This window comes from Halobacillus campisalis (assembly GCF_030345335.1).
Lineage (GTDB): Bacteria > Bacillota > Bacilli > Bacillales > Halobacillaceae > Halobacillus_A > Halobacillus_A campisalis.
The window spans coordinates 1-46515 of sequence record NZ_JAPVRC010000016.1 but is presented as its reverse complement, the minus strand read 5'-3'; the positions used below and the strand labels follow the sequence as shown (position 1 = coordinate 46515).

42 protein-coding genes, 10 tRNA genes and 2 rRNA genes are annotated in these 46515 nt (G+C 42.4%); 11 read left to right on the top strand and 43 right to left on the bottom strand.

Annotated features, from left to right (window positions below):
* Positions 1-372 precede the first annotated feature (372 nt).
* Positions 373-1218 (top strand): GAF domain-containing protein, encoded by an 846-nt coding sequence (locus O2Q26_RS18885; protein WP_289217298.1) that lies wholly within the window; start codon positions 373-375, stop codon positions 1216-1218.
* Between the two features lie 26 nt (positions 1219-1244).
* On the opposite strand, the gene O2Q26_RS18880 is transcribed toward O2Q26_RS18885, so the two are convergent.
* The 8 genes from O2Q26_RS18880 to O2Q26_RS18845 all read right to left on the bottom strand — a co-directional run bounded on the left by O2Q26_RS18880 (position 1245) and on the right by O2Q26_RS18845 (position 9335).
* Positions 1245-2366, bottom strand: coding sequence for an NAD(P)/FAD-dependent oxidoreductase (locus O2Q26_RS18880; RefSeq protein WP_289217297.1), 1122 nt, complete (start codon positions 2364-2366; stop codon positions 1245-1247).
* A gap of 744 nt (positions 2367-3110) precedes the next feature.
* Complete coding sequence (locus O2Q26_RS18875) at positions 3111-3710, bottom strand: class D sortase, LPxTATN-specific (protein ID WP_289217296.1); 600 nt, start codon at positions 3708-3710, stop codon at positions 3111-3113.
* 79 nt (positions 3711-3789) lie between these two features.
* Positions 3790-4278: an LPXTG cell wall anchor domain-containing protein gene (locus tag O2Q26_RS18870; protein ID WP_289217295.1), complete on the bottom strand. Its 489-nt coding sequence runs from the start codon at positions 4276-4278 to the stop codon at positions 3790-3792.
* Between the two features lie 177 nt (positions 4279-4455).
* Complete coding sequence (trxB, locus tag O2Q26_RS18865) at positions 4456-5409, bottom strand: thioredoxin-disulfide reductase (protein WP_289217294.1); 954 nt, start codon at positions 5407-5409, stop codon at positions 4456-4458.
* A complete protein-coding gene (gene arsA / locus O2Q26_RS18860; protein WP_289217293.1) occupies positions 5410-7167 on the bottom strand; it encodes an arsenical pump-driving ATPase in 1758 nt (585 codons plus the stop codon). It lies immediately after the preceding gene.
* A gap of 61 nt (positions 7168-7228) precedes the next feature.
* Complete coding sequence (arsC, locus tag O2Q26_RS18855; protein WP_253935729.1) at positions 7229-7651, bottom strand: arsenate reductase (thioredoxin); 423 nt, start codon at positions 7649-7651, stop codon at positions 7229-7231.
* A gap of 30 nt (positions 7652-7681) precedes the next feature.
* Positions 7682-8977: an arsenic transporter gene (locus O2Q26_RS18850; protein WP_289217292.1), complete on the bottom strand. Its 1296-nt coding sequence runs from the start codon at positions 8975-8977 to the stop codon at positions 7682-7684.
* A gap of 13 nt (positions 8978-8990) precedes the next feature.
* The gene (locus O2Q26_RS18845) at positions 8991-9335 is read right to left on the bottom strand and encodes an ArsR/SmtB family transcription factor (RefSeq protein ID WP_253935727.1); all 345 of its coding nucleotides are present in this window, start codon (positions 9333-9335) and stop codon (positions 8991-8993) included.
* Between the two features lie 1238 nt (positions 9336-10573).
* Between O2Q26_RS18845 and O2Q26_RS18840 the strand changes: the two genes are divergently transcribed.
* Entirely contained in the window at positions 10574-11785 is a 1212-nt protein-coding gene (locus O2Q26_RS18840) for a threonine synthase (protein ID WP_289217291.1), read from the top strand.
* Positions 11786-12640: 855 nt separating this feature from the next.
* Here the strand turns inward: O2Q26_RS18840 and O2Q26_RS18835 are convergent.
* The 7 genes from O2Q26_RS18835 to O2Q26_RS18805 all read right to left on the bottom strand — a co-directional run bounded on the left by O2Q26_RS18835 (position 12641) and on the right by O2Q26_RS18805 (position 20989).
* Positions 12641-13324, bottom strand: coding sequence for an SIMPL domain-containing protein (locus O2Q26_RS18835; protein ID WP_289217290.1), 684 nt, complete (start codon positions 13322-13324; stop codon positions 12641-12643).
* A gap of 65 nt (positions 13325-13389) precedes the next feature.
* Positions 13390-15105, bottom strand: coding sequence for a thiol reductant ABC exporter subunit CydC (gene cydC, locus O2Q26_RS18830; RefSeq protein WP_289217289.1), 1716 nt, complete (start codon positions 15103-15105; stop codon positions 13390-13392).
* The gene (gene cydD, locus O2Q26_RS18825) at positions 15102-16832 is read right to left on the bottom strand and encodes a thiol reductant ABC exporter subunit CydD (protein WP_289217288.1); all 1731 of its coding nucleotides are present in this window, start codon (positions 16830-16832) and stop codon (positions 15102-15104) included. The genes cydC and cydD overlap by 4 nt, the downstream gene beginning before the upstream one ends.
* Before the next feature lie 1151 nt (positions 16833-17983).
* Complete coding sequence (locus O2Q26_RS18820; RefSeq protein WP_289217287.1) at positions 17984-18985, bottom strand: Gfo/Idh/MocA family protein; 1002 nt, start codon at positions 18983-18985, stop codon at positions 17984-17986.
* Between the two features lie 139 nt (positions 18986-19124).
* Entirely contained in the window at positions 19125-19310 is a 186-nt protein-coding gene (locus O2Q26_RS18815) for a hypothetical protein (RefSeq protein WP_289217286.1), read from the bottom strand.
* A gap of 296 nt (positions 19311-19606) precedes the next feature.
* Positions 19607-20038: a VOC family protein gene (locus O2Q26_RS18810; RefSeq protein WP_289217285.1), complete on the bottom strand. Its 432-nt coding sequence runs from the start codon at positions 20036-20038 to the stop codon at positions 19607-19609.
* A 3-nt stretch (positions 20039-20041) separates the two neighbouring features.
* Complete coding sequence (locus O2Q26_RS18805; RefSeq protein ID WP_289217284.1) at positions 20042-20989, bottom strand: MBL fold metallo-hydrolase; 948 nt, start codon at positions 20987-20989, stop codon at positions 20042-20044.
* Positions 20990-21125: 136 nt separating this feature from the next.
* Between O2Q26_RS18805 and O2Q26_RS18800 the strand changes: the two genes are divergently transcribed.
* A complete protein-coding gene (locus O2Q26_RS18800) occupies positions 21126-21491 on the top strand; it encodes a hypothetical protein (protein WP_289217283.1) in 366 nt (121 codons plus the stop codon).
* A gap of 297 nt (positions 21492-21788) precedes the next feature.
* Here O2Q26_RS18800 and O2Q26_RS18795 read toward each other — a convergent pair whose 3' ends face one another.
* Entirely contained in the window at positions 21789-21977 is a 189-nt protein-coding gene (locus O2Q26_RS18795) for a helix-turn-helix domain-containing protein (protein ID WP_289217282.1), read from the bottom strand.
* A gap of 378 nt (positions 21978-22355) precedes the next feature.
* Here O2Q26_RS18795 and helD point away from each other — a divergent pair, with 378 nt between their 5' ends.
* The 5 genes from helD (at position 22356) to O2Q26_RS18770 (ending at position 27682) form a co-directional block, all read left to right on the top strand.
* Positions 22356-24656, top strand: a complete 2301-nt coding sequence (gene helD, locus O2Q26_RS18790) for an RNA polymerase recycling motor HelD (RefSeq protein ID WP_289217281.1) — start codon at positions 22356-22358, stop codon at positions 24654-24656.
* A 5-nt stretch (positions 24657-24661) separates the two neighbouring features.
* Positions 24662-25189 (top strand): peroxiredoxin family protein, encoded by a 528-nt coding sequence (locus O2Q26_RS18785; RefSeq protein WP_289217280.1) that lies wholly within the window; start codon positions 24662-24664, stop codon positions 25187-25189.
* 338 nt (positions 25190-25527) lie between these two features.
* Positions 25528-25710 (top strand): helix-turn-helix domain-containing protein, encoded by a 183-nt coding sequence (locus O2Q26_RS18780; protein ID WP_390216739.1) that lies wholly within the window; start codon positions 25528-25530, stop codon positions 25708-25710.
* 60 nt (positions 25711-25770) lie between these two features.
* On the top strand, positions 25771-27231 hold the full coding sequence (locus tag O2Q26_RS18775) for a SulP family inorganic anion transporter (protein ID WP_289217278.1): 1461 nt from the start codon (positions 25771-25773) through the stop codon (positions 27229-27231).
* Between the two features lie 28 nt (positions 27232-27259).
* A complete protein-coding gene (locus tag O2Q26_RS18770; RefSeq protein WP_289217277.1) occupies positions 27260-27682 on the top strand; it encodes a universal stress protein in 423 nt (140 codons plus the stop codon).
* A 233-nt stretch (positions 27683-27915) separates the two neighbouring features.
* On the opposite strand, the gene O2Q26_RS18765 is transcribed toward O2Q26_RS18770, so the two are convergent.
* Positions 27916-28101, bottom strand: a complete 186-nt coding sequence (locus O2Q26_RS18765; protein ID WP_289217276.1) for a hypothetical protein — start codon at positions 28099-28101, stop codon at positions 27916-27918.
* 564 nt (positions 28102-28665) lie between these two features.
* Between O2Q26_RS18765 and O2Q26_RS18760 the strand changes: the two genes are divergently transcribed.
* The gene (locus O2Q26_RS18760) at positions 28666-29277 is read left to right on the top strand and encodes a class I SAM-dependent methyltransferase (protein ID WP_289217275.1); all 612 of its coding nucleotides are present in this window, start codon (positions 28666-28668) and stop codon (positions 29275-29277) included.
* A gap of 184 nt (positions 29278-29461) precedes the next feature.
* Here the strand turns inward: O2Q26_RS18760 and O2Q26_RS18755 are convergent, their stop codons facing one another.
* Complete coding sequence (locus O2Q26_RS18755; protein WP_253935713.1) at positions 29462-29563, bottom strand: putative holin-like toxin; 102 nt, start codon at positions 29561-29563, stop codon at positions 29462-29464.
* Between the two features lie 500 nt (positions 29564-30063).
* Between O2Q26_RS18755 and O2Q26_RS18750 the strand changes: the two genes are divergently transcribed.
* On the top strand, positions 30064-31044 hold the full coding sequence (locus O2Q26_RS18750) for an L-lactate dehydrogenase (RefSeq protein WP_289217274.1): 981 nt from the start codon (positions 30064-30066) through the stop codon (positions 31042-31044).
* A 349-nt stretch (positions 31045-31393) separates the two neighbouring features.
* On the opposite strand, the gene O2Q26_RS18745 is transcribed toward O2Q26_RS18750, so the two are convergent.
* From O2Q26_RS18745 to sigW, 11 genes are all read right to left on the bottom strand, one after another.
* On the bottom strand, positions 31394-32428 hold the full coding sequence (locus tag O2Q26_RS18745) for a S66 family peptidase (protein ID WP_289217273.1): 1035 nt from the start codon (positions 32426-32428) through the stop codon (positions 31394-31396).
* A gap of 232 nt (positions 32429-32660) precedes the next feature.
* Complete coding sequence (locus O2Q26_RS18740) at positions 32661-33458, bottom strand: SurA N-terminal domain-containing protein (protein WP_289217272.1); 798 nt, start codon at positions 33456-33458, stop codon at positions 32661-32663.
* A gap of 353 nt (positions 33459-33811) precedes the next feature.
* Positions 33812-34684: an AraC family transcriptional regulator gene (locus O2Q26_RS18735; RefSeq protein WP_289217271.1), complete on the bottom strand. Its 873-nt coding sequence runs from the start codon at positions 34682-34684 to the stop codon at positions 33812-33814.
* 149 nt (positions 34685-34833) lie between these two features.
* Complete coding sequence (locus O2Q26_RS18730; RefSeq protein WP_253935708.1) at positions 34834-35091, bottom strand: hypothetical protein; 258 nt, start codon at positions 35089-35091, stop codon at positions 34834-34836.
* Positions 35092-35261: 170 nt separating this feature from the next.
* Positions 35262-35453 carry a hypothetical protein gene (locus tag O2Q26_RS18725; RefSeq protein ID WP_289217270.1) on the bottom strand — a complete coding sequence of 64 codons (192 nt, stop codon included), beginning with the start codon at positions 35451-35453 and terminating at the stop codon, positions 35262-35264.
* A 386-nt stretch (positions 35454-35839) separates the two neighbouring features.
* On the bottom strand, positions 35840-37639 hold the full coding sequence (gene glmS / locus O2Q26_RS18720; RefSeq protein WP_289217269.1) for a glutamine--fructose-6-phosphate transaminase (isomerizing): 1800 nt from the start codon (positions 37637-37639) through the stop codon (positions 35840-35842).
* A gap of 944 nt (positions 37640-38583) precedes the next feature.
* Complete coding sequence (gene glmM / locus O2Q26_RS18715; protein WP_289217268.1) at positions 38584-39933, bottom strand: phosphoglucosamine mutase; 1350 nt, start codon at positions 39931-39933, stop codon at positions 38584-38586.
* A 51-nt stretch (positions 39934-39984) separates the two neighbouring features.
* Positions 39985-40962 carry a CdaR family protein gene (locus tag O2Q26_RS18710; protein ID WP_289217267.1) on the bottom strand — a complete coding sequence of 326 codons (978 nt, stop codon included), beginning with the start codon at positions 40960-40962 and terminating at the stop codon, positions 39985-39987.
* The gene (gene cdaA, locus O2Q26_RS18705; protein WP_289217266.1) at positions 40955-41773 is read right to left on the bottom strand and encodes a diadenylate cyclase CdaA; all 819 of its coding nucleotides are present in this window, start codon (positions 41771-41773) and stop codon (positions 40955-40957) included. Before cdaA ends, O2Q26_RS18710 begins: the two co-directional genes overlap by 8 nt.
* A 139-nt stretch (positions 41774-41912) precedes the next feature.
* On the bottom strand, positions 41913-42560 hold the full coding sequence (locus tag O2Q26_RS18700; protein WP_289217265.1) for an anti-sigma factor family protein: 648 nt from the start codon (positions 42558-42560) through the stop codon (positions 41913-41915).
* A 15-nt stretch (positions 42561-42575) separates the two neighbouring features.
* On the bottom strand, positions 42576-43139 hold the full coding sequence (gene sigW / locus O2Q26_RS18695; RefSeq protein WP_253935701.1) for an RNA polymerase sigma factor SigW: 564 nt from the start codon (positions 43137-43139) through the stop codon (positions 42576-42578).
* 157 nt (positions 43140-43296) lie between these two features.
* On the opposite strand from sigW, the gene O2Q26_RS18690 reads away from it, so the two are divergent.
* Positions 43297-43488, top strand: coding sequence for an aspartyl-phosphate phosphatase Spo0E family protein (locus O2Q26_RS18690; protein WP_253935700.1), 192 nt, complete (start codon positions 43297-43299; stop codon positions 43486-43488).
* 14 nt (positions 43489-43502) lie between these two features.
* On the opposite strand, the gene rocF is transcribed toward O2Q26_RS18690, so the two are convergent.
* From rocF to O2Q26_RS18620, 14 genes are all read right to left on the bottom strand, one after another.
* A complete protein-coding gene (rocF, locus tag O2Q26_RS18685; protein ID WP_289217264.1) occupies positions 43503-44405 on the bottom strand; it encodes an arginase in 903 nt (300 codons plus the stop codon).
* 87 nt (positions 44406-44492) lie between these two features.
* Positions 44493-45008 carry an HAD-IIIA family hydrolase gene (locus O2Q26_RS18680; protein ID WP_289217263.1) on the bottom strand — a complete coding sequence of 172 codons (516 nt, stop codon included), beginning with the start codon at positions 45006-45008 and terminating at the stop codon, positions 44493-44495.
* A gap of 91 nt (positions 45009-45099) precedes the next feature.
* Positions 45100-45175 (bottom strand) — tRNA-Ala (locus O2Q26_RS18675).
* Between the two features lie 13 nt (positions 45176-45188).
* A tRNA-Gly gene (locus O2Q26_RS18670) sits at positions 45189-45263 on the bottom strand.
* A 77-nt stretch (positions 45264-45340) separates the two neighbouring features.
* Positions 45341-45413: transfer RNA gene (locus O2Q26_RS18665), tRNA-Lys, on the bottom strand.
* A 150-nt stretch (positions 45414-45563) separates the two neighbouring features.
* Positions 45564-45638, bottom strand: a tRNA-Gln gene (locus O2Q26_RS18660).
* 62 nt (positions 45639-45700) lie between these two features.
* Positions 45701-45786, bottom strand: a tRNA-Tyr gene (locus O2Q26_RS18655).
* A gap of 16 nt (positions 45787-45802) precedes the next feature.
* Positions 45803-45878: transfer RNA gene (locus O2Q26_RS18650), tRNA-Thr, on the bottom strand.
* 4 nt (positions 45879-45882) lie between these two features.
* A tRNA-Val gene (locus O2Q26_RS18645) sits at positions 45883-45958 on the bottom strand.
* A gap of 2 nt (positions 45959-45960) precedes the next feature.
* A tRNA-Glu gene (locus tag O2Q26_RS18640) sits at positions 45961-46035 on the bottom strand.
* Positions 46036-46055: 20 nt separating this feature from the next.
* Positions 46056-46127, bottom strand: a tRNA-Thr gene (locus O2Q26_RS18635).
* A gap of 3 nt (positions 46128-46130) precedes the next feature.
* Positions 46131-46205, bottom strand: a tRNA-Asn gene (locus tag O2Q26_RS18630).
* A gap of 29 nt (positions 46206-46234) precedes the next feature.
* Positions 46235-46348: ribosomal RNA gene (rrf, locus tag O2Q26_RS18625) — 5S ribosomal RNA — on the bottom strand.
* A gap of 79 nt (positions 46349-46427) precedes the next feature.
* Positions 46428-46515: ribosomal RNA gene (locus O2Q26_RS18620) — 23S ribosomal RNA — on the bottom strand; the annotation flags it as partial.

The following is a 46515-nucleotide window of genomic DNA, read 5'->3' as shown; positions in this document are numbered from 1 at the left end:
TGGGGAGACTCCTGTGGGAAGAGAGTGCTTGGTGAGATCCCGCAGGACGGGACGTCCGAGGAAGCTCACCGCGCTCCCACGGAAAGCGAGTCATTCCCCGCCGCCCTGATCCACTCACCAAATGTCTAGAAATGAAGTCTTCCACTATCCTGTCATATAGTTTAATAACTCTCATATTAAAACCAACTACGGTCTTTAACATAGTTTTTCATAGACATGTTCATATAATTCTTTAATTTCATTGAGCATAGTTTTGATATAGTACAAAATTTTTGAAAGTAATTTATTGTTTGTTAAAATTATATTATATTATAAAAATTTCATGTGACTCGTTATAGTGGAACTACATGATTTAATGAGGGGCAGAAGCTAATGAACACATTCGCAAACGACCTGCAGTACAGATCCCTGGAGGAAGCGGCAGATGATATTCTATATCAAATCAGCTTTTTTTTAGGAGTAAATACAGTTTACATAGCCAAAAAAGAGCCTCAATACATGCAGGTCCTGAAATCATATAATCGTTCTCAACCGATTGTCGATAATGCCCTGCAAGTCAACTACGAAGACTCTTATTGTCAATTTGTCATGGAAACAGGGGAACAGCAATTCAACACATCCAACCTGAGCGAAGAAGAAGCCACCGCCCATATGAACCTGGCGCAAGAATTAGGTGTGAAATCTTTCCTCGGAGTTAAAATATACGATAAGAGCAACCATGTATTCGGTACATTATGTGTAATGGACCCTGACAACATTGAATTTACAAAGGAGCAAATAGCTTTTCTTAAATCTATAGCTAAGGTTTTTAGTTTCATTGTCAATCTCGACCAAACCCAGCAGCAGGTAGAGCTGCTTTCAACACCTATCGTCCCGATTACAGAAGGGGTTGTCGTTTTACCGCTTGTCGGCATTGTGAATGAAGACCGAGCTGACAAATTACTTCCTTCCGTACTCCAGCAAGTTCATACAGAAGAAGTAGATTACTTCATATTTGATTTATCAGGCCTTGTCAGCTTTGACGATCTGTTCTCCAATCATTTATTTGATGTCATCCACTCTTTAGAACTTATGGGGGTTAAGCCAGTACTGACAGGTGTCCGCCCGGATATGGCCATGGCCCAAGTAAAGATTGGATCCAAATTCAAAGATATAGTAATATCGACTACTCTTGAACAAGCTCTGAATAAAATCGGGTACCATTTCGTAAAAAAATAAACAGGCCGGCTTAAACGCCGGCCTGTTTATTTATCAGATAAGGCTAAATCTATCCGGTAATTGTGCGAGTCCAGCTCTGTATTCTGTCCTAGAACTAAACGGGCTAATTCCGCACCTATATAAGGTCCTGACGTTAAGCCGGAAGCTCCCAGACCATTCGCTAAATAAAGTCCTTCATAATTCCTCAAAGGGCCGAACACTGGTAAAGAGTTGGGAGTGAATGGACGAAATCCTACTCTTGTTTCTACCATAGTCCCCTTATCTAAACCAGGTGCTACTCCCAGCACTTTATGAAAAATTTCATGAAGTCCTCCGACCGTAACACGCGAGTCGAACTTTTCCTTCGTTTCATGGGTAGCCCCGATAACCACCCGGCCCCCGTCAAAAGAGAGCAAATACTTATTAGTAGGAGGCATGACTACGGGCCATTCCTCTGTATTCGTATCTGGCAGTTCCAGGTGGACAATTTGAGCTTTTTGCGGATGCACGAGAAATTCCTCGCCTAGAGGAAGCACCATTTCTTTAGCCCAGGCTCCTGCAGTCACAATAACCTGATCGGCTTTTATCGTACCTTCTTTCGTCTTAACTCCAGTAATTTGATACCTATTCACATCTAACTGCGCATCTGCTTGAACAAACTCTACACCTTTTCGTTCACATGCCCTGATCAATGCATCACGCAGCGCACGTCCATCAACTCTCGCCGCTCCACTAATGAAAATTGAACCGTACTCTTCATCTAATGGAGGAAACATTTCTTTCGTCTCTTTTTTAGTGAGACGTTTGATTTCTCCCATTTCTGGTGCCGCTTCACGACGTTCGAGCGCCCGTTCCAGCATTTCCTCAAGCTTCTCATCTTCCTTATGAAGACGCAGCGCACCTACTCGCTTATAACCTGTATTTGTTTCCCCATCAGCTTCGAGTTCTTCAATGAGAGCGGGATAATACCGTGCTCCGCCTTTAGCAAGTTCATACCAGGCTTTATTTTTACGCTGCGATAACCATGGGCAGATAATTCCGGCTGCTGCATCGGTCGCTTGACCGATATCTTTCCGATCCACTACTGTTACCTTCGCTCCAGCTTTAGCCAGATGATAGGCGGTCGAAACACCTAATACACCGGCTCCAACGACAATATATGATTTCAATGGAATAACACCTTTTCTCTTATGATTTATAGTCCAATTCTCATTCTACAAGAAATAAGAGGCTTTTTCTAATTGTCGGAGCAGATACCTATGTTCATAAGTTATTTTACAAATTAGCAGGATTGTGGAAGACTCGATTATGATATCTCCAGGCTTCGTTGCCGTATGAAGTGTCAGGGGTGGCTGGGAAGCTACTCGCTTTCCTGTGGGGGAACTGGCGAGCTTCCTCGGGCTGAAGCCCTGTTCGATCTCGCCTAGCACCTTCTCCCACGGGAGTCTCCTAGCTTCCCACCATCCCATTTAGAATTAGAGAAACGAACCCTTTTATGTTTATTACTAAATGAGACAGCTGCCTCCAATTGAAAGGTTTGGCAAGCTACAGTGATGAGAGCGGCACCGTTTTTCAATAGACATGTACTGAATAAATAATAATTATGATTAAGCTGTTTTCATGGTTCTTAAACTTTTACATCACATAGGAGTTTCCGTTCTACTAATCATTGCAAAGAGCTCCGGGAAATTGCGAGACTCTTGTGGGAAGAGAGTGCTTAGTGAGATCCCGCAGGACGGGACGTCCGAGGAAGCTCACCGCGCTCCCACGGAAAGCGAGTGATTTCCCGGAGATCTAAACACTGTTAAACATAACGGAATCAATCCGAACATCTTGAAACTGGGAGCTTATATGAGTTTCAATACTGAAATTTAAAAGAGCAATTAAAAAAACAGCACGGGCTTCCATGCTGTTTACTCTACTTCCACCAAATCTGCTTCCACAATATAGCGGTACGGAGCATCTCCGACAAACTGAAATGGGTAGCAAGTGGATATCGTCAAAGTCGGTTTATCTTTTTCTACTACGACGCTTTTATCATCTTCCTCTACCACGTACAATTGTCGAATTTGATACGCATATTCTTTTCCCTCGTACTCTAAGTAAACGAGGTCGCCAATCACAAGATCACCCATCTCTGAAAACACCGTGTCCCGGTGGCCTGATATGAGCGTATGTCCATTCACATCCGGCGTTACGGTCCATTCACTATCATGCATCCCTACTCCCTGAGTGAGCGTATCATCATCCGTTCCCCAGAAAACGGGATACTTTTGTTCGACAGAAGGAAGCTTCAATTCAGCCATTTCTTCGCCTTTCTTGAAATCATGGCTTTCCTCTTCCTCTGATACATTCGTTGAGTCTAATACCTTATCATCATAATCTAAATAATCATTGAGCTCACTTGCGCTCATCGATTGGATGACTTGCCGCTGCTCCCACCACCCATACCCGAAGTACGCAACAATGGAAAGCCCTGCGATTATGAATAGAATTCCTATTTTTCTTCTCATATCTTTACCTACCTCCATGGAAATGAAGGCAGGCTATTGGCAGCCTGCCTTCATCAGGGATGGTGATTGCAACCGTTCTTTAGTTCAATGATTTTTTACGAATAATCAGCAGGCCGCCTGCTCCGACGAATAGAGCACCCATCATCATCATAAATGGACTATTGGTCGCCGTGTCGGGAAGCTCTCCACCTTCTTCTTCAGCTGAATCACTGTCGTCCCCATCGGATCCGGCAGATTCATCTGTATCCTCACTGCTTTCCTCTTCAGAAGAAGTGTCTTCGGAACCTTCATCTGATTCTTCGGAAGTTTCTTCTTTGTTTTCATTATAGCTATCCCAATCACCTTGTGTCGTTTCACACGGAAGGTTATCGTTATCCCTATCTAGATCAGATGGATCGTTGTTCTCATCATACCCGTGTGAGTCCCAAAATTCCATAACCTCTTGCTTATTATCAAAATCATCACAATTCTTGTCTTCATCCCCATGCTCCGCAAAAGCCACACCCGAACCTAGAAAAATACCTGCAAAGAAACCGACACTGCACAAAACCATCAAAAGCTTCTTCAAGATTTCCATCTCCCTATTAAGTATTTTCTTCCATCCCTATGTGTGGTACATTTTACATCAATTAACAAAATATGTATACAAAAAACGATGAATTTTCTGACAATTATCCATTTTTCTTTAATTACAGCGTATTAAAAAACCAAAAACCCCCAAGAAAAAGGGTTTTTGGCGATGGTTTTAAGATAAGCTTTGACTCCAGTCAATCGTCGCTTCACCTTCTAAGAAACGCTCAGCATCCATGGCTGACATGCATCCAGTACCTGCAGCAGTAATCGCCTGACGATACTTCTGATCCTGGACGTCTCCACAAGCGAAGACCCCTGGAATGTTCGTATTAGTTGTGCCTGGTTCCACGAGCAGATAACCTTTTTCATCCATATCGAGTTTCCCTTTAAGGAACTCTGTATTCGGGTTGTGCCCGATAGCAACAAAAATCCCATCCGCTTCAATCAACTCTTCTTCCCCGGAATCCGAATCTTTCACCTTGAGCCCTGAAATCTTCATTCCGTCAGATACCATTTCCACAGGTGTTTTATTAAGCGCCCATGTAATTTTGTCGTTGGCCCTTGCCCGATCCTGCATAATTTTAGATGCACGAAGTTCGTGGCGGCGATGAACGACTTGAACCTCATCTGCAAATTTAGTAAGAAAGTTCGCCTCTTCCATCGCTGAGTCTCCGCCACCGATGATAAGTACTTTCTTACCGCGGAAAAAGAAGCCGTCGCATGTGGCACATGTGCTTACCCCTTTTCCAATATTGTCCTTCTCTCCAGGGATATCTAACAGCTTAGCTGACGCACCTGTAGAGATGATGAGGGATTGTGTCTCAAGCTCGCCTAAACCATCGACAGACAGATTAAATGGGCGCTGATCGACGTTCACATCGGTCACCCAGCCTCTTTTGAAGGTAGCTCCAAAACGTTCTGCCTGCTTTTTCATATTATCCATCAGTTCAGGACCCATGATCCCATCAGGAAATCCAGGGAAATTCTCAACTTCCGTCGTCAGCGTAAGCTGCCCGCCGGGTTCTGGTCCTTCGATCACTAGCGGCTCCATATTCGCTCTTGCTAAGTAGACGGCAGCTGTCAATCCTGCTGGCCCTGTACCTAAAATAATAGCCTGGTGTGTCATTTAAATTCCTCCTTTAAAAACTACTGGTTTAGCAGCACGCTGTTCCCACGGTACTACCGCTGCTTCTTCTCTGTCTTTTAACACTCGTTCAATCCATTTAACTTCTGCCTGCGCTTTCGCCTTAAGTAAGGGGTCCTCTGTTTGAGCAGCTGATAAACACTGATTCATAATCCACCAGCTTGGCTGCAGACCGGCTCTTTCCAAGTCTGCCTGCAATCGTTCTGCTTCATATACAGGAGTCGCTTCAGGAAGAGTGACGATACACATTTTCGTGTAATTCGGATCTTGAAGAGTAGGCAGCAGATTCCTTACAGAATCAGGCACATGCCCGGTAGTGCGTTCCAACTCTCTATGATAAGACTGTGCTGCATCTAATAATAATAAAGTATGCCCAGTCGGAGCAGTATCAATTACGATAAAATCCTCCTTAGAATGCTCTACCACATCTGCAAATGCACGAAACACCGCTATTTCTTCCGTGCAAGGCGAGTCTAAATCTTCCTTTAAAAAATTTTGTTCCTCTTCACTTAGCGTACTCCCTGTCTCATGCAGAACTTGCTCTTTATACCGTTCAGTTTCTGCTTTGGGGTCGATATGACTGATAGAGAGCCGATCATTCTCATAGCCTTCAAAGGTCCGGCTTACGTGATCAGCTGGATCCGTAGTAGTCAATCTTACCCGAAATCCTTTTTCCATAAGTCCAAGTGCAATCGATGAAGCCACGGTTGTTTTTCCGACACCGCCTTTTCCCATAGTAAAAAGCAGTCCGCTCTCCATTTTCGCAAAGTCATCAATCACCTGTTCAAGGGAAGGGGCATCCAGCTCTACACTTTCATGTTCCAAACGATCGACATTCGCTCTTCCCTGCATCCACTCTCTTAATGAATCGATTCCTGTTAAAGATAACGGGGCAAAAGGGAGTTCAAAGGTTTCGATTTCTTTCAAATAATCCGACAGCTGCTGCAAAGCAAGCTGTTGGTTATTACGAAAACCGATGGAGACCTCATCTCCTTTTGTGACAGGCCGGGAAATCAGACCGTTGATAATCAGACGTTGATTCGTTATACCAATCTCCATGAGCTCTTTAGAAGAACGAGCAGCTTCAAAAAGCGCGGACTCCTCTGGGCGGCTGACAAGATACAATACCGTTTTCTCTCTATCATTTAAACTATTCATAGCCTGCTCATACACATGCTTTTTTTCTGCAAGTGAAGACATCGGTCCAAGACAGGAAGCTCCATTCGGATTATCCTCCATAAACCCTGACCAAGCTTGCGGCAGCTGCAGTAAACGAAGCGTATGACCAGTCGGGGCGGTATCAAATATAATATGATCGAATTGATTATGAAGCTTGTGGTCGCTTAAAAAAGCAGTAAAAGAATCAAACGCCGCAATTTCTGTTGTACAGGCTCCTGACATTTGCTCCTCCATGGAAGCGATAATTGAATCTGGAAGCTTCCCTTTGTAAGGGGCGATCGATTTCTCACGATGTTCCCTGGCCGCTTCTTCCGGGTCAAGGTTAGCCACTGCAAGGTTTGGTACATCATCGAGGAATTTCCATTCGTTCGTCAGTTCTTCGTCGAAAATATCTTGCAGATTCGAGGCGGGATCTGTACTAATTAGCAGAACATGTTTGCCTTGATCTGCAAGGGATACTGCTGTAGCACAAGCTGTCGACGTTTTTCCGACTCCTCCTTTCCCTGTAAAAAAGAGAAACGGAGGATCATCTAGTTTTGCTGGATCGAAAACTTCATACATAAGAATTCTCCTTCGTCTATTTTAAAGAAAAGCCGAGAGCATCTCCCGGCTTTTTTCTTTACTATTCTTTATCTTTTGCGAACTGCTGGATGCGCTCACTGATTTGATCACGCACTCTTTGGAATACAGCCCATTTTTCTTCTTCTGTGCCTTCCGCTTTTGCTGGATCGTCAAATCCCCAATGGAAACGCGTAACATGAGAAGGAGTCATCGGGCACTTATCGTTGGCATCACCACAAAGTGTAATCGCATATTCAGCATTGTTCAGAATATCAGAATCAATAATGTCAGAAGTCTGGTCACTAATATCAATCCCTACTTCATTCATAGCTTTTACAGCATTAGGATTCAGTCCGTGAGCTTCGATTCCAGCTGAAAGAACTTCGAACTCATCTCCTAGATATTTTTTCCCGAACCCTTCAGCGATTTGACTGCGGCAAGAGTTCCCTGTGCATAGAAAGTAAATTACTGGTTTGTTAGACATGATACATTTCCCCTTTTTATTGAAATATTTTTATATAATTAGCAGCCACAAATATAGACCGACTAATGTAATGAACAAGGTTGGAACTGTGAGGATGACACCGACTTTGAAGTAGTATCCCCAGGAAATTTTGACGCCTTTCGTTGAAAGGACGTGCAGCCATAATAATGTGGCAAGAGATCCGATCGGCGTAATCTTCGGTCCTAAATCGGATCCGATGACATTGGCATATATAAGGGCTTCCCGCATCGTACCGGACGTATTCGTTTCCGCGATGGCTAACGCATCAATCATGACTGTAGGCATATTATTCATGATAGAAGATAAAATCGCTGCGATGAATCCCATGGAAACCGTCGCCACGAACATCCCCTGATCCGCCGTATATTGAATGACGTCTGCCAGGACATCAGTAAAACCGACATTCCGCAATCCATAAACGACGACATACATTCCGATGGAGAAAAATACAATGGCCCATGGAGCCCCTTTTATAACGACAGCGGTCTCTACAGCCGGACTTCGGCGAGCCATGATCAAGAAGAAAATCGCTACAATGCCTGCAATGATTGACACTGGGATATCCAGTGGTTCGCTGGCAAAATATCCGACAAGAAGTACAGCCAGCACTCCCCATGACAAGCGGAACATTTTGTGATCCAGCAATGCTTCCTTCGGTTCTTTCAAATCATTTAAATTGTAGTCGGCCGGAATATCCTTTCGGAAAAAGATATAAAGCACAAGAATACTGGCGCCTAAGGAAAAGAAGTTCGGCACAATCATCCGTGAAGCGTATTCCGCAAAGCCGATACCAAAGAAGTCGGCTGAAACGATGTTTACTAGGTTACTGACTACCAGCGGCAAGGATGTCGTATCAGCAATAAATCCACTCGCCATAATAAAAGGTAAAATCATCGTTTCTTTGAAATTCAAATTTCTGACCATCGCGAGTACGATCGGCGTTAAAATCAATGCAGCCCCATCATTAGCAAACAGTGCAGCAACGACCGCTCCAAGTAAAGTCACATAAATGAACATTTTCTTTCCATTGCCTTTTGCTATTCTCGCCATATGAAGAGCGGCCCATTCAAAGAAACCGATCTCGTCAAGAATGAGTGAAATAATTATAATTGCAATAAAGGCTAATGTCGCATTCCACACGATGTCGGTCACGGCAATTACGTCTTGAAAATCAACGACCCCGACAATTAAAGCCAGAATTGCTCCTCCACAGGCTGACCAGCCAATGCCTAAATTTTTCGGCTGCCAGATGACTAAAACTAATGTAAGTATAAATATGAGCGTGGCTAAAATTGCTAAATTCAAAATAATCCCCCTACTAATCGCATTGAATGCGTAAACCTGCTCGCTCCAATGCCCTTAATTTTTCTATTTGATCTGGAATTTGCGCTAAGATCTGCTTAGTGATGGGATAGGTCTCGTGATCTTTATTCAAAGAATAAAAAATCCACTGTCCTTTTCGCTTCTCCTTCACAAGCCCCGCATCCCGAAGTTTACGCAAATGCTGACTGACCGAAGGCTGGCTCATTTGAAGCACCTCAACAAATTCACACACACAGCACTCCCCTTCACTGATTAAACCGATAATGGTCAACCGTGTTTTATCGCCCAGGAGTTTGAGTGATTGGGCAGCTGTGTCTATATCGATCATTGTTTTTTCCATGCTCTCACCTCGCTTATTATAATATAAGCATATGCTTATATATGCAAGTGGAAAGTTCCATGTCTTTTTCTGATTACGTCCATTGCATATAATAATATACTTATATGGCAATGTATAGAGAAGGAGTGTAAATTCTTTGTAAATCACCAACTTTTCATAAGCAGTTGTGAAACACCATTGGTTTTAAATGCTATGTTAAAGGTGGTTGTTGAATTGATAGCTGAGTTATTCAACAATATGGCAGGATACTTTAAGACTCAGTTTCGAGATAACCAGGGTTCGTAGCTGCAATGAGAGTCTGGTGTGACTGGGAAGCTACTCGCTTTCCTGTGGGGGAAGTGGCGAGCTTCCTCGGGCTTGCAGCCCTGTGGGATCTCGCCTACATCCTTCTCCCACTTCTTACACTTATATTAGTCTAGGGCGTGGTTCCAATCATAAACCTTATGGGGGACTATCCAGCTCCAGCGCTTAGCGGCTACTGAGACTTCCTTCACTTCTGTACGATAAGTCAACATCGAATCTCTTCGTTCTTCGTGTTTCCTTTATCTCCTCCAGCTCAGTCCAGTCCATACGCCGCTGAACGAAGTGCTGCCGCTTTCAAAGGTAGGAGCCTCGCACATTCCTAAAACCCCTAACTTATATTACGGGACGGAACTATGAAATGAGAAACTCTCTTGTACCAACGTTTGCAGAAAAATTAAACCGGTTGTTTTAGAAAAACTAACTATCCAATAGGCTTTTCATTTCCGTGAAAGTAAGCTAGAAATGAACCCTTTTTGCAAGAAGGCGCGTCTTCTTTATCCATGTTCGTTATTTGGCGAGCGTTTGTTTATAGGGATAAACCGCACAATATCAAGTTTTTATCATAACGGTAGCGCAGCATCTGACATCCTGAAATCGGTGTTTCCGTACCATCTAATCATCGCAAAGAGCTCCGGGAAATCGCGAGACTCCTGTGGGAAGAGAGTGCTTGGTGAGACCCCGGAGAGCGTTAGCTCGAGGAGGCTCACTGCGCTCCCACGGAAAGCGAGTGATTTCCCGGAGCTCTAAACGCTGTCAGTCATAACGGAAACAGCCCGATTATCTCGAATCTGAGTATTCCACTAAAGGGAGCTTATATGCATATCAACACGGAACTTTAACAAAGCCTTTTCAAATAGAACGGACGTTTGAACATACATAGGAAAAGCATCTATGATACGCTGAAATTACTTTTTACATATGAGGAGGACGATTAAATGAAGTTCAGTTATGTATCTCACCTATACTGTCCGAAATGTTCCAAAACCTACTCCACAGAAGAGGAGAACCACTTATGTGCATGCGGCTCCCCTCTGCTAGTTACTTACAACCTGGACGAACTCCGCGGAAAATTCACAGCCGACGACCTTTTAAAAAGGGCTCCTGACTTATGGCGCTACCATGAGTTGCTGCCTGTCCGACAGAACAACAATGTCATCAGCCTGGGAGAAGGGATGACTCCATTAGTAGATTTGCCTGCTCTCGGTAAAGACATGAGCATCCCCCGCCTTCTTATGAAAGATGAAGGAGTTATCCCTACTGGCGCTTTTAAAGCTAGAGGCGCAGCCGTTGGCGTGTCTAAAGCGAAAGAGCTTGGTGTCAAAGAATTGGCAATGCCAACGAACGGCAATGCAGGCGCCGCTTGGTCGCTGTACGCCGCAAGAGCCCAAATGAGCTCGACGATTATTATGCCAGTAGACGCCCCTAGCATCACTAGAAATGAATGCGCCTTATCCGGTGCCAACTTATTTTTAGTAAACGGACTGATCAGCGACGCTGGGAAAATTGTTGCTGAAGCCGTGAAAGAGAAAGGGCTATACGATGTCTCCACACTAAAAGAACCGTACCGGATTGAAGGCAAAAAAACGATGGGACTGGAAATTGCTGAACAGCTAAACTGGAAGCTTCCAGACGTCATTCTGTACCCTACAGGTGGAGGTGTAGGCTTAATCGGCATATATAAAGCACTGCAGGAACTTAAGGAATTAGGCTGGATCGAGTCTGATGAACAAATGCCCCGGCTTGTTGCCGTACAGTCCGAAGGCTGCGCCCCGATTGTCGAAGCCTGGGAACAAGGCTTACATGAATCGAGTTTTTGGGAGAACTCCGAAACCATTGCATTTGGAATCAACGTACCAAAAGCGATCGGAGATTTCCTCGTATTGGACGCCCTTTACGAAACAAATGGCTGCGCTATCGCCGTTGATGATGATTCCCTTTTACAAGAGCAGCAACGAACCGCCGAGTTGGAAGGCGCGTTTGTCTGCCCTGAAGGTGCCGCTTCTTTCCTTGCAGCACGAAAACTGAGGGAGAAGGATTGGATCAAAGAAGACGAGCAGGTCGTCGTATTGAACACAGGCGCCGGCATCAAATATCCGGACACCGTCAACTTTGAAGTTCCAACCCTTGAACCTGGAGATTCTATTTAGACGGTAGGCTTTGTTAAAGGTGATTGTTGATATTGAAAGTAAGTTATTCAACAATAAGGCAGGATAGTGGAAGACTTGATTTCGAGATTATTACTGGGTTCGTTGCCTTATTAAGAGTCAGGGGTGGTCGGGAAGCTACTCGCTTTCCTGTGGGGGAAGTGGCGAGCTTCCTCGGGCTTGCAGCCCTGTGGGATCTCGCCTACATCCTTCTCCCACGGGAGTCTCCCAGCTTCCCAACAACCCCATGCGGAATGTAATTAACGTACCCCTTTGGCATTGGAATAGAAAAGACTTTCGCGCTCTCATCTAAGCCACTTATTTCAGCTATAGCGCTTAGCGACTAACGAGTTTTATAAGATAACATCGAATCACTATAGTCTTCGTGTTCACTTTATCTCCGACAGTTCAGTCCATGAGCTGCTGAACGAAGCGCTATCGCTTATAAAATGGAGGGGCCCCATTCCCCCCATGCGAAGGAAGAGAGAAAAAGAACCATGTTCACTCAGGAGAAAGCGTCTTTCATCTCTGTCCTTTGAGAATATAGAGCTCTATAGAAAGGTTTTCTGAGAACTTGCTATGAGAATCAGTTTGCTTTTTCTGGAAGTGGTTTCGTGTTACTTATTAGGCAAAGGGGCGGAGGGAAACGGTGAGACTCCTGGGGGAGGAGCGGGACAGGTGAGACCCCGGAGAGCAAAGCTCGAGGAGGCTCAGCGCCCGCCCCCCGGAAAGCGATCCGTTTCCCGGAGCCGCTCAATTCTCATGATGTCTCGAAACCGAGCCTTCCACTAAAGGGAGCTTATATGAATATCAACACAGCCAAACGGTAAGCCACAGACTATCGCTCTGTGGCTTTTATTATGCGTAGAATTGGAACTGAACCTCGACAAACGCCTCGATCTCAAGCTGTCCTGGTTCAATCGGAGTCACCGTAGCAAACGCCTCGCCTCTCGCTAATGGAAAGGCACCGCCCGGCATACGCTCAAGGACCTTTACAGGTGCTGGATCAAGAGTCAAACCCATCGTTTGTGCCATCGAGCGAGCTTTCATGTAAGCGTCACGGAGCGCGATCGATAACGATTGTTGGTACAGCATTTCAGATTGTTTTATCGAAAACTGAACCCCTATAACTTGGTTAGCTCCGTTTTGTACCGCCGTATCTATGATTTCCCCGGCAAGACGAATATCCTCACTCGTAACCGAAATCATATGATTGACTTGATACCCCTGAAACACCTGTGATCCACTGTCATAATTATATTGGGGAAGAATCGAATAATCGGCCGTTTGAATCGATCCCCTCTGCACTCCAAGGTTCACAATCGATCCAATCACCCGCTCCATCACACGAGCATTCTCCTCCTGGACTTGCGTAAGACTCTGTCCTTCGGTAACGACACCAAGCTGAATATTCACTACATTCGGCTGAGCAGCGACCTTGCCCGAACCACTCACCGTCATCAGGCGATGCTGCATAGCTTTAGTTTGAGGATACATAGACCCCTTCCTTTCTATCACTTCATGCATGTCGTAAGCAGGCAAACAACCACTCCTAACAATCTATTCATCACAAAAAAAAGCAGAACGACCAAAGCCGTTCTGCCCTCTTACATAAACACACTCTTTTCAATCTGCTTCATCTCGTAAAAATATCCACGGCGAGCCATCAGCTCATCGAACGTACCAGCTTCAACGACTTCCCCCTGTTCCATTACAACAATCTGATCCATTTTCTCCAGTCCAGCCAGGCGGTGGCTCACTAGAACTACCGTATCTTCAAGCGCTTGAGCAAAAATGGCATCATACAACGCACGCTCCGTCAGAGCATCCACAGAAGACGTCGGCTCATCAAGCAGCCACAGATGCTCCCCTTTCAACATCGCACGAGCAATCGCTAACCGCTGCTTCTCACCACCAGAAAGATTCTCACCACGTTCAAACACTTCATCTTCCAGGGAAAAATGTTCGAGCTTCACTTTTCGAAGCGCTTCGTTGAGAACCTCGTCGGACAACCCTTCTTCAGCGACCTCTAAGTTGTGCCGTATGCTGCCGTAGAAAAAATGATTCTCCTGCAATACGACGTTAGAGCGGGTCCAGAGATCTTCGCTTTCTATCTGCTCGAAGTTCAACCCTCCAAGCCGAATCGCTCCCTTTTCGTTTGGGAGAATTTTCAACAGCATTTGGAGGAGTGTCGATTTTCCAGATCCGCTCGCCCCGACGATGGCTGTTTTTGAACCTGCCGGAAGCTCAAGGCTTACGTTACGAAGAGCCAGTCGCTCTTCTTCAGGGAACGAAAAGGTTAGACCATCCACTTCAATAGAAGGCGCCTGACCTACTGCCAGCTTTACTGGAGTCTCAGGTTCTTTTTCTGGTTCCTCCCGGACAACAGAAAACAGACGGCGGGAGGCATGACGGTTGTCTTCTAAGTGGACCGGGAATACAGCCATTGGTGTAGAGTTCTCAAAAACCGTCAACGAAATCATAACGAGCATGGCAAGGTAGAGGCCGTCGAGTTCACCTTCAGCAACGAGCCAGGCTCCTAAACCAAGCACAAACCAGGAAATCACAAGCGATACCATCGTATTCATAGAAAAGCTGAACATAGAATGCAGACCATCCCGTTCCTGCTCGCCTACATATTCATCTGACGCATCGAGAAGCTGCTTTTCTTTTTGTTCAAGCTTTTGATAAATCTTCAAATCACGGTACCCATAAAGCAGCTCAGCAGCTTCCGTAGATAAGAGACCCCGGCTTTCACGCACCTCGCTGTCGATCCGTCTTTGGTGCAGTGCAAACAGAGCGGGAACGACGAACCCTGTCAGCACAAGGCCGATAAGTAACACAATGGCGACCGAAAGCGAGTAAAACGAAGTAAAAAAGATCGTACTCAGGAAAACAATGACTAGTACAATCGGCGGGTAAAAGACCCGCAGGAAGAAGTTTTGTAAGCTCTCCACATCACCTACAATCCTGGAGAGCAAATCACCGCTTCGATACTTTTGAAAAATACGCGGAGCAAGAGGCTCGATTTTTTCATAAAAGGAAACACGTAATTCACTTAAGATTGTAAAAGTAGCTCGATGAGAAAAATAGCGCTCGGCATATCGGCTGGCAGCTCTTATGAACCCGAACATCTTCAAAACAGCGATGACGACCGTTAAGGCGTAAAGCGGCGGAATTAAGGCCGCTCGCGAAATTAAATACCCACTTGAAGCGAATAAGCCTACCGCTGTAATTCCAGCTAAAAACCCGAAGAAAATAGAGAGCAGAATATCTTTTTTCTCAATCATAACAAGCTTGAGGACAATTCCCAGATCCTTCATCGCGCCTCCCCTCCTTGCTGTACAGTAACCATGTCGCGGTATTCGGGTATCGTGCGGATCATCTCTTCATGTTTCCCTTGGCCGATAAGCCTGCCATTGTCTAACAGCAGAATCTGATCGGCTGTCTGAATCGTATGCAGACGGTGAGCCACGGTGATGACGGTCGAGGATTGGGCCAGCTCCTGCAGAGACTTTTGCAGAATTTTTTCCGTTTGGAGATCAAGCCCTGTAGTAGGCTCGTCGAACAGAATGATCGACGGCCGTTTCAAGAAAGCCCTCGCAATGGCCACTCGCTGTTTCTCTCCTCCAGAAAGTCCTCGCCCTGCTTCACCTACAGGTGTATCATAACCATGTTCAAGAGCTTCGATAAATGAGGCAATGCCCGATTTTTGAGCGGCTTCCTCAATTTGCGAGCGACTTACATCTCGTGCTCCGACGGCAATGTTATCAGCGATCGTTCCTGAAAACAGGTAAGGCTGCTGGGAGATATAACTTAACTGGTCGAACCAATCCTGTTCCTTATAATCAGAGAGTGGCTCACCATTCACTTTTATCCCACCTTTAGACGGGGCTAACAATCCAGCAATGATATGAAGTAATGTCGTTTTACCAGAACCTGTCCGCCCGACAATCGCCACCTGGCTGTAGGGTGGAAAGCTGGCATGAATACGATCCAGAGCAAACCCCTCTTCTCTGTATCGGAAACTTGCCCCTTCAAGTTCTATAGCCGGGGGTTGATTATTCAAGACCAGCGGCGCACTTCCCCAATCAACATTCGGAGTATCCTCTTCTAATTCATCCGTAATCTTCTGGGCAGCTACGCTGCTGCCCCGCCCCGCATGAAACGCACTTCCTGCATCTTTTAAAAATTGATAAAACTCAGGGGCTAATATTAATATAAAAAATGCGGAAAAAAACGTAATATTTTCATAAACAACGAGACGGATGGCAATTTCCATCGCAATGAGCCCGATACTCAGCATTGAAATGAATTCAAGCATCAAGGAGGAAACAAATGCGACCTTTAACACTTCCATAGTAGCGTCACGGAAACCGAGACTGCTTTCCTTGATTAATTGCCTTTGCTTTTGCGCACGGCCAAACAACTTAAGTGTCGTAAGTCCTTGCAGCGTATCGAGAAATCTTCCTGAGAAAGCCGTCATTTTCTCCAATTGCTCTTCAGATTTCTTTTTTGTCATCACACCTATAAGCGCCATAAAAAACGGAATGAAGGGAGCAGTTATTACCATGAGCAATCCCGAATATAAATGCTGAGTAAACACAGCAATCAAAATCATAACCGGCACGATCGATGTCTGAATCATCTGAGGGATATAACTGCTGAAATAACTGTCGACATCATCGGTAGCATCCATTAATATACTGATTTTCCGGCCCGACTGGCCCTGCATCGATGCTTCTACAGGGTTCTTTGCATATTTATTTAAAAGTGATTTTCTGAAACCTCTCTTTGCCTTCGCCGCCATCTTCACTCCCATGCGCCCAGACAAATACGTAAATAAGGCTCGTACTATGAGCACGACGAGTAAGCCGACCAACAATGGAACAATCGACTGGAACGGTTCGTTATTTAAAAATACCCCCTCAACGATCGCAACAAAATAATAAGCCTGGCCAATGATGGCCGCCCCGATCGCCAGGGAAATGATTACAAGTGATACAACAACCGACCGCTGGGAAAAGGCGATTTGTTTTAGGTGCTTCATAAAAAGTAGCTCCTATCTGGATTTTCAATTAGTGAAATATTTCACATAGTGATTATATTATACTTCCTTCACTGCTGTGAATCAATTTGATTCGCTTTTATCCATTCTATCAAAAATACTGATGATGTATGCAGTTGGAGTAAATCTTAAATAAGACAGCTTCAAGACTTTCTGCAGTTCCGCCACCGTAATGAGTGAAAGGTGGTTTTAAGAATGGAAGCAAAATGCTCTCAAGTACCGATGTTTGTAGAATATATAAAACTGCTAATTCAGAAAAACTAACTTACAGGTCCATCCAATACTATAGAGAAGGGAGCACTGACCCTCTTCTCGAAAAAATCCAAACTCTCTTGGCAGATGCTTGGTTTCTCACTACATGGTGATGGGGTCTTGTAAATGGTGAGGAAAAGGAAACAAGGAGAAAGAAGTGATTAGTTGTTGATTTATCCGTTCAGAAGAGAAGGAACTCTCATTAGCGCTAAGCTCAGGAGCTGGATAGGGTAATGGGATATAAATGTGAAAGCTGGAATACGCGGATTAGGTAAATTCCATCTGAAGCTAGGACGCTCCAATATCCTCGTCGTCCCTTACTATCTGTACTGCTAGAAAACGCTTAAAGGTAGTTTCGAGCATCTTCCAATTGTATAGTGGCTTTAGAAAACGGTGAGCCTCCTGCCTTTTGAAAGCGGAAGCGCTTTGATCAGCGGCGTATGGACTGGACTGAGCTGGCGGAGATAAAGGAAACACGAAGAACGGAGTGAGTCGATGTTGACTTATCGTACAGAAGTGAAGGAAGTCTCAGTAGCCGCTAAGCGCTGGAGCTGGATATAGCCCCTTATTGTTTATGCAATTGTTTATATTAATACCTATAATGGTGTAAGAGGTGGGATGTACATGGTAGGTGAGATCCCGGAAGGCGAAGCCTGAGGAAGCTCACCACATGCCCACGGAAAGCGATCCGTTTTCTAAAGCCACCTCTCCGCAAACAAAAGTCTCGAAACTGAGTCTTCAAAATAAAGAATTTTATATGAATATCAACACGACAGTTTAATAAATACAATACGATTTCATCGATCTGCGGGAGCACCTTTATAAAAATTTCAAAAAGAAAAACGCAACCCCTCAGGAATTGCGTTTCTTTTTATTCTTCTCTAATGTGAAGCCAATTCAACCCTTCGACCCTCTTGGTGAGATACAGCCGCTCCCTCATTTACGAGGGTCAACTGCAGTGCATCATCCTTCGTAATCGCCGATGCTGTACCATCTTCTATAGCTCTGACCCACTGCTCCATAGGCATAGGCAATTTATCAGGAAGATCTTCTGGAATCACCCATCCTTCGGAACCAAGCTGGGAGCTTTTGATCCGCAATTGATTCTGTTCAATCAAAATCGCCCCTTCAGTACCATAGACCTGCAGCTGAAATGGACTTCCTGCCGAAACGAAACTAGTTTCAAGAACTGCAAGCACACCCGAATCATACTCAACCATAGCTGCAGCCTGGTCATCCACTTCCGTGTTAAACACAGAAGGCATACGAGCTGTCACTGCTTTAGGGACGCCAGCCAATCGATTAGCTAAATAAATAGGGTGGGCTCCAAGGTCGATAAGAGCTCCCCCGCCAGTCTTCTCTTTTTCATAAAAATGATGCGGAAGCCAGCCATCCGGATGATCATTTGTAGAAACCGCCCCGTTGTGCGCAACCCGACATCGAACCATCGTGACTTTACCGAGCCAGCCTTGATCTACAGCCTTTTGTGTATATAAATAATAATCCTCGATTAAACGTGGAAGAGAAATCATAAACTCCACGTCTGCTTTTTCAACTTCCATTAGAATGCTGTCACACTCTTCCATCGTTAAAGCCAGCACTTTTTCTGTGAAAATATGTTTGCCATACCTCGCCGCTTCCATCAAGACGTGAGTATGGTCGCTTGTTGGGGTCGTCACTATGACACCGTCAATATTCGAATTAGTCAAAACCTGAGTAAGATCTACTTCAAAAGGAACCCCTAATTCTTCCCCCCAGGCTTCCCCGCGTTCCTGATCCTCGTCCCACACAACTTCAATCGAGATTCTTTCATTTTCCATTGCTTCTCTTGCATAATCTACCGCGTGCACATGCCATTTACTAAGTAAGGCCACTCGAATCACGTACATCCACCTTCTTTTTATCTTTTGTATTAATGCTCTGATCCTTGCAACTCAGTTAAAATCGAGGTTCAACAGTCCTTTTCAGCAAAAAAATCACTTATACAGCCGGTTTCCACCTTCAAATCAACCCTGTGATGGATCAGCCCAAGCCCCGTTCACGCTGGGCCGCAAGTGCTTCTTGTAACTCATTTATATCTTCCGGCTCCAGTAGTTCTTTATATATCTCTTTCTCCTCCCCATACTCAAGCTTCAATAATATTACTTTCTCCATCGGTACAATACTTTCTATACGATCAAAAGGAATTTCTATTCTAGGAAGTGCCAACCCCCTATCCAGCGAGATATAACTATCCGAGATCCTTACATAATCTTTTTCCAGCTTTCGCACGTTATGAACCAACCGTATTATACCAAAGAGAAAAAGCAGCACAGCCAGTACGACAAGATAAGGAGGGATTCGGTTATCTGTTATACTTGGAAGCACTAAAAAAACAGTACTTACCACCACATTGAATAAAGAGCCCAGCCCTTTTTTCAGCCAGCTTTTTTGAGAAGTATAAGGGAAGTTTTTGTACTCATGTGTGATGCTATCCCTCCTCTGCTCTAGCTTTGGAAATCCATTTAACTAATGATTAACATATCGTTCTCATCAAACTCCCACATTTCCCCGTAAGCGACCTCCCAGTAGTAACCGTCCGGATCAGTGAAGTAACCGCTGTATCCTCCCCAAAACACTTTTTCAGGAGCTTTTACGATTTTTGCCCCAGCCGCTTCCGCTCGCTCCATCACCTCGTCGACTTCTTGTTCTGATTTGGCATTGAAGGCCAGCGTTATACCTGGAAACCTGCCTCTTTCTGGAGGGTCAGCTTTATTTATGTCTTCTGCCAGAGACTCTAGAGGGTAAAGGGAAACCTTAGACCCAGGAGTGTTAAAAAAGATAATCTCAGGATCATCAGACTTTTCATTTGTAGGAAAACCGAGTTCATCCCGATAAAATTTGACAGATCTTCTCATATCTTTGACTCCAAGGGTAATCAAATTTACTCTATTCATAGTTTATTTCTCCCTTTTTCTTAAATAATCCAGCAGGCCCATCGCACACACCTCAAAATCGAGAGGCAGTATTTCAAACACATGATGATCTTCATGGACGCTGAAACCTTTTAAATAAGCGGAAACTTTATCGTGCAGGCGTTTTTTAATTCCTTCCAACCCTTCCCCATTGGAAAAGGCGGTCTCACCCGCTTCCATAAATTCAGGAATCCACTCCAGCACTTGGTCGAAGGCCGCTTCAGGCTCCTCCGACATTCCGAAATGGCCGAAATAAATACGATCAACATCCATTGATTTAAACTTTTCAATCGACTGCTTCATCGCTTCAGGATCGAATTGGTTCGGTGAAGTTGAAGGCAGGTAAAACGTAATCCCTTTATCCTCGGTTTGATGGTAGCGAATGCCTGCCGTGTCCCCCGTAAAAATTCCATTACTTACAGGATCGTAAATTCCTAAATGGTGATTCGCATGACCAGGCGTATCATAAAACTCCAACTTGCATTCTGATCCGATCTCAAGTGTATCGCCTTCTCCCTTAACGAGTAACTGTTCTTCCGCAATTGGAAGGACCGGATCAAACAGTTCATCAAAAGAATCACCGTATACGGCCCGCGCTCCATCTATAAGTCTTGAGGGGTCAGCCATATGACGTTTCCCCTTTTTATGGACGATAACTTTTGCTTCCGGACATTCCCGAAGCAAAAGCCCCGCTCCCCCGGCATGATCCAAATGAATGTGAGTCAAAATGACATATCGGATGTCCTTAGGATCAAGATCCAATTCCTCTAATCCTTCTATTATTCTAGGAACAGAGAGGCTCGGCCCTGTTTCTACAAGCGTCAGCTGTTCATCATTCAACACATATGTACCTGTCCGTCCAGGAAACCCTAAATCAAAACCATCAATCAAATGTATACGATGACCAAGGTCGATCGGCGCTTTCTTTTTCAATTACAATCACCTCATGAATATGACTTAGCTTTATTTTACTAAATACTGGATGGTAATTATAGTAAAATAATTCTGCCTTCTTAATTTGTCACACTTATAGGCTGGGTGCGTATCATGTTTTTGAGGAGTGATGAACATGACATACATGCGAAATATGAGCGGAAACCAGCAGCAAATGAAACCTACAAAACAGTATTGTAAACAATTAATGAACTACCACGTAATGGGTACGATGGAGGATGGGTCTTCCTTTGACGGCATCGTAATGGACGCTAATGATAATGAAGTCACGATGCTGATGGGCGAAGATGTGATGGTGGATGAAAACGGGAATGAAGAAAATGAGAGCAGACAATGGGGATACGGAGGATATGGGGGCTTTGGGCGAAGAAGGGCCCGTCGTTTCCGCAGAAGGGTCTTACCTCTGGCCGGGCTGACTTCACTGCTGCTTTACCCATATTTCGCCCCATACCCTTACTATCCGTATTATCCTTATTATTAATAATTTTTAGAGAGGGAAGCCCCTCTCTTTTTGTCTTTTTTATCTTAATAACTGGATATAGAAAATTGAAATACTTAACTTCGCTAATGGCATGAGTGGCGATACACCGTAAAGCTTTCGCTCGAGGGGCTTTGCCGTCCTCCTCACGCACAGCAAGTCATTTCCATCCTTAGTCAATCCCTAATAAGAGCAACAGAATTGTTCCTCCCCTATAAGGAATCTTATTAAAAAATCAACACTTACAACTAACAGAACCTAATTAAAAGAAGCTGTTTGATAGGCAGCTTCTGGTAGTGTTTATAACTGATCTCCGTGCTGCAATTTAGAAATATGCTCACGTAAATCTTCTTTTTTTACTCTCCAGTGACGTCCGATCTTAAAACCTGGAATTCTTCCTTCTTGGACAAGTTTATAAGTGGTCACTTCACTTATTTGTAAAAATTCAGCGACCTGGGCAATAGTTAAGATCTCTCGTTCTTGTTCCATACTTATGACCTTCCCTTTAATAAAGTCTTTATGTTTAGTGTAAAGGTTTAATAAATAGATAACAATTAAATTTATATCGCAAAGGTTTTTCTTTTCTTTTTCTTTTCATTTACATGTTTTACAACATCGTAAAAATAGACAATACGACAATGTTCTGGGCACATTGCTAGTTGCTTTGTTTTCTTACAGCCAATTTTTCAGCTTCGTAAGACCGTGACTAACAATAGCCATAGCATTGAATAACTCGACATAACACCGTATTTTTAAATTGATTATAATTTAATTGTTTTATTTATAACTGATTACAATTGACTGATTCCACGAACTCATTTAAATTTTATTACATAGACCTTAATTACTGACGGAGGCTTATGCTTAATGACTATTAACCACCCAGATTACCAGCAGGAAGTACAACGACTTAACTATACGAAAGATTATATTGTCAAAATTCTAGAAGCTTCAGAACATATGCAAGAATCCTATAAGGATAATATTAAAGATGCGTTTGTGAACCTAGACTACCTTGACAGCAGTTTGAGCTATATAAATATTCTGGTAAACGCTAAGTTCTTTGAAATGACCTCCTCTGAGCTTGATCATTTGAAGCGAGTCGCAAGCAAACCGTATTTTGGAAGAATTGACTTTCAAAACGATGAAACCGATCACCCTTCCTCCTACTATATCGGAAAAGTGTCCTTGTTCAAGAAAGATACTCAGGAGTCGATCATCGTGGACTGGCGTTCGCCTGTGGCAAGTCTATATTATGATGGAAGGCTTGGGGAAGTGGAGTACGAAACCGAAGACCAAGTTCATTCAGGGAACCTCTCTTTAAAAAGACAGTATGTTATTGAAGATGGTGAACTTGAAGAAATTAGAGATATTGATATTACGACACGTGATGAGTTACTGCAGTCATCTTTGACGGGCAGCTCTAACAACCGATTAACAGAGATTGTCTCTACCATTCAAGCAGAACAAAACGAAGTCATTCGGTCAGATTTATCAAAACCCGTTATCGTTCAAGGGGTAGCAGGAAGTGGCAAAACAACCATTGCGCTTCACCGCCTTTCCATGTTCATCTATAGTTATGCTGACCGAGTCTCCCCTAGTGAGATGATGATTTTAGCACCTAATCGCCTGTTTATAAATTATATTTCAGAAGCTCTTCCCGAACTCGGAGTGGAGCAGATACGCCAAACTACTTTTATTGATTATGTCGAAAAAAGTATTAAGAAAAAATTAAAGCTGATCCATCCTGATGAAAAACTCTTACAATTATTAGAACCAGGACACCACGACCTTTCTAAATGGTCTTCAGAGTTTAAAGGATCGATGGAATTCAAGAACTTGATCGACCAGTTCATTCTGGATATTGAAAAATCCTTCACAATAAATGAGCATTTCAAAGTTGAGGGATTCACTCTCTATAAAGCTAATAAAATCAACCAACTCTTTTTCGAGGAGTATCGATATTTACCTATAGACAAAAGAATCAAAAAAATCAAAGGGGTTCTCCAGGCTACTTTTAAGAAGAAGAAAAAGGAAATGATCAAACTGATCGAAAATAAATTTGATGATCAATTTGACCGACTTTATTATTCCCCAAACTATACGGAGGAACGAAGAAAAAAAGTCATTAAATTGAATGAGGAAAAAGACAAAAGAATTGCCAGAATTAAAAAAACTAGTATCAAAGTAGTAAGCGACTTTTTAAAACAGTATGAACTGAAGAAACCTTGGGACTATTACCATAAATTAATGAGCAACAGTGACCAAATGAAAGTATTTACCAACGATTCATTAACCGATGAGCAGCAGAAATATTTAGTAGAATCGTTTAACCAGCACATAAAAAAGAAAAAATATGAATTAGAGGACCTCGCCCCTCTTCTTTACCTGCAATATCGTTTATATGGGATCAAAAAAGAAAACAAAGCTAAAAATGTGGTTATTGACGAAGCTCAGGATTACAGTATTTTTCAGATGTATGCCCTTCGAATGAGTACTGAAACTGACCTGTTTACCGTGCTGGGAGACCTTTCTCAGGGAATCCATTCCTATCGAGGGCTTACCAGCTGGGAACAACTCATCGAGCAGGTATTTCCACGAGCCTTATATCGAACATTGAAAAAGAGTTATCGAACGACGATAGAAATTATGAACCTGGCTAACTCATTACTAGAAAATACCCAGCCTCATTTAGATACAGCGGAACCTGTTGTACGTCATGGCCCTTTACCCTCTTTCATACAAATAAAGAACGAAGAAGAGGCAAAAGAGAAACTAATAAATGTATTGGCTCAGGTAAAATCGGATGAAATGGAAACCATATCAATCATAAGTAAAACTAAAAAAGAAGCTAAGAACATCCTTAAATTAATGGAAAATTCAAGTGACTATTCTTTTCAACTGCTTGAAGAAAACAATGCCATAGAGGACGACAAAATAGCTATCGTGCCTTCTCATTTAGCTAAAGGTTTAGAATTTGACGCAGTAATCCTTATGAACCTAAGCGAATCCTATTTTCATAAAGAATTGGATGCAAAGCTTCTATATGTAGCTATGACGAGACCTCTTCACCAGCTATATTTAGTCGGCACGTCAAGAGAGGGTTTTTTATTAGAAGAAACAAACTCTCCATTTTTCAATGAAACTCTTAACAAGAAAGGAGGATAAATCCAATGCCTCGTTTGAATATTGGAAGTTCCGTTCCCAGTTTTCGGCTTCCTTCTGCACATAAAGATAAATATGCATTTGAAGACTACCGGCTGAAGCATAAAAACTATTGGCACTTGATCGTATTTTTCCGTGGAAGCTGGTCTCTCGCCTGCACGGAAGAACTGCAAAAGCTGGAAAGTGAAAAAGAGGAATTAAAAAACCATAACTTATTAATTACGGCCATCTCTACTGATTCACTTCAAAATTTAGAGCTTTTTGTAGAAAAATATCATTTAACATTTCCAGTATTAAGCGACGAATTCTTCACCATCGGAGAAGCATTTGACGTTTTTCAAAACACTGGTGAAGATCCCTATAACAACCACTGCCCACATCATGAACCAGCTCATTTTATTGTTAATCAAGACGGTATTCTACTTTATCAACAAAAACAATCGGCCCCATTTGGAAGACCTTCTCCTTGCGATATTTGTAAGAACGTCGATTATTTAAATAGACTTGCGACCCAAGTTCCTAAAAGAAGCTCCTAGTCGGGAGTTTCTTTTTTTTTTGCAGGAAAACGTATCCTGTTTATGACCAATGAACTGGAGAAACATTACACTTAGTCACTTGACCATCCTCTAGTCAGTTAATCTCGCCCTCACAATTCCCATCGCTCTTAATACTAACGCAAGATAAATATTTTACTTACATGACTCACCTTTTTAGCATTCCCTATATTGTAAACGTTTTATTTTTCATAGTAAGCGCTTACTATGAAAATAGCCATTGCAATTGATCTCATTATCTTATACTCTATTATAGTCAGTTATAAAGACTTATAAAATTTCCTAACGAAGTAAAGTTTTTTCTGGATGGAGGAATGAAGATGGAAAGAGATATTATGACAATATCTCAAGTTGCTGATTATTTGCAGTTAAGTGAAATGACTACTTATAAATTAGCACAAGAAGGACGTATCCCTGCTTTTAAGATAGGAAGTCACTGGAGAGTTAAAAAAACGGACCTTCACGATTATATTGAAAATTTAAAGAACGGTGCGAAATTATAAACTAACTTGACTATTGTGAGAATCAATAGTCCAAAAAATAACTATAGAAAGAGGTAAATCATGTCAATTTCAGCAATTAAACAACAATGGTTTGGCAATGTCAGGGGAGATGTACTTGCTGGAATCGTAGTTGCGCTAGCACTTATTCCAGAGGCGATTGCCTTCTCCATTATCGCAGGAGTCGATCCTATGGTCGGACTTTACGCTTCATTTTGTATCGCCGTAGTGATCGCATTTGTCGGAGGTCGACCTGGTATGATATCAGGTGCCACAGGTGCCATGGCCCTGTTAATGGTTACTTTAGTATCCCAGCATGGTATCGAATATTTATTAGCTACAACAATACTAACAGGAATTCTTCAAATTATTTTCGGAGTGTTTAAACTTGCCCGGTTTATGAAATTTATTCCAAGATCGGTCATGGTAGGGTTTGTGAATGCCCTTGCTATAATGATTTTCACATCTCAGTTTCAACATTTCGTAGATGAAGCTTGGATTATGTACGCACTTGTAGGTTTAACATTAGCAATCATTTATTTATTCCCATACGTTACAAAGGCCGTCCCATCCACATTAGTAGCCATCGTAGTAGTCTCTGCTATAGCTATATCTATGAATTTTGGTGTTCGTAATGTTGGGGATATGGGAGAGCTTACACAATCACTTCCTTTATTTGCACTTCCAGATATGCCTTTAAATATGGAAACATTAATGATTATTTTCCCTTATGCTTTAGCTTTAACCATCGTTGGTTTGTTAGAATCACTATTAACTGCTTCGATTGTAGACGATATGACAGATACAGATAGTGATAAAAACAAAGAAAGCCGCGGACAAGGAATTGCAAATATTGTCACTGGCTGCTTTGGCGGTATGGCAGGCTGTGCAATGATCGGTCAATCGGTTATCAATGTTAAATCTGGAGGAAATGGAAGGTTGTCTTCCCTTGTATCCGGAATAGTACTAATGTTCCTTATTATCGTATTAGGCGGGGTTGTTGTTCAAATCCCAATGGCCGCACTTGCCGGGGTAATGATCATGGTTTCTATTGGAACGTTTGATTGGAGTTCTTTAAGAAACATACATCGTGTACCTAAAACAGATGCATCTGTTATGGTCGTTACAGTATTAACTGTAGTAATCACCCATAATTTGGCATATGGTGTTTTAGCTGGAGTTGTGCTCAGCATGATCTTCTTCGCTGTTAAAATTTCGAAAGTCCGAGTGCTTCCGCTATACGTCAACGAAGGACGAAAAAAAATATACTACGTGCAAGGACAATTATTCTTTGCTTCTGTAACAGACTTCATAGATTCAATCGATTTCAAAGAAAACATTGAAGAAGTTATAATAGACTTAACGGAATCCCACCTTTGGGACGATTCAGCCATTGGAGCACTTGATAACTTAGAAACGAAATTCGAGCAAAATGGTATTCGAGTACACTTCAAAGGACTGAATGGAGAAAGCTCCAGGCTTTTAAATCGCCTTGGTGGAGTTTCTAAGAGTGCAGGTCACTAAATAATCTTTTTTATAAAGGAGCTAACCAATGTTTAAGAATATTTTACTAGCAACCGATGGTTCTGATCACTCCGTAAGAGCTATTGAACAAACGATTAAAATGGTATCGTCTTACAAGGATGAAGCTCGAATTGAGCTGGTTTATGCCGTAGATGGTGACAAGTCCAAAGAAGATGTATTAACTTATGGAGATTCCCATACGGCAACAGCCAAAAGAAAAGAAAAATTTCTAGATACGATTCAAAGTATTGAGAATCAAGGAGTTAAAGCCGATATAACTATTTTGCATGGTGAACCTGCCGAATCAATCATTGAGTACGCTAACGAAAACAATTTCGATTGTGTAGTAACAGGCAGCCGCGGAAGAAATAAGTTTCAAACTTTAATCTTAGGTAGCGTAAGCCACAAAATCGTAAAATATATTAAGTCACCTGTAATGATTATTAAATAAAAGGCTATGTTAAAGTCTAGTGTTGATATTGCCTATTAAAGAAGACTTCCAGTTTTATGGAAGTCTTCTTTATATATATTCGCTTATTAAACTAACGCCCCCAATTCCGTAAGACTTGATTTCGAGATAACTTGATGTTGTCCACCCTACACTAATGCTCTCATTAGTGAAAGAATAAAAAGACATTAACCCTTAGTTCAATAAAGAACTTCTTTTGCAAAAACGTTTATGCTTTAGTCTTTCTTTTTCCAAGTCATTAAATCTGAAAAAGTCATTCCAAGTGATAAACCTAACGGAAGACCAAAATCCCAAACATCTATTGCCGAGCTTCTTAAAAAATAATCAATAAGATACTGTGCAGCGCTTAAAGAGATAAACCATGCAATAAACGTAAAAAGCCTTTTTTTATTTGAATCCAATTTAACTTCCTTGTATTCACAATCGCTATAAATGTGGAGAACAAGGCAAAGAGAAGGAGATAAATTACATATCCAATAATAAATTTAAATGAAAGCGAAGTATCAATATCCTTATATATTATAAATACCGTAAGTATAGTTCCTACTCAAAATACAATATGTAAAACTAAGTTTAACGAAATATATTTCTTCATCTTTTACCCCTTACTTGCAGAGTCTTGATACCTTTTGATTATCACATAATATCAGTCAATTGTGTGTTGGTAACTCATTCCTTCTTCAACTATTCAAGAACATTTGTTCCATTTGAGCAAATATCAACATTGAATTTTAACAGAGCCAAATAAAAAAAGATCCGGCCAAGTTCCTCTTGGCCGGATCTTTTTTAGTAAAGACTATGGATAATCTCTACTAATGTCCTTCATTAGGGATTGGGCAAATTTCAAGGACTATACTCAATATATCTAAAATATAGCTTCTTTTCAATATATCGGTCAAATTTATTATAAATAAACTTAAATCTGTTATAATAGAACAAAACTAAACAAAAGCGGTGAAATTTTCATGTTAGATGATACAGGAGAGCGTGTCATTCCTAAAAACATGGATCCAATGAATAACTTACTCTTGGAACATGTAGCTCGCTATCACTTTTCTGAACCCTATTCTAAAGGAAGGGTTCTAGATATAGCTTGTGGCGTAGGTTATGGGGCAGCACATCTTGCGAAAAAGAAAAAAAAGCAAATCGATGAAATCATAGGTGCGGACATTTGTGAAGATACGATCAATTACGCCATCCAAAATTACTACCACCCTCTCCTCAACTTCCAGACGGGTGACATCATGAATGACAATTGGGTAGAGGAAATCGGCAGGTTTGATACGGTGCTCAGCTTTGAAACGATTGAGCATATCCCTGATGTCCAAGTATTTATGGAACACATGCACATGCTTCTTAAACCAGGAGGCACCCTCGTGTTATCTACTCCTTTTGGGAAAGGTTTAAATCATCCAAGCGGTTCTCCTTTTCATCATTTTCAAATGACTCCTGAAGAGTTTAAAGGACTATTCACGAAATTCAGCGAGGTTGAACTTTTTTACCAAAATGGCGTAACCATTGAACCTCCTCGTAAAGAAGTTTATTATCCCATCGGGGTAGCGGTTTGCCGTAAATAAATTAGGTTTATTGCTGCTCCAAAGTGGTATAAAAGTAACAAAGCTGGTATGATAAGAATTAGAAAGACATACAATAAAAAGGTCGCAGCTGCAACTGCGACCTCTCGATAATGATTCCCCCAGGGGATCAGCTATTCACATAAAATAGGCCTCTCCCGATCAACTGTCAGGTTAATAGGGAGGTCTATTTTTTATTGATCATTTCTATGATCAACGCAAGCAATGCAATGAGAAATGTTCCAAAAGTAAACAATACAGTCAGAACTTCATACATGCTAATAGGCATCACCCCCTTACTCTCTGGGGTTAGCCGACCACCCTAAAAGGAACATTATCTGGAATTAATTGTACCACACTATTCGTTACAATCCCACTAAAAATAAGAACGTGCGTTCTGTTTTTAGCAGCTTTCAAATCACGTGAATTCTATTATTTAGGTATGTTAACCGTTACTGCTGATTTTTCTTAAAGAAAAATCAGCAGTAATATGGCAGGATTATTGAAGACTCGAGACTGAGATAAAAGGGTTCGTTATGATAAAGAGTGCTGGGTTGGTCGAAAAACAACTCGCTTTCCTGCGGGGGAGCTGGCAAGCTTCCTTTAGCTATCGCCCTTGAGGTTAGCTACCTGCTGACAGCCCCTCCATCTACTAACTTCTGGAAGTTGATTAAATAATAACCAAATAGTAAAATAAAAATAATAAACCCCTTGAAAAAGTTTGTGAAATAGTGCACAATAAGAATGTGAAGTGATTCACAAATATTCTTTGACGTAGGAGTGTTTTACATGAACACCACAAGAAAAGAAAAAGTGAACCGTGTCGTTTTAATAGGTGCAGGACTCGTAGGAAGCAGCTACGCCTTTGCTTTAATTAACCAAGCCGTTACGCAAGAGCTGGTCATTATTGACCTCGATAAGGAAAAAGCTATGGGAGACGCTATGGACTTAAATCATGGGAAGGCCTTCTCTCCTTCTTACACCAATACTTGGTATGGAGATTATAACGACTGCTCAGATGCAGATATCGTATGTATTTGTGCCGGCGCGAACCAAAAGCCAGGTGAAACCCGATTGGATTTAGTTGAAAAAAACATGAAAATTTTCAAGGGGATCGTTGGTGATGTCATGGACAGTGGCTTTGATGGGATTTTCTTAATTGCCACGAACCCTGTGGATATTTTAACTCAAGCTACTCAAGTGTTCAGTGGTCTTCCTAAAGAACGCGTCATCGGAAGTGGAACGACTTTAGATACCGCAAGATTCCGCTTCTTGCTCAGTGATTACTTCAACGTGGCTACTCAAAACGTCCACGCTTATATTATCGGAGAACACGGAGATACAGAACTGCCCGTATGGAGCAACGCCACGATTGGCGGCGTACCGATTTCAAATTATATAGATACGAAAGAAGGCTGTCATCAAGAAGATCTTGATCCTATCTTTGAAAATGTACGGGATGCAGCCTACCAGATCATCCAGAAAAAAGGGGCCACCCATTATGGTATTGCGATGAGCCTCGTCCGTGTAACTAAAGCAATTCTAGGTAATGAAAACAGTATTTTAACCGTCAGCTCTTACCTTAACGGTGAATATGGCGCGACCGATGTTTATGCCGGTGTACCTACAATTGTAAACCGCCAGGGGGTCCGTGAAGTGTTAGAAATGAGGTTGACGGACAAAGAGCAGCAGCAATTCGATCACAGCATTGAAACACTTAAAAATACAATGAACCCTGCTTTAGAAAAGCTTCAAAACGCAAGCAGATAGACAAAAACTAAAATCACGGATATGAAGGAGCAGGTGTAGACCACCGCTCCTTTTTTTGTATTCGTTGCACTACAATTTATTTTCGAACGTCAAATCAGCGTCAGCTAAGGCCTGTTCCAAATCATTGTCGTACCTTGATAAATATACCACCTGGCCATTGCGAACCTTTATCAGAATAGAAACTACCGCTTCCCCCACAGGAAAGCGAGTAGCTTCCGAACAACCCCTGACTCTTAATAGGACAACTAACCCAGATTATCTCGAAATCAAGTCTTAAACTACCCTGCCATATTGTTGAATACTTTTTATAACCACGATATTGAACATAGCTCTCTTATTTAATAAAACCTCAGCTCTCTACACCACTCTCTACAATACGGAAAGAACGGTCACTGCAATCTATTTGAGCAACCGCACCATAAGGCAATACAATTTTCGGTTCAGTATGACCAAAATTCATGTTGTATAAGATTGGGAGCTCCTCTAGTCCATACTCCTTCATAACGGTTAGAATTTCTCTTTTGTATTCATCATAATATTTTTCATCCTGCGGCTTACCAAAAATGATTCCCTTTGTTTGGTGAAGAATGCCTTGTGCCGCATAATTCCTGAGCCAGTATTTTATAAATGAAGGATCGGGCTTCTCTTCGGAAGTTTCAAAAAACATGATACTATTCTTCCAATGTTTTCTTTCCGGCCAAATCATAGTGCCCTTGGCGAATTCAAGCACTTCGATGCAGCCGCCAATTAACTGCCCCTGAACGACACCTGAGCCTTGAAGTAGCTCATAACCTGAATTTTCCTGCATGCCGCGCCTTTTAGTTTTATTCGCTTCCTCCCACTCTAAGTATTCACTCGTCCATTGTTCAGAGGGGCGGATCTCTCCAATCTCTTCATCATTAAAAAGCGTACGCTTTACCATCTCAATTGTATAGGGGTCCATTTCCACGTTTTCCGCAAAATCTACTAATACAGCTGGTCCGTAGAAAGAAGCAATCCCTGCCTTATGACAAAACAAATGACACATTGTAACGTCTGAATAGCCCATGAGAATTTTAGGATTCTTATGAATCACATCAAAATCAATATATGGCAGTAAACGCAGGCTATCATCACCGCCGATATTGGCAAAAATAGCTTTGATACTCTTATTCTGAAAAGCTGACATTAAATCTTCGGCCCTTGCCTTCGGATTTTGGTAGAGATAGTCTCCACCTTTTAAACTATTTGGCATCGTAACCACTTTAAGGCCAAACACTTCTTCCAGCCTCCGCACCCCCTGCTCGTAGCGCCAGCGAAGCTCAGGCTCGCCAGCTCCACCCCATGAAGGACTGATCGTCGCTACTTTATCTCCTGGCTGCAATTTCTTTGGTTTAATTAACATATGTACGCCTCCTGTCCTTGAAAAAGGTGCTGTTCGTTAGTACTAAGTTCATTATATATTGTTTAATCTTAGTCTTGTAAGCACTTTGACCTTTCATTTCGTAGACTTTTACATAAGGGCATATGACCTTGGGATAGTTTAAACGAGATAGATTATCAAGCGGCATGAGTTTTACGCATGTTTTTTCTAATAAAAAAACCAGGCCTGATAAAGGACCTGGTTTCGAAAGAAATTATAGGTTAACCGTTACGTCTCCGTCTTCACGTAATTGGTCGACAAGCTGTTGTGTTTGTTCAGATTCTTTTTGACTCTTAATCTGTTCTTCAAGATCTGGCTTCAGTTCATCATAAGATGGTACTTCTTGCTCTCCACCCATTTCTTCTTGCTGAGCTTTCATTTGTTCATACATTTCTTCCATTTCTTCCTCTGAGGCTTCAGTGTCCCCAGTTTCACTTGCTATTAATTGATTTACTTTCACCTGAGTTTCCACTTGAGACATGACTTCATCTTCACTCATGCCCTGCTCTTCTAAAGCAGCTAGAAATTCGTCTTTAGATTCTAATTGCTGCTGCTGAGCCAATTCGTCCAGCAATTCGTCCATCTCTTCTTGTGAAGCTTCAATACCTTGATTGTTTGCTTCCTGTATGAGCAGCTCTTGACCAACTAAACTTTCTGCAACCTGTTGCTTCAATTGATCTTGATCAACTTCTTGACCGCTCATTTGAGATTGCATAGCCATTTGCTGAAATTGACCTTCATACGTCTGTTCGAACTCGTCTTTTGCTATTTCTTCACCATTGACCTCTGCGACTACATCAGGAATGCCTTCTAAATCTGGTTCAGGCATCTCAGGCTGCTCTGCCTGTTCTCCGCCTTCACCTTCGCCACCTTCCGTTTCTTCCTGCTTAGCCTCTTCACCTTCACCATTACCATTATCTTCACCAGCTTCGTCATCATTATTACAAGCAGCTAATAGCAGTACGAAACCGACCAGTAATAAACTTAACAACCATTTTTTATTCAATGTCATTCTCCTTTCCTAACCATCGTGTAAGCCATTGTAACATGTCTTAGGCAGTTGTATATACTTACCTATTTTATATAAAGTCCAGAATATGTACTCTATACTGTCTCTAACCTCTGCCATGACGGTCCTCATCGTCTTTTATACCTCTTTATAGCGCCAAATGTGTAAAATTTGTGGGATTTTTTAAAAAAAGGCATTCAAGCCTGGCATAGAGCATTTTCATAAGTTCAATACCTTTCTAAGCATGGTCTGAATCTCATTTAAAAAGGACGGCTTGGATAACCAAGCTCGTCCTTTCATTACATCATCTTTTTCAAGTGAACTTACCATTTGATCCCTTCGCCCAGAAACAGTTTTTAGTTTTTTACGATTGGGATCCATATTTCACTTTTGAAGTTTGTTAGGGTCACATCCTTATCCTCATTCCATAAGATTTCCGGACCTTCCCTTTGTTCAAAGTTCGATGCAGGGAACCACTCTGAATAAATGCGCCCCCACACATTTTGAAGGGTGTCAGGGAACGGGCCGACCGCTTCAAATACTGCCCAAGTGCCTGCTGGAACCTCAAGCGTTGTCAATTGAGGAGGAGAGTTTTGAGTTGTAGCTGCACCAATATAATGGTCAAGCTCTCCCCTCTCTTCCATCCGGCCTTCTGAAAAGTTTGTTGATGCGCTGATCAATCCCATTGGCTCAATGTCGGAAAGATTCTTCATCAGGTGGATCGTTTCTTCATCTAAACTATTCCACATGGATGCGATGTCTGGATTGACTCCATCAAAAATAATAGGCACCCTCTTCTTTGTTCCGACAATTCGAAAAGCATCTTTTTCTTCAATTCTATACTTCATTTCTACCCCTCCATTAATCGTTAATTGAAAGGTCATTTTTGGATAAGCGTTCAAATACTGGCCGTTTTTTCTAGCTTCAGATGGCGTTATCCCATGGAACTCCTTGAACGCTCTTGTAAAAGCATCGGGTGAACGGTACCCATATTGAACCGCTGCATCAATCACCTTCACGTTGCTGTTCTTCAATTCTAAAGCCGCACATGTGAGGCGCCGCCGGCGAATGTAGTCAGACAACGTAATTCCTGATAGAAAAGAAAACATTCTTTGAAAGTGATATTCTGAACAGTACGCACGTTTCGCTACTTCTTTACGATCAATATCCTCCGACAGGTGAGCTTCAATAAATTCCATGGCCTCATTCATTTTTTTAAGAGAATCCATTCAATGACCTCCCTTCCAACTAAAGATTAGCAGGTTATAAACCATCCGACCCCTTTATTATTGCACGATTATGCAGGGTATTGTCGTATAAGGCAGGGCATTAAAAATGAACCCGTTGATTGAAACGGGTTCATTTTTACTAAACATTATTAATCTTCTTTTGGGTCATCAAATAAATCTGTGAATTTAGCCACGTTCTCATAACTGAATTCAAATGCCATTTTTATCTCGCCAAAACCTGGCTGGTAAAAATAGCCCTGGACTTCGTAGCTATTTTTATTCTCCCTAACTTTAGTAAGGTGAAAATATCTTCTGAAATATTGCGCCATTTCTTCCAGTTTTCTGTTCCGTACTTTAATCCATTCTTTTTTGGATTCTTCTGTGTGAAAGTCGGATTCCTTTAACATATGTTCACTCCTCTAGGGACATCAAAGTCTAAAAACTGTATTACCATAATGATATAAGAGCTCGCACTTATTTTCAACTGCTACCTCTATAAAACTTTGTAACTATAAAACATTTCTCCGTAAGAGACAACCGCCTTTTAGTGGTCGACCCGTTCGTACAATTAGGTCCATCAGCTCACTGAACTTTTTGGAAGGTGAAAGGATTTAATGGCGAACCTTAAAGCTGTCAGTTGGCAGGCCAGCCCCATAACCCATCCGGTCAATGTTGAATACGCAGCAAGTTCATGTAATGCCATTCCGCCTGATATACATGAGGAACCGAGCATAATGAACAGAATAGTTAATTTCCGATTTTTCTCCATTACCTTTTCCCCCTTCATTGACCGTCATGTATAGTTCTCTCCTGCAAAAGGAGCTTAATTATCTCCCTTGAAAAGTTCTTTCTTACTAATCCAGCCTGAAGTCCCTCGCATCGTGAAAGGCCCGAAATGCTGACTTTCCTGCCTTCTCTGGAAGATCGCCTTTTCTCAATTGCTCATTTTCAAACACTTCGAGCCCTCCTTTATTTTATCCATATGCAAGCACTCATTAAATAGATTCTATTCATTAGTTACAATTATTTCAAATTATCATCAATAACTCAATCCTTGACTTTACGCCTATATGATTTTGCAATGCATGATCTTAGGTAATCATTCGCTCATAAATAGAAAGCCAGAAGCAGGGTTCCGCTTCTGGCTGTATTTGATTATTCAACTGTCACACTTTTAGCTAGATTACGAGGCTTATCAACGTCACAATCACGGTGAAGAGCAGCGTAGTAAGAAATCAGCTGAAGCGGCACCACTGATACGAGCGGTGTCAGCAGGTCATGGACGTGTGGAAGGATAAAAGCATCCCCATCCTTTTCAAGACCTTTCATACTGATAATCATGCTGTTAGCACCACGTGCTTCAACTTCCTGGACATTTCCGCGGATGGAATAGTTCACGCTCGCTTGTGTAGCAAGAGCAACGACCGGAGTTCCTTCTTCAATAAGTGCTATTGTTCCGTGTTTCAGTTCTCCGCCAGCGAAACCTTCTGCCTGGATATAAGAGATTTCTTTTAATTTCAATGAACCTTCTAAGCCGACATAAAAGTCGATTCCGCGCCCGATGAAGAAACAATTGCGTGTCGTCGGCAGGTACTCGCGAGCCAGCTGCTCAAGCTCTTCTTTTTGATCCGTCAAGGCTTCCATAGCAGTTGCTACAATACCTAGTTCCTGCATTGGATCAAAGTCCAGCTCTATGCCTTTAGCGCGTGCGGTATCTACTGCTAAGATAGCTAGAACGGCCATTTGAGCTGTATAAGCCTTTGTGGACGCGACAGCAATTTCTGGACCGGCGTGCAGGTGCATCGTGTAATCAGCTTCCCGGGAAAGGGTGGATCCAGGCACATTCGTAACAGTAAGTGCCGGATGACCGAGTTTTTTCGTTTGGACGAGTACAGAGCGGCTGTCTGCCGTCTCGCCACTTTGTGAAATATATACGAATAATGGCTTCTCAGAGAGCAGTGGCATATTATAAGAAAACTCACTTGCCACATGGACTTCTACTGGAATGTTCGCTAGCTTTTCAATGAATTGTTTACCTAGAAGTCCGGCATGGTAACTCGTGCCCGCTGCGATAATATATATGCGGTCACAGTTCTTCATAGCTTCACGAATTTCAGGCTCCAATTTAATTTCATCATTTTCATTTTGATATTTTTGGATGATTTTACGAATAACAAATGGCTGTTCATCAATTTCTTTAAGCATAAAATGAGGGTATGTTCCTTTTTCGATATCCGTCGCGTCAAGTTCTGCTGTGAACGGCTCACGGTTTACAACCTCGCCGTCAGGAGACTGGATAATTACTTCGTTACGGCGAAGTAATACAGTTTCTTTATCCATAAGCTCCAGGAATTGATCAGTCACATGCAGTGCAGCCATAGAGTCACTTGCAACCGCATTGAAATCCTTTCCAAGGCCTACAAGCAGAGGGCTTTTGTTTTTAGCGACATAGATCGTATCCTCATCTTCTGCATCGATCAAGGCGATAGCATATGAACCTGTAAGAAGATTTACGGCTTTACGGAAAGCAGCAGCCACGTCCTGAAGTTCGTTGTTCAACACTTCAATCAGCTGGACAATGATTTCTGTATCAGTTTCACTATTCATCTCAACATTTTCAAGATAGTCATTTTTAATATCAAGATAGTTCTCAATGACACCATTATGAACGATTGTAAAACGTTCCGTGCGACTCTGGTGAGGGTGAGCGTTATCTACACTTGGAGCACCGTGTGTCGCCCACCGAGTGTGTCCGATGCCAAGAGTGGAATGAACGTTAGCGTCCACTGCTTCTCTCAGGGCCGCAATACGTCCTTTTACTTTAGAAACTTTCACACCGCCATTTAGTGTAGCAATACCAGCAGAGTCGTACCCTCTATATTCAAGCTTCTCTAAGCCAGTTAATAAAATTTCTTTCGTATCTTCAAGTCCAATATATCCTACAATTCCACACATAGTCGTTTTCCTCCTAATAATCAAAAAAGGAGCAAACAACGGTCTAAAATCATCAACAGGGGCCGTTATTTGCCCCTTTCCCGTTAACATTTATAATTTATAAGCACTTTATCCGTATGCGTTGGACAAAGAGTCGCCTCTTTGGTTTCTCATACAGACGATCAGTTGAAGTGTGGCAACCGGGAGGCATCCGCCGAACGCTCGATGAACCTCCTCCTCGTCAACTGTACATTTTTCGTTGTGTACAGCCCTGGCGCTTTCTTAAAATGACTGGTCCCTTTCCTCCTTTTCTATCTTCGAATAAAAACCTTTACTTCAATAGCGAGAGTTACGGTGTCGTGACCGTATTCGCCATTTTTTTCAAGGCTATTCCTCATTTTACCTGAAAACAAGCTTAAGGGTCAATGACTTTTATAGTCACTTCCTTACTTTCAGGCTATGTTAAAGATGGTTATTGATATTGATAAGTGAGCATGCGTGTACCGATCTCCAACGATTGGATTAATTAAAGAGGGAAACCACTTCCCATTTTGACTGGCACACTACATGGATAGAGTGGATGCATTTCACTACCAACAGCCATATTCTTAGTGAAAACTCCATAACTAATTTTTCTTTGTTGAAGTACTGTCATAACAGTTTCCGTTCTACTAATGATCGGCAAAGAGCTCCGGGAAATCGCGAGACTCCTGTGGGAAGAGAGTGCTTGGTGAGACCCCGGAGAGCGAAGCTCGAGGAGGCTCACTGCGCTCCCACGGAAAGGGAGTGATTTCCCGGAGCTCTTCCCGCTGTTAAACATAACGGAAACCGTCCAAACATCTCGAAACTGAGTTTTCCACTATAGGGAGCTTATATGAATATCAACACGGAGCTTTTTAACATAGCTTACTATTAAAATATGCGCAGGAGAGCCAATTGTGCTCCACCTGCGCATACACATTGTATTATTCTTTCATCCCTAATTCTTCCTCGACGACTTGTACCACTTTATTGACATACGTTTCACACTGCTCTTCCGTCGGCGCTTCTACCATGATTCTAACAAGCGGCTCTGTACCGGAAGGGCGTACGAGTACTCGCCCGCTTCCTCCCATTTCCTCTTCTACCGCTTGAATCACTTCTTGAATGCGAGGATGGGTCTGCACGGCTTGTTTATCGATTACACGAATATTCTTAAGCACCTGAGGGAATTTCTCCATTTCTGCAGCAAGATCAGATAATGGTTTTCCAGTTTCTTTTATTACGTTTACGAGCTGAAGCGCGCTTAACAAACCATCGCCAGTTGTATTATGATCCAGGAAAATGATATGACCCGACTGTTCTCCGCCTAAGTTGTAGCCTCCACGGCGCATCTCTTCCATCACGTAACGGTCTCCTACTGCGGTTTTATCACTCTTGATTCCTTGAGCTTCTACCGCTTTATAAAAGCCGAGGTTGCTCATAACTGTCGATACAACTGTAGAATGTTTAAGCAGCCCTTTTTCGTTCATATGCTTGGCGCAAATGTACATAATTCTGTCGCCATCCACGATTTCGCCTTTTTCATCAACAGCGATCAGGCGATCTCCGTCGCCGTCAAACGCTAAACCGATATCAGCATTCTTTTCACGGACGACCTTCTGTAACGCTTCAGGATGCGTCGAACCTACATCCTTATTAATATTCAACCCATCCGGAGATGAACCAATGGATGTAATATCTGCTTCTAAGTCGGCGAACAAATGAGATGCGTGCGATGACGTCGCCCCATTTGCACAGTCAAGAGCAATATGCAGACCTTCAAAATCATAGTCCACTGTCTGCTTCAAATGCTGCATATACTTTTGACCACCCTCGAAGTAGTCATTGATCTGTCCTAGGTCCGCACCTGAAGGACGTGGCAGCGTATCTTCTTCTGCATCGATCAGCTGCTCTATCTCATCTTCTTGCGCGTCGGTAAGCTTGAAACCATCAGGACCGAAAAATTTAATACCGTTGTCTTCTACAGGATTGTGGGAAGCAGAAATCATAATTCCCGCTTCTGCTTGAAGAGCCTTTGTTAAAAAAGCCACCCCTGGAGTAGAAATCACGCCTAGACGCATAACTTCCGCGCCGATGGATAGTAATCCAGCTGCTAAAGCACCCTCCAGCATTTCTCCAGAAATACGGGTGTCGCGGCCGATCAATATTTTTGGCCTCTGTACTTCTTTTGTCAATACATAGCCGCCATAACGGCCTAATTTGAAGGCAAGTTCTGGTGTCAATTCCTTATTCGCTACACCACGAACCCCATCTGTTCCGAAATATTTTCCCATTTATAAATTGACCTCTCTTTCGTTGTTGGCTCATAGACCGTGACGCTCTATTTATTGTGTAGCTGATTCAACGTTCTCTTCGGTTTGCACCTCGACCTCAACAGTTTCGGGCTCAACCGCAGTCACCTCATCTGGAAGAGGAACCTCTACCTCTACCGTTTCATCACTTTCTATTTCAGTTACGTCTACTGGTATACCTTCAAGGTTCTCAATCTCTTCTAACACGTCATTCGGACCACGAATCGTTACGCTTTCTGTTTCCGAATTAATAGAATCGATCGCAACTCCTGCTGAAGACTCTCCTTCAGCTTCAAAAGAGATAGGGACCTCTTTTTCTGCTTTGCTTATAGGTACTGTTACCTCTACACTAGTTGGATCCAAGAGAACATTCAGCTCATTGCCTTGGGCATCGTAGACCTTCACAGGTGCTTCAATGTCCTCAAGCGTATCCTCAGCCTCTCCTACATCGATCATCGCTTTTACGGAAGCCACTCGGTCTACTGCTGCCGATGAACCAGTAATGGTCACTTGTTCAGGATCTATTTGGGCTTCCCCGATAGAGTATTCATTTTCAATTTGATTTTCATTAATGTAATCCACATCGACTTCAAAGTCTTGATTTTCTTTTTCTTCGATGGTTACTTCTACTTGTCTAGGCTCAATACTGACGGATAACTGATTAGAGATTCCTGAATGTTGGACATTGACCTCATGTGTTCCTGGACCCAGGTCATTCAAATCAACAAATACATTGAAGTTCTGTTGTCGTATCACGGGAGCTAAAGCTCCGTTTGGCCCCTCTACAGCAACCGTAACATTCTGTGGCAGCCCGCTCACAACATATTGTTCACTGTCGAATTGGACTTCCAGGGGGATATCATTCATCACTTCAGATTCAGAAGAAGTATCATTGAACCACTGGGAATCACTGTCCATGTTATCGTCCACGTTAATCGATACCCAGAGGAGCAAAGCTAAAAGCAATGAGATAATTCGAATAAACCACTTGTTTCTGAATAAATTATCCATTCTTCTTCCCCCTCCAATTCCATGTTTTAGTGGCAGGGGTTTTTGAGGTATGATCAAGCTCGCTTCTTAAAATCTCTTCTAATTTCTCTTGATCAAGTTGTCTGTGCAGCTCTCCGTTCTTAGTACAGGATACAGCTCCAGTTTCTTCAGATACAATGATGGTCACGGCATCCGTAACTTCACTGATTCCCATCGCTGCCCTGTGTCTCGTCCCTAATTCTTTTGAGATGAACGGACTCTCTGATAGTGGAAGATAACAGGCCGCAGCTATAATCTTATCATCCTTAAGTATGACCGCACCATCATGTAGTGGTGTATTCGGTATAAATATGTTCGTCAATAATTCACTAGTCAAATGACCGTCTACTGGAATACCTGTTTCTACATAATCTCCCATTCCGGTCTCTCTTTCAATCGTAATCAAGGCGCCGATTCGACGTTTCGCCATATAGTTACAAGACTTTATAATCGCCTGGATCGATTTCTCAATCCCTTCATCTTCAGCCGTTGTGCGGCTAAAGAAACTTCCGCGGCCTAATTGCTCTAAAGCCCTCCTCAATTCAGGTTGAAAGAGGATGATAATGGCGAGGAAACCCCAGGTAATAGCTTGTGACATCAGCCATCTTAGTGTGGTTAGTCCGAATAAATTACTCAATAACCATATACCTAATACAACGAAGATCCCTTTTAATAACTGGACGGCCTTCGTTCCCTGGATCAGCATGATTAATTTATATACAACAAACCAGACAAGGGCGATATCAATAGCAATCAATAATACATCTAATACATCCAGTCCCCCATCAAGCATGCTTACACTTCCTTTTGAAGAAATTGATCGACTAAAAAAACGCCATAACCTGTATTATTATATCACACTTCACTTTTTACATATATTAAAACCCAACCACAAAAAAATAAACCACTATGATTAATATAGTGGTTTATATCTAGTTAGAATCCATAGAAAAGACATCGGATACGAATTTCTTCGTATTGTACCACATCCACTCGAATACTTGATTAACTTCATGGACTTCACCACTTGCATAAGCTTGATAATTCTCACCGTTAGCCAGTTCATTTTCTGGATTATCGGTTACAAAATCTCCGTTAATTAATGTGATGTCCCCATCAATCTTTCCTTCGACTTTCAAGTCACCATTTCTTACGACTAAATCTCCGTTCACTGTGACATCTTCAGGTACAATCACTGTATTACTCTGAATGATGAGATTCTCCTGCTTAGAGACTGTCACCTGGTGGTCCTGGTTCCAAGCAGAGAAGATTCCACTGAACATTAATATGAAAAATATAGCAGCTGACGTTAATATAGGATGACGCTGCAGCATTCTGGTATAATTCTTCCTTTTTCTCTCTTTTGGAAGATTCGCCATGACATTGGACGTAAATCCTTCTGGAGCTGCAACTGGTCCTGTATTTTTTATCAATGTAATCGATCTTTTCAATTCGTGAAAATGGTTTTGGCAGGATGGGCAAGCTTGAAGATGGTCACGCAGTCGTCTTTCTTCTTCTCTATCTAATTCGCCATCTAGATACTTATGCATAAGCATCACAGCTTCTTTATTGCATTTCATTCCCTCTCAACTCCTTTACACATGTCGAAGCCTCTTTCTCAAGGCCTCCCTGCCACGATGTATTCTCGTCTTTACTGTTCCAATAGGAATATCCAATACATCAGATATTTCTTGGAGAGCTAACTCATCTAAATACCTTAAAACTATGACGCTTCTATATTTAGGGGGAAGAGCCAAAATTTCTCGATGAATGTAGCTCTGTAATTCTAAGCTCTCCACTTCTTCCTCCGGCAGCGCTTGCTCAGCAGCCAGTTGTGAGTACATATCTAACCCTTCCGTCCCTTTTACTTCAGCATCGAGGTAGTAGTCCGGCTTTTTCTTTCGTATTCGATCAATCGTCAAGTTCGTTGCAATCCTATAAAGCCAAGTGGAAAACTTCCGTCGCTCATCGAAGCTGGACAAATTCGTGTACGCACGAATAAAAGCTTCCTGAGCAAGATCTTCAGCTTCATAAGAATTCCCTATCATCCGGTAACAAATATGGTAGACCTTGTTCTGATAAAAGGAAACGATATCTTCATAAGCGGATTGATCCCCTTTTTTGACCTCTTTGATTTTTTTCTTTATCATGGTTTCCATCTGCTATACCTCCGCTATCGTGCGGCTGCTATTATCTACGTTCACGCCCGCAAAAAGGTTTCAAAAATATTTTTGTTTTTGTAAAATAATGTTTATATTATAATAAAAGTGGATATAGATACTAGAGTTTAAAAAATCTTTTTTGGAGGTAGACGTCATGAATGTAGAGTTTAAGCTGTTAAAAGAGATAGAAGAATGTCGAAACGAAATGAATCGATTAGCTAAAAGCCACTCTTTAACATCTGAAAGAGTCGTATATGTAAGTGCTAAACTAGATTTTTTATTGAACGAATACGAAACATTGAAACAAAAGCATCAGCAACCCACCTTGGGCAAGGTCAGCTGCTGATCATTGCTACTCTACTATTTTAAACTCTCTCCAAACAATGACCCCATTAATCCAACAGCCATGCTTGCCGTTTTATTTTTTTCATCGAGTATAGGATTTACTTCAACGAATTCCGCAGAAGTGATTAATTGTGACTGATAAAGCATCTCCATAGCCAAGTGGCTCTCTCTGTAGCTTAAACCGCCCATAACAGGGGTTCCTACACCAGGCGCTTCATTCGGATCAAGACCATCTAAATCTAAACTTAAGTGTACACCATCTGTATGATCTTTTAAATACTCAATCGTTTCCTCCATCACCGCAGGCATGCCCATCTTATCAACTTCATGCATAGTATAGACTTTAATCCCCTTTTCTTTAATCAGTACTCGCTCACCTTCATCCAGGGATCTAGCACCGATGATTACTATATTTTCCGGTCTGATTTTAGGCGAATAGCCTAAAATATTCGTCAACTTTTCATGGCCGATTCCAAGACTTACAGCCAAAGGCATTCCGTGGATATTACCGGATGGAGAACTATCCCCAGTATTAAGGTCACCATGCGCATCATACCAAATGACTCCGAGATTCTCGTAATGTTTCGCTATCCCCGCTAAAGTCCCCATAGCAATACTATGGTCTCCACCCAATACTAGTGGGAAACTCCCTTTATTCACTACTTCATCTACTTTTTCTGCTAAACGAATGCTTCCTTCAGCCACTTCCTGTAAATTTCGCAGGTTATCCACCTTTTGAGTGTTATGTCGGTCAGGACGGGAAATATCTATATCTCCCAGATCCTCTATACGTAATTTCAAATCCTCAAGACGTTCCAGAACACCGGCATATCGGATAGCACTGGGCCCCATGTCTACACCTCGACGATTCTGACCTAAATCCATTGGTACACCTATGATGGATAGTTGTTGATTCATCTATAATTCCTCCTTTGTCTGTCTTCTATAATTGTATACGGTTTCATACAGATGACTCAACCAGACATAGATATGTATATATATACGTTATTTGAAGGATAACAGCCAATTTACTGCATGATTAACATCTTCAGCAACATAATCGACGGGTGACCCGCCATTTTTCAATAGATAAGCATAGGAGTCTTCTCCTGATCCGGTTAAAACTAAAATGGCCAGGCATCCAGCAGTATATGCAGCTTCCATATCTTTCACCCGGTCTCCAATGACAACACATTCACCGGGGGAAAGATTGTACTTTTCACAGGCTTGTTCAATCATGCCCGTGCGCGGCTTCCTGCAAGTGCAGGCAGCTGCCGGTGAATGCGGACACACATACACATCATCTAAACCGAACCCCCTCAATTCCTCACCAAAATCTTCTAACGTAGACAATCCCTTTGAGATACCTGGCTGGTTCGTAAATGAAAACAAAAGGACACCTTGTTGTTTTAATCGACGAATGGAAGAAGGAACACCAGAGTACAACTCAAATTCACCAGGATATTTTATTTCATCTGAACCACCTAAAGTACCATCCCGGTCTAGAAACAAAGCTTTCATTTAACCGCCTCCTCAATTAAAAACATACAATAAAAAAGCTGACATCGATTCATGATGTCAGCTTTGGATAGTCAGTTATTATTAATATGTATGGTGGAGCCTAGCGGGATCGAACCGCTGACCTCCTGCGTGCAAAGCAGGCGCTCTCCCAGCTGAGCTAAGGCCCCTTGTTAAAAAATATGGAGCGGGAGACGGGATTCGAACCCGCGACCCCCACCTTGGCAAGGTGGTGTTCTACCACTGAACTACTCCCGCCTGCGAAAAGGAATCCATATAATCGATAATATAACAATAAAGCGGATGATGCTAAAAAGCAATATCCGCCTGTTGAATGAGCCATGGAGGGCTCGAACCTCCGACCCTCTGATTAAAAGTCAGATGCTCTACCAGCTGAGCTAATGGCTCACAATAATAAAGTGTTCTGGTACTTTCGTATATGATGCTCGTCGTGTTGAAAGCTGTTTCAGTGACGCCGCATTCCTAATGGTTCATATATTTACCGTACAATTTAAGACAAATAAAAAAAAGCTAAAGCTTTTTAAATAAAAGTTTAAATGGCTGGGCCAGCTGGATTCGAACCAGCGCATGACGGTACCAAAAACCGTTGCCTTACCGCTTGGCTATGGCCCAATTGTACATTAAGTATTGTTTCCTTATATAACATTTTTATTCCAATGTTTAAAAATAAAAAATGGTGGAGGGAGTAGGACTCGAACCTACGAACCCGATGGGAGCGGATTTACAGTCCGCCGCGTTTGGCCAACTTCGCTATCCCTCCACATTAAACATGGAAATGGTGCCGGCCAGAGGACTTGAACCCCCAACCTACTGATTACAAGTCAGTTGCTCTACCAGTTGAGCTAGGCCGGCAATATGGTGGAGGATGCAGGGCTCGAACCTGCGACCCCTTGCTTGTAAGGCAAGTGCTCTCCCAGCTGAGCTAATCCTCCATTGGTGACCCGTACGGGATTCGAACCCGTGATACCGCCGTGAAAGGGCGGTGTCTTAACCACTTGACCAACGGGCCAGAAAAACTATTTCTTCCAGAGCTTCCAGCCGGATTTGAACCGGCGACCCCTTCCTTACCATGGAAGTGCTCTACCACTGAGCTATGGAAGCAAGTGGCTCCATCGGTAGGATTCGAACCTACGACCGATCGGTTAACAGCCGATTGCTCTACCACTGAGCTACGATGGATCAATATAAAGAAGTAATAGTAGAAATCGACGTAGCAGCGTCCTACTCTCACGGGGGTAAACCCGACTACCATCGGCGCTGAAGAGCTTAACTACTGTGTTCGGCATGGGAACAGGTGTGACCTCTTCGCTGTCGCCACTACATCATTCATTGAGGTGAACCCTCAAAACTGGATAAGACATCGGACATGTTCACAAACGTAACCTTTTCACGAAGGTTGATATAGTTAAGTCCTCGATTGATTAGTATCCGTCAGCTGCACGTGTCACCACGCTTCCACCTCGGACCTATTGACCTCATCGTCTCTGAG

Excerpts from the sequence above, each read along its gene's own strand:
- O2Q26_RS18760 (WP_289217275.1), top strand. The coding sequence starts at position 28,666 with ATGTTAGATGATACAGGAGAGCGTGTCATTCCTAAAAACATGGATCCA.
- O2Q26_RS18885 (WP_289217298.1), top strand. The coding sequence starts at position 373 with ATGAACACATTCGCAAACGACCTGCAGTACAGATCCCTGGAGGAAGCG.
- glmS (WP_289217269.1), bottom strand. The coding sequence starts at position 37,639 with ATGTGTGGAATTGTAGGATATATTGGACTTGAAGATACGAAAGAAATT.
- O2Q26_RS18680 (WP_289217263.1), bottom strand. The coding sequence starts at position 45,008 with ATGAAAGCTTTGTTTCTAGACCGGGATGGTACTTTAGGTGGTTCAGAT.
- O2Q26_RS18745 (WP_289217273.1), bottom strand. The coding sequence starts at position 32,428 with ATGTTAATTAAACCAAAGAAATTGCAGCCAGGAGATAAAGTAGCGACG.
- O2Q26_RS18710 (WP_289217267.1), bottom strand. The coding sequence starts at position 40,962 with ATGGATAATTTATTCAGAAACAAGTGGTTTATTCGAATTATCTCATTG.
- O2Q26_RS18845 (WP_253935727.1), bottom strand. The coding sequence starts at position 9,335 with ATGGAAAAAACAATGATCGATATAGACACAGCTGCCCAATCACTCAAA.
- O2Q26_RS18735 (WP_289217271.1), bottom strand. The coding sequence starts at position 34,684 with ATGGATTCTCTTAAAAAAATGAATGAGGCCATGGAATTTATTGAAGCT.
- O2Q26_RS18750 (WP_289217274.1), top strand. The coding sequence starts at position 30,064 with ATGAACACCACAAGAAAAGAAAAAGTGAACCGTGTCGTTTTAATAGGT.
- O2Q26_RS18785 (WP_289217280.1), top strand. The coding sequence starts at position 24,662 with ATGCCTCGTTTGAATATTGGAAGTTCCGTTCCCAGTTTTCGGCTTCCT.
- O2Q26_RS18740 (WP_289217272.1), bottom strand. The coding sequence starts at position 33,458 with ATGACATTGAATAAAAAATGGTTGTTAAGTTTATTACTGGTCGGTTTC.
- O2Q26_RS18755 (WP_253935713.1), bottom strand. The coding sequence starts at position 29,563 with ATGCCTATTAGCATGTATGAAGTTCTGACTGTATTGTTTACTTTTGGA.
- O2Q26_RS18730 (WP_253935708.1), bottom strand. The coding sequence starts at position 35,091 with ATGTTAAAGGAATCCGACTTTCACACAGAAGAATCCAAAAAAGAATGG.
- trxB (WP_289217294.1), bottom strand. The coding sequence starts at position 5,409 with ATGACACACCAGGCTATTATTTTAGGTACAGGGCCAGCAGGATTGACA.
- cydD (WP_289217288.1), bottom strand. The coding sequence starts at position 16,832 with ATGAAGCACCTAAAACAAATCGCCTTTTCCCAGCGGTCGGTTGTTGTA.
- O2Q26_RS18725 (WP_289217270.1), bottom strand. The coding sequence starts at position 35,453 with ATGGAGAAAAATCGGAAATTAACTATTCTGTTCATTATGCTCGGTTCC.
- O2Q26_RS18780 (WP_390216739.1), top strand. The coding sequence starts at position 25,528 with ATGGAAAGAGATATTATGACAATATCTCAAGTTGCTGATTATTTGCAG.
- glmM (WP_289217268.1), bottom strand. The coding sequence starts at position 39,933 with ATGGGAAAATATTTCGGAACAGATGGGGTTCGTGGTGTAGCGAATAAG.
- arsC (WP_253935729.1), bottom strand. The coding sequence starts at position 7,651 with ATGTCTAACAAACCAGTAATTTACTTTCTATGCACAGGGAACTCTTGC.
- rocF (WP_289217264.1), bottom strand. The coding sequence starts at position 44,405 with ATGAATCAACAACTATCCATCATAGGTGTACCAATGGATTTAGGTCAG.
- cydC (WP_289217289.1), bottom strand. The coding sequence starts at position 15,105 with ATGAAGGATCTGGGAATTGTCCTCAAGCTTGTTATGATTGAGAAAAAA.
- O2Q26_RS18875 (WP_289217296.1), bottom strand. The coding sequence starts at position 3,710 with ATGAGAAGAAAAATAGGAATTCTATTCATAATCGCAGGGCTTTCCATT.
- O2Q26_RS18810 (WP_289217285.1), bottom strand. The coding sequence starts at position 20,038 with ATGAATAGAGTAAATTTGATTACCCTTGGAGTCAAAGATATGAGAAGA.
- O2Q26_RS18800 (WP_289217283.1), top strand. The coding sequence starts at position 21,126 with ATGACATACATGCGAAATATGAGCGGAAACCAGCAGCAAATGAAACCT.
- O2Q26_RS18795 (WP_289217282.1), bottom strand. The coding sequence starts at position 21,977 with ATGGAACAAGAACGAGAGATCTTAACTATTGCCCAGGTCGCTGAATTT.
- O2Q26_RS18690 (WP_253935700.1), top strand. The coding sequence starts at position 43,297 with ATGAATGTAGAGTTTAAGCTGTTAAAAGAGATAGAAGAATGTCGAAAC.
- O2Q26_RS18775 (WP_289217278.1), top strand. The coding sequence starts at position 25,771 with ATGTCAATTTCAGCAATTAAACAACAATGGTTTGGCAATGTCAGGGGA.
- sigW (WP_253935701.1), bottom strand. The coding sequence starts at position 43,139 with ATGGAAACCATGATAAAGAAAAAAATCAAAGAGGTCAAAAAAGGGGAT.
- O2Q26_RS18700 (WP_289217265.1), bottom strand. The coding sequence starts at position 42,560 with ATGAAATGCAATAAAGAAGCTGTGATGCTTATGCATAAGTATCTAGAT.
- O2Q26_RS18770 (WP_289217277.1), top strand. The coding sequence starts at position 27,260 with ATGTTTAAGAATATTTTACTAGCAACCGATGGTTCTGATCACTCCGTA.
- cdaA (WP_289217266.1), bottom strand. The coding sequence starts at position 41,773 with ATGCTTGATGGGGGACTGGATGTATTAGATGTATTATTGATTGCTATT.
- arsA (WP_289217293.1), bottom strand. The coding sequence starts at position 7,167 with ATGTATGAAGTTTTCGATCCAGCAAAACTAGATGATCCTCCGTTTCTC.
- O2Q26_RS18840 (WP_289217291.1), top strand. The coding sequence starts at position 10,574 with ATGAAGTTCAGTTATGTATCTCACCTATACTGTCCGAAATGTTCCAAA.
- helD (WP_289217281.1), top strand. The coding sequence starts at position 22,356 with ATGACTATTAACCACCCAGATTACCAGCAGGAAGTACAACGACTTAAC.